51 protein-coding genes (1 of these 51 running past the window's edge) are annotated in these 57671 nt (G+C 70.9%); 19 read left to right on the top strand and 32 right to left on the bottom strand.

The genetic code is table 11. The features are described 5' to 3' along the window. Positions 1-122, top strand: the 3' portion of a protein-coding gene (locus ABZ865_RS05055) for an endonuclease/exonuclease/phosphatase family protein (protein WP_361223891.1). 1678 nt of this gene lie to the left of the window's left edge; only the last 122 of its 1800 coding nucleotides appear in the window; its start codon lies beyond the left edge, outside the window; its stop codon occupies positions 120-122. A gap of 68 nt (positions 123-190) precedes the next feature. Here the strand turns inward: ABZ865_RS05055 and ABZ865_RS05050 are convergent, their stop codons facing one another. From ABZ865_RS05050 to ABZ865_RS05015, 8 genes are read right to left on the bottom strand one after another with little or no spacing between them, the layout of a single operon-like run. Beyond that, complete coding sequence (locus tag ABZ865_RS05050; RefSeq protein WP_361223888.1) at positions 191-523, bottom strand: metal-sulfur cluster assembly factor; 333 nt, start codon at positions 521-523, stop codon at positions 191-193. Beyond that, positions 520-987: a Fe-S cluster assembly sulfur transfer protein SufU gene (gene sufU, locus ABZ865_RS05045; protein WP_361223886.1), complete on the bottom strand. Its 468-nt coding sequence runs from the start codon at positions 985-987 to the stop codon at positions 520-522. The genes ABZ865_RS05050 and sufU overlap by 4 nt, the downstream gene beginning before the upstream one ends. A gap of 16 nt (positions 988-1003) precedes the next feature. After that, entirely contained in the window at positions 1004-2260 is a 1257-nt protein-coding gene (locus tag ABZ865_RS05040) for a cysteine desulfurase (RefSeq protein ID WP_361223883.1), read from the bottom strand. Continuing rightward, a complete protein-coding gene (sufC, locus tag ABZ865_RS05035; RefSeq protein ID WP_361223880.1) occupies positions 2257-3021 on the bottom strand; it encodes a Fe-S cluster assembly ATPase SufC in 765 nt (254 codons plus the stop codon). Before sufC ends, ABZ865_RS05040 begins: the two co-directional genes overlap by 4 nt. A gap of 7 nt (positions 3022-3028) precedes the next feature. Then, positions 3029-3346 carry a non-heme iron oxygenase ferredoxin subunit gene (locus ABZ865_RS05030; RefSeq protein ID WP_100825570.1) on the bottom strand — a complete coding sequence of 106 codons (318 nt, stop codon included), beginning with the start codon at positions 3344-3346 and terminating at the stop codon, positions 3029-3031. Continuing rightward, positions 3343-4524, bottom strand: coding sequence for a Fe-S cluster assembly protein SufD (gene sufD, locus ABZ865_RS05025; protein WP_361223877.1), 1182 nt, complete (start codon positions 4522-4524; stop codon positions 3343-3345). Before sufD ends, ABZ865_RS05030 begins: the two co-directional genes overlap by 4 nt. A gap of 59 nt (positions 4525-4583) precedes the next feature. Further along, positions 4584-6005: a Fe-S cluster assembly protein SufB gene (gene sufB, locus ABZ865_RS05020; protein ID WP_361223874.1), complete on the bottom strand. Its 1422-nt coding sequence runs from the start codon at positions 6003-6005 to the stop codon at positions 4584-4586. Then, positions 6002-6745 carry an ArsR family transcriptional regulator gene (locus ABZ865_RS05015; RefSeq protein WP_361223872.1) on the bottom strand — a complete coding sequence of 248 codons (744 nt, stop codon included), beginning with the start codon at positions 6743-6745 and terminating at the stop codon, positions 6002-6004. The genes sufB and ABZ865_RS05015 overlap by 4 nt, the downstream gene beginning before the upstream one ends. Positions 6746-6928: 183 nt before the next feature. Between ABZ865_RS05015 and ABZ865_RS05010 the strand changes: the two genes are divergently transcribed. The 4 genes from ABZ865_RS05010 (at position 6929) to ABZ865_RS04995 (ending at position 10600) form a co-directional block, all read left to right on the top strand. Then, positions 6929-7744: an AAC(3) family N-acetyltransferase gene (locus tag ABZ865_RS05010; protein ID WP_361223869.1), complete on the top strand. Its 816-nt coding sequence runs from the start codon at positions 6929-6931 to the stop codon at positions 7742-7744. A gap of 31 nt (positions 7745-7775) precedes the next feature. Then, positions 7776-8699 carry an ABC transporter ATP-binding protein gene (locus ABZ865_RS05005; RefSeq protein WP_361223866.1) on the top strand — a complete coding sequence of 308 codons (924 nt, stop codon included), beginning with the start codon at positions 7776-7778 and terminating at the stop codon, positions 8697-8699. 53 nt (positions 8700-8752) lie between these two features. Then, positions 8753-9469 carry an ABC transporter permease gene (locus ABZ865_RS05000; protein ID WP_361224406.1) on the top strand — a complete coding sequence of 239 codons (717 nt, stop codon included), beginning with the start codon at positions 8753-8755 and terminating at the stop codon, positions 9467-9469. Positions 9470-9580: 111 nt separating this feature from the next. After that, positions 9581-10600 (top strand): COX15/CtaA family protein, encoded by a 1020-nt coding sequence (locus ABZ865_RS04995; protein ID WP_361223863.1) that lies wholly within the window; start codon positions 9581-9583, stop codon positions 10598-10600. Here ABZ865_RS04995 and ABZ865_RS04990 read toward each other — a convergent pair. The 4 genes from ABZ865_RS04990 to ABZ865_RS04975 form a co-directional block, all read right to left on the bottom strand. After that, complete coding sequence (locus ABZ865_RS04990; RefSeq protein ID WP_361223861.1) at positions 10555-11292, bottom strand: nucleotidyltransferase; 738 nt, start codon at positions 11290-11292, stop codon at positions 10555-10557. The two genes, ABZ865_RS04995 and ABZ865_RS04990, sit on opposite strands and share 46 nt — an antisense overlap. Positions 11293-11344: 52 nt before the next feature. Beyond that, positions 11345-12451, bottom strand: coding sequence for an amidohydrolase family protein (locus ABZ865_RS04985; protein ID WP_361223859.1), 1107 nt, complete (start codon positions 12449-12451; stop codon positions 11345-11347). A gap of 77 nt (positions 12452-12528) precedes the next feature. Next, positions 12529-12849 (bottom strand): hypothetical protein, encoded by a 321-nt coding sequence (locus ABZ865_RS04980; RefSeq protein ID WP_361223856.1) that lies wholly within the window; start codon positions 12847-12849, stop codon positions 12529-12531. A gap of 114 nt (positions 12850-12963) precedes the next feature. Next, entirely contained in the window at positions 12964-13920 is a 957-nt protein-coding gene (locus ABZ865_RS04975) for a heme o synthase (protein ID WP_361224403.1), read from the bottom strand. A 376-nt stretch (positions 13921-14296) separates the two neighbouring features. Here ABZ865_RS04975 and tkt point away from each other — a divergent pair, with 376 nt between their 5' ends. The 6 genes from tkt to ABZ865_RS04945 all read left to right on the top strand — a co-directional run bounded on the left by tkt (position 14297) and on the right by ABZ865_RS04945 (position 21537). Further along, the gene (tkt, locus tag ABZ865_RS04970) at positions 14297-16384 is read left to right on the top strand and encodes a transketolase (protein WP_361223853.1); all 2088 of its coding nucleotides are present in this window, start codon (positions 14297-14299) and stop codon (positions 16382-16384) included. Between the two features lie 33 nt (positions 16385-16417). Next, entirely contained in the window at positions 16418-17536 is a 1119-nt protein-coding gene (tal, locus tag ABZ865_RS04965; RefSeq protein WP_361223850.1) for a transaldolase, read from the top strand. A 1-nt stretch (position 17537) separates the two neighbouring features. Next, positions 17538-19076 carry a glucose-6-phosphate dehydrogenase gene (zwf, locus tag ABZ865_RS04960; RefSeq protein WP_361223847.1) on the top strand — a complete coding sequence of 513 codons (1539 nt, stop codon included), beginning with the start codon at positions 17538-17540 and terminating at the stop codon, positions 19074-19076. Then, positions 19073-20128, top strand: a complete 1056-nt coding sequence (gene opcA, locus ABZ865_RS04955; protein ID WP_361223844.1) for a glucose-6-phosphate dehydrogenase assembly protein OpcA — start codon at positions 19073-19075, stop codon at positions 20126-20128. The genes zwf and opcA overlap by 4 nt, the downstream gene beginning before the upstream one ends. Then, entirely contained in the window at positions 20125-20907 is a 783-nt protein-coding gene (gene pgl, locus ABZ865_RS04950; protein WP_361223841.1) for a 6-phosphogluconolactonase, read from the top strand. Before opcA ends, pgl begins: the two co-directional genes overlap by 4 nt. 135 nt (positions 20908-21042) lie before the next feature. Next, positions 21043-21537 (top strand): lamin tail domain-containing protein, encoded by a 495-nt coding sequence (locus ABZ865_RS04945; RefSeq protein WP_361223839.1) that lies wholly within the window; start codon positions 21043-21045, stop codon positions 21535-21537. A gap of 75 nt (positions 21538-21612) precedes the next feature. On the opposite strand, the gene ABZ865_RS04940 is transcribed toward ABZ865_RS04945, so the two are convergent. The 5 genes from ABZ865_RS04940 to ABZ865_RS04920 all read right to left on the bottom strand — a co-directional run bounded on the left by ABZ865_RS04940 (position 21613) and on the right by ABZ865_RS04920 (position 28305). Further along, a complete protein-coding gene (locus ABZ865_RS04940) occupies positions 21613-22452 on the bottom strand; it encodes a carbohydrate ABC transporter permease (protein WP_361223836.1) in 840 nt (279 codons plus the stop codon). Next, complete coding sequence (locus tag ABZ865_RS04935; RefSeq protein WP_361223833.1) at positions 22449-23798, bottom strand: ABC transporter permease subunit; 1350 nt, start codon at positions 23796-23798, stop codon at positions 22449-22451. Before ABZ865_RS04935 ends, ABZ865_RS04940 begins: the two co-directional genes overlap by 4 nt. 8 nt (positions 23799-23806) lie before the next feature. Then, a complete protein-coding gene (locus ABZ865_RS04930; RefSeq protein WP_361223831.1) occupies positions 23807-25138 on the bottom strand; it encodes an ABC transporter substrate-binding protein in 1332 nt (443 codons plus the stop codon). Positions 25139-25231: 93 nt separating this feature from the next. Next, positions 25232-26863 carry an alpha-amylase family glycosyl hydrolase gene (locus ABZ865_RS04925; protein ID WP_361223828.1) on the bottom strand — a complete coding sequence of 544 codons (1632 nt, stop codon included), beginning with the start codon at positions 26861-26863 and terminating at the stop codon, positions 25232-25234. 170 nt (positions 26864-27033) lie between these two features. Beyond that, complete coding sequence (locus tag ABZ865_RS04920) at positions 27034-28305, bottom strand: ABC transporter substrate-binding protein (RefSeq protein WP_361223826.1); 1272 nt, start codon at positions 28303-28305, stop codon at positions 27034-27036. 128 nt (positions 28306-28433) lie between these two features. Here ABZ865_RS04920 and ABZ865_RS04915 point away from each other — a divergent pair, with 128 nt between their 5' ends. From ABZ865_RS04915 to ABZ865_RS04905, 3 genes are read left to right on the top strand one after another with little or no spacing between them, the layout of a single operon-like run. After that, entirely contained in the window at positions 28434-28949 is a 516-nt protein-coding gene (locus ABZ865_RS04915; protein ID WP_361223823.1) for a PadR family transcriptional regulator, read from the top strand. Continuing rightward, complete coding sequence (locus ABZ865_RS04910) at positions 28946-29713, top strand: ABC transporter ATP-binding protein (RefSeq protein ID WP_361223820.1); 768 nt, start codon at positions 28946-28948, stop codon at positions 29711-29713. The genes ABZ865_RS04915 and ABZ865_RS04910 overlap by 4 nt, the downstream gene beginning before the upstream one ends. A 35-nt stretch (positions 29714-29748) precedes the next feature. Next, the gene (locus tag ABZ865_RS04905) at positions 29749-32031 is read left to right on the top strand and encodes an FtsX-like permease family protein (RefSeq protein ID WP_361223817.1); all 2283 of its coding nucleotides are present in this window, start codon (positions 29749-29751) and stop codon (positions 32029-32031) included. A 63-nt stretch (positions 32032-32094) separates the two neighbouring features. Here ABZ865_RS04905 and pgi read toward each other — a convergent pair whose 3' ends face one another. The 12 genes from pgi to uvrC all read right to left on the bottom strand — a co-directional run bounded on the left by pgi (position 32095) and on the right by uvrC (position 47870). After that, positions 32095-33747, bottom strand: coding sequence for a glucose-6-phosphate isomerase (gene pgi / locus ABZ865_RS04900; RefSeq protein ID WP_361223815.1), 1653 nt, complete (start codon positions 33745-33747; stop codon positions 32095-32097). A 73-nt stretch (positions 33748-33820) separates the two neighbouring features. Continuing rightward, a complete protein-coding gene (locus tag ABZ865_RS04895) occupies positions 33821-35014 on the bottom strand; it encodes an MFS transporter (protein ID WP_361224400.1) in 1194 nt (397 codons plus the stop codon). A 196-nt stretch (positions 35015-35210) separates the two neighbouring features. Next, on the bottom strand, positions 35211-35546 hold the full coding sequence (locus ABZ865_RS04890) for an RNA polymerase-binding protein RbpA (RefSeq protein ID WP_361223812.1): 336 nt from the start codon (positions 35544-35546) through the stop codon (positions 35211-35213). 236 nt (positions 35547-35782) lie between these two features. Next, entirely contained in the window at positions 35783-36019 is a 237-nt protein-coding gene (gene secG / locus ABZ865_RS04885) for a preprotein translocase subunit SecG (protein ID WP_361223809.1), read from the bottom strand. Between the two features lie 108 nt (positions 36020-36127). Then, positions 36128-36904, bottom strand: a complete 777-nt coding sequence (gene tpiA / locus ABZ865_RS04880) for a triose-phosphate isomerase (protein ID WP_361223807.1) — start codon at positions 36902-36904, stop codon at positions 36128-36130. 5 nt (positions 36905-36909) lie between these two features. Continuing rightward, positions 36910-38121 carry a phosphoglycerate kinase gene (locus ABZ865_RS04875; protein ID WP_361223804.1) on the bottom strand — a complete coding sequence of 404 codons (1212 nt, stop codon included), beginning with the start codon at positions 38119-38121 and terminating at the stop codon, positions 36910-36912. A 147-nt stretch (positions 38122-38268) separates the two neighbouring features. Next, positions 38269-39279: a type I glyceraldehyde-3-phosphate dehydrogenase gene (gene gap, locus ABZ865_RS04870; protein WP_361223800.1), complete on the bottom strand. Its 1011-nt coding sequence runs from the start codon at positions 39277-39279 to the stop codon at positions 38269-38271. A gap of 297 nt (positions 39280-39576) precedes the next feature. After that, the gene (locus ABZ865_RS04865) at positions 39577-42531 is read right to left on the bottom strand and encodes a M14 family zinc carboxypeptidase (RefSeq protein WP_361223797.1); all 2955 of its coding nucleotides are present in this window, start codon (positions 42529-42531) and stop codon (positions 39577-39579) included. Between the two features lie 152 nt (positions 42532-42683). Beyond that, positions 42684-43673, bottom strand: coding sequence for a DNA-binding protein WhiA (gene whiA / locus ABZ865_RS04860; RefSeq protein WP_030605113.1), 990 nt, complete (start codon positions 43671-43673; stop codon positions 42684-42686). Next, positions 43664-44782 (bottom strand): uridine diphosphate-N-acetylglucosamine-binding protein YvcK, encoded by a 1119-nt coding sequence (yvcK, locus tag ABZ865_RS04855; protein WP_361223793.1) that lies wholly within the window; start codon positions 44780-44782, stop codon positions 43664-43666. Before yvcK ends, whiA begins: the two co-directional genes overlap by 10 nt. Beyond that, entirely contained in the window at positions 44779-45765 is a 987-nt protein-coding gene (gene rapZ / locus ABZ865_RS04850) for an RNase adapter RapZ (protein ID WP_361223790.1), read from the bottom strand. Before rapZ ends, yvcK begins: the two co-directional genes overlap by 4 nt. Continuing rightward, entirely contained in the window at positions 45762-47870 is a 2109-nt protein-coding gene (gene uvrC / locus ABZ865_RS04845) for an excinuclease ABC subunit UvrC (protein WP_361223788.1), read from the bottom strand. Before uvrC ends, rapZ begins: the two co-directional genes overlap by 4 nt. Before the next feature lie 399 nt (positions 47871-48269). Between uvrC and ABZ865_RS04840 the strand changes: the two genes are divergently transcribed. Beyond that, complete coding sequence (locus ABZ865_RS04840) at positions 48270-49217, top strand: hypothetical protein (protein WP_361223785.1); 948 nt, start codon at positions 48270-48272, stop codon at positions 49215-49217. 43 nt (positions 49218-49260) lie between these two features. On the opposite strand, the gene ABZ865_RS04835 is transcribed toward ABZ865_RS04840, so the two are convergent. Further along, a complete protein-coding gene (locus ABZ865_RS04835) occupies positions 49261-49686 on the bottom strand; it encodes a Rieske (2Fe-2S) protein (RefSeq protein ID WP_361223782.1) in 426 nt (141 codons plus the stop codon). 274 nt (positions 49687-49960) lie between these two features. Between ABZ865_RS04835 and ABZ865_RS04830 the strand changes: the two genes are divergently transcribed. Next, positions 49961-51067: a LacI family DNA-binding transcriptional regulator gene (locus tag ABZ865_RS04830; protein WP_361223779.1), complete on the top strand. Its 1107-nt coding sequence runs from the start codon at positions 49961-49963 to the stop codon at positions 51065-51067. Beyond that, positions 51064-51984, top strand: coding sequence for a carbohydrate kinase (locus ABZ865_RS04825; protein WP_361223777.1), 921 nt, complete (start codon positions 51064-51066; stop codon positions 51982-51984). Before ABZ865_RS04830 ends, ABZ865_RS04825 begins: the two co-directional genes overlap by 4 nt. Before the next feature lie 210 nt (positions 51985-52194). On the opposite strand, the gene uvrA is transcribed toward ABZ865_RS04825, so the two are convergent. Beyond that, positions 52195-55221, bottom strand: a complete 3027-nt coding sequence (gene uvrA, locus ABZ865_RS04820; protein ID WP_361223774.1) for an excinuclease ABC subunit UvrA — start codon at positions 55219-55221, stop codon at positions 52195-52197. Positions 55222-55445: 224 nt separating this feature from the next. Between uvrA and ABZ865_RS04815 the strand changes: the two genes are divergently transcribed. After that, positions 55446-56132, top strand: coding sequence for a maleylpyruvate isomerase family mycothiol-dependent enzyme (locus tag ABZ865_RS04815; RefSeq protein ID WP_361223772.1), 687 nt, complete (start codon positions 55446-55448; stop codon positions 56130-56132). Between the two features lie 46 nt (positions 56133-56178). Further along, positions 56179-56835, top strand: a complete 657-nt coding sequence (locus ABZ865_RS04810; protein ID WP_361223769.1) for an MBL fold metallo-hydrolase — start codon at positions 56179-56181, stop codon at positions 56833-56835. A 257-nt stretch (positions 56836-57092) separates the two neighbouring features. Here the strand turns inward: ABZ865_RS04810 and aroQ are convergent, their stop codons facing one another. Next, positions 57093-57566: a type II 3-dehydroquinate dehydratase gene (aroQ, locus tag ABZ865_RS04805; RefSeq protein ID WP_361223766.1), complete on the bottom strand. Its 474-nt coding sequence runs from the start codon at positions 57564-57566 to the stop codon at positions 57093-57095. Between the last annotated feature and the right edge of the window lie 105 nt (positions 57567-57671).

Raw genomic sequence — 57671 nt, 5'->3', positions numbered from 1 at the left:
TCGACCACACCCTGGTCAGCGCGTCGATCACCAACGTCGACTACGACATCGTGCACATCAACAGCGAGTTCTCCGACCAGACCAGCGACCACGACCCGCAGGTCGCGCGCATCACGCCCTGAAGGCGCTGACATGACATGAGGCGGCGGCACCCCGCGGGTGCCGCCGCCTCACTCACGCACAAAGAGCCTCAGACGTTGAAGCCGAGCGCCCGGAGCTGCTCCCGGCCGTCGTCGGTGATCTTGTCGGGGCCCCACGGCGGCATCCAGACCCAGTTGATGCGCAGCTCGTTGACGATGCCGTCGGTGGCGGACTTGGCCTGGTCCTCGATGACGTCCGTCAGCGGGCAGGCCGCGGAGGTCAGGGTCATGTCCACGGTGGCGATGTTGGAGTCGTCGATGTGGATGCCGTAGATCAGGCCGAGGTTGACGACGTCGATGCCCAGCTCGGGGTCGACGACGTCCATCAGGGCCTCGCGGAGTTCCTCCTCCGATGCCGGCTTCATCTCAGCGGTGTCGGTCATGCCGTCTTCCTTTCGGCGTCGGCGCCACCCAGCGCCTGGGCCGTCGCGTCCTTCCACGCCATCCAGCTCAGGAGGGCGCACTTGACCCGCGCGGGGTACTTGGAGACACCGGCGAACGCGACCGCGTCCTCCAGGACGTCCTCCATGGCGTCGTCGGGCTCGATCCGGCCCTTGGACTGCATCAGTTCCAGGAAGGTCTCCTGGATCTTCTGCGCGTCGGCCAGCTCCTTGCCGACCAGCAGCTCGTTCAGCACGGAGGCGGACGCCTGGCTGATGGAGCAGCCCTGGCCCTCGTAGGAGACGTCCTCGATCTGCGTGCCGGCGTACTTCACGCGAAGAGTGATCTCGTCGCCGCACGTCGGGTTCACATGGTGCACCTCGGCGTCGCCATCCCTAAGACCACGCCCGTGCGGGTTCTTGTAGTGGTCCAGGATGACTTCCTGGTACATGGAGTCCAGCTTCACGGTGTCGACACGCCTCTCAGCCGAAGAAGTTCCGTACGTGCTCCAGGCCGTCGACCAGAGCATCGATCTCGGCCGGCGTGGAGTACAGATAGAACGACGCTCGCGTGGTCGCGGGAATTCCGTACCGCAGGCAGACGGGGCGCGCGCAGTGGTGGCCGACGCGGACGGCGATGCCCTGCTCGTCGAGCACCTGGCCCACGTCGTGCGGGTGGATGTCGCCCAGCGTGAAGGAGATCGCGGCCCCGCGGTCCTCGGCCGTGGTCGGGCCGATGATCCTCAGGTCCGGCACCTCGGCGAGCCTCTTCACCGCGTACTCGGTCAGCGCGTGCTCGTGGGCGAGGATCTTGTCCATGCCGATCGAGTTCAGGTAGTCGATCGCGGCGCCGAGCCCGACCGCCTGGGCGATCGGCGGCGTGCCCGCCTCGAACTTGTGCGGCGCGGGGGCGTACGTCGAGGAGTGCATCGAGACCGTCTCGATCATCTCGCCGCCGCCGAGGAACGGAGGCAGGTCCTCCAGCAGCTCCTGGCGGCCCCAGAGGACGCCGATGCCGGTCGGGCCGCACATCTTGTGGCCGGTGAAGGCCACGAAGTCGGCCTGCAGGGCCTGCACGTCCAGCGGCATGTGGGGAGCGGCCTGGGAGGCGTCGACGCAGACGAGCGCGCCGACCTCCTGGGCGCGGCGCACGATCGCCTCGACCGGGTTGACCGTGCCCAGGATGTTGGACACCAGCACGAAGGAGACGATCTTCGTCTTCTCCGTGATGATCTCGTCGATGTTGGACAGGTCGAGGCGGCCGTCGTCGGTGAGGCCGAACCACTTCAGCTTCGCGCCCGTGCGCTGCGCGAGCAGCTGCCACGGCACGATGTTGGAGTGGTGCTCCATCTCCGTGATGACGATCTCGGTCTCGTGGTCCACCCGGTAGGGCTCGTCGGCCCAGCCCAGCATGTTCGCCACGAGGTTCAGCGACTCGGAGGCGTTCTTGGTGAAGATCACCTCGTCGCGGCTGGGCGCGTTGATGAACTCGGCGACCTTGTCGCGCGCGCCCTCGTACAGCGCCGTGGCCTCCTCGGCGAGCACATGCACACCGCGGTGGACGTTGGCGTTGTAGCGCTCGTAGTACTCGCTCAGGACGTCCAGCACCTGGCGCGGCTTCTGCGAGGTCGCGGCGTTGTCCAGGTACACGAGCTTCTTGCCGTCGTGGACCAGCCGGTCCAGGACGGGGAAGTCCTTGCGGATCGCCTCTGTGTCGAGGAGGCCCGGCAGCTGTGTCACGCGGATACGCCACCCTTCGTGTATGCCTCGTAGCCCTCGTCCTCCAGCTTGTCGGCGAGCTCCGCGCCGCCGGACTCGACGATCCGGCCGGCGGAGAAGACGTGGACGAAGTCGGGCTTGATGTAGCGCAGGATGCGCGTGTAGTGCGTGATCAGCAGGGTGCCGACCTCGCCGGTCTCGCGGACGCGGTTGACGCCCTCGGAGACGATGCGGAGCGCGTCGACGTCCAGACCGGAGTCGGTCTCGTCGAGGATCGCGATCTGCGGCTTGAGCAGCTCGAGCTGGAGGATCTCGTGCCGCTTCTTCTCACCGCCGGAGAAGCCCTCGTTGACGTTGCGCTCGGCGAAGGACGGGTCCATGTTGAGGCGCTCCATGGCCTCCTTGACCTCCTTCACCCAGGTGCGCAGCTTGGGGGCCTCGCCGCGGATCGCGGTGGCGGAGGTGCGCAGGAAGTTGGAGACCGAGACGCCGGGGACCTCGACCGGGTACTGCATGGCCAGGAACAGGCCGGCGCGGGCGCGCTCGTCGACGGACATCGCGAGGACGTCCTCGCCGTCGAGGGTGACGGTGCCGTCGGTGATGGTGTACTTCGGGTGACCCGCGAGGGAGTAGGCGAGGGTCGACTTGCCGGAGCCGTTGGGGCCCATGATGGCGTGCGTCTCGCCCTGCTTCACGGTGAGGTCGACGCCCTTGAGGATCTCCTTCGTGGCGTTGTCGGCCTCGACGGTGACGTGCAGGTCTCGGATTTCAAGCGTTGCCATGGGTGCCTCAGGACTCCTGGGTGAGGGAGACGAGCACGTCGTCCCCTTCGATCTTTACGGGGTATACGGGGACGGGGCGCGTCGCGGGGAGGCCGGACGGCTTGCCGGTGCGGAGGTCGAAGGAGGAGCCGTGCAGCCAGCACTCGATCTGGCAGTCCTCCACCTCTCCCTCGGAGAGGGAGACGTTCGCGTGGGAGCAGATGTCGTAGATCGCGAACACCTCGCCCTCGGTCTTCACGACCGAGACCGGCGTGCCGTCGATCTCCACCCGCTTCGGGGTGTCCTCCTCCAGCTCGCTCAGCCCACAGGCGCGTACGAAGGTCATGCGACCGAAGCCTCCAGCTCCTCCTCGATCTTGGCGAGCAGGCGCTCCTCGATGTCGGCGACACCGATCTGCTGGACCAGTTCGGCGAAGAAGCCGCGGACCACGAGGCGGCGGGCCTCGTGCTCCGGGATGCCGCGGGCCATCAGGTAGAAGAGCTGCTCGTCGTCGAAGCGGCCGGTGGCGGAGGCGTGGCCGGCGCCGACGATCTCGCCGGTCTCGATCTCCAGGTTCGGCACCGAGTCGACGCGCGCGCCGTCCGTGAGGACGAGGTTGCGGTTCATCTCGTAGGTGTCCGTGCCCTCGGCCGAGGCCTCGATGAGCACGTCGCCGATCCAGACCGCGTGCGCGTCGTCGCCCTGGAGCGCGCCCTTGTAGGCGACGTTCGACTTGCAGTGCGGGGTGTTGTGGGTGACCAGCAGGCGGTGCTCGTGGTGCTGGCCGGCGTCGGTGAAGTACAGGCCGTACAGCTCGGCCTCGCCGCCGGTGCCGGCGTACGTGACGCGCGGGTGGATGCGCACCAGGTCGCCGCCGAAGGTGACGACGACGTGCTTGAAGCTCGCGTCCCGGCCGATCAGTGCGCCCTGCTGGGCCACGTGCACGGCGGTGTCGTCCCAGTCCACGATGGTGACCACGGTGAGCTTCGCGCCGTCGCCGAGGTGGTACTCCACGTTGGCGGCGCGGATGGTGTCGCCGGTGTGGTCGATGACGACGGTGGCCTCGGCGAAGGCGCCGAGCTCGAAGACGGTGTGCCCGTAGGTCACGCCGCCCTCGCCGTGCAGGGCGACGCGCACCGGCTCGGCCAGCACGGTCTCCTTGGGCACGGTGACGACCGTGGCCTTCTCGAAGGAGGAGTACGCCTGGGCCGCGACCCGGTCCACCGGCTTGCCGGCCTTGCCGAGCCGGGCGTCGTCGCGGCCGACGGTCTCGACGGTGACGCCGTCCGGCACGGAGAACTCGGCCTTGATCGAGCCGCCGGCGGCCGCGGTGCCGTCGTGCAGACCGCGCAGGCGCTCCAGCGGGGTGAACCGCCACTCCTCCTCGCGGCCGTGCGGGACCGGGAAGTCCGCGACGTCGAAGGACGGGGGCGCGCTCATGCGCGACACGACGGTCGACTCCGCGGCGACCGCGATCGAGCCGGCGGTGGTGGAACCCACCGGGATGTTCTGGGCCTCAGCCATGGCTGTCGTATTGCTCGCTTTCTCAGGTCAGTGGCTTGATGGGGAAGGCGGTGCGGCGGTCAGCCGACCGCGCCCTCCATCTGCAGCTCGATCAGCCGGTTGAGCTCCAGCGCGTACTCCATGGGGAGTTCCTTCGCGATCGGCTCGACGAAGCCGCGCACGATCATCGCCATCGCCTCGTCCTCGGACAGACCGCGGCTCATCAGGTAGAAGAGCTGGTCCTCGGAGACCTTGGAGACGGTGGCCTCGTGACCCATGGACACGTCGTCCTCGCGGACGTCGACGTACGGGTACGTGTCGGACCGGGAGACGGTGTCGACGAGCAGCGCGTCGCACAGCACGTTCGACTTCGATCCGGCGGCGCCCTCGCCGATCTCGATCAGACCGCGGTAGGACGTACGGCCGCCACCGCGCGCGACCGACTTGGAGACGATGTTGGACGACGTGTTCGGCGCCATGTGGACCATCTTGGCGCCGGCGTCCTGGTGCTGGCCCTCGCCCGCGAAGGCGATGGAGAGGGTCTCGCCCTTGGCGTGCTCGCCCATCAGGTAGACGGCCGGGTACTTCATCGTCACCTTGGAGCCGATGTTGCCGTCGATCCACTCCATGGTCGCGCCCTCGTAGGCCACGGCGCGCTTTGTGACCAGGTTGTAGACGTTGTTCGACCAGTTCTGGATGGTCGTGTAGCGGCAGCGGGCGTTCTTCTTGACGATGATCTCGACGACCGCGCTGTGCAGGGAGTCCGACTTGTAGATCGGGGCGGTGCAGCCCTCGACGTAGTGCACGTAGGCACCCTCGTCGACGATGATCAGGGTCCGCTCGAACTGGCCCATGTTCTCCGTGTTGATGCGGAAGTAGGCCTGGAGCGGGATCTCCACGTGGACGCCCGGCGGGACGTAGATGAAGGAGCCACCGGACCACACGGCGGTGTTCAGCGAGGCGAACTTGTTGTCACCGGCCGGGATGACGGTGCCGAAGTACTCCTTGAAGAGCTCCGGGTGCTCCTTCAGCGCGGTGTCGGTGTCGAGGAAGATGACGCCCTGCTCCTCCAGGTCCTCGCGGATCTGGTGGTAGACGACCTCCGACTCGTACTGGGCGGCGACACCGGCGACGAGGCGCTGCTTCTCGGCCTCCGGGATGCCCAGCTTGTCGTAGGTGTTCTTGATGTCCTCGGGCAGGTCCTCCCAGGACTCCGCCTGCTTCTCCGTGGAGCGCACGAAGTACTTGATGTTGTCGAAGTCGATGCCCGAGAGGTCCGAGCCCCAGTTGGGCATGGGCTTCTTCTCGAACAGCTTCAGGCCCTTGAGGCGCAGCTTCGTCATCCACTCCGGCTCGGACTTCTTCGCCGAGATGTCACGGACGACGTCCTCGTTCAGGCCACGCTTCGCTGCGGCACCGGCCACGTCGGAGTCGGCCCAGCCGTATTCGTACTTGCCCAGGCCCTCGAGTTCGGGGTGAGCAGTCTCCGTGGGGAGAGTCATGCGGGGTTCCTCCCGGCCGTGCTTGCAGATGCGTTGTCGCTGGTCTTGGAAATCTTGGGGATGAACGTCGTGCAGACGCCGTCGCCGTGCGCGATCGTCGCCAGTCGCTGGACGTGGGTCCCGAGCAGTTCGGCGAAGATCTCCGTCTCCGCCTCGCACAGCTGCGGGAACTGTTCCGCCACGTGGGCGACCGGGCAGTGGTGCTGGCACAGCTGCTCGCCGACCGGTGCGCTGCGCGCCGTAGCAGCGTACCCGTCGGCGCTCAGGGCCTTGGCGAGGGCTTCGGTGCGCTGCTCGGGCCCGGCGCTCGCGATCGCCTCGCGGTACACGCCCGCCTGGGCGGCGATCCGCGCGCGGGCGAAGGCGGCGACCGCCTCGGCTCCGCCCTCGTGCTCGGCGATCCAGCGCATGGCGTCCGCGGCGAGCTTGTCGTAGGACTGGTCGAAGGCGTCCCGGCCGCAGTCGGTCAGTGCGAAGACCTTGGCGGGACGGCCTCGCGTGCGCGTGCCGTACACCCGCTGCTCGCGTGCCTCCACGACGTCGTCGGCGACCAGGGCGTCCAGATGCCGTCGTACGGCGGCCTGGGTGAGTCCCAGCCGGCCGGCCAGCTCGGCGACGGTCGACGGGCCGTGGTCCAGGATGGACCGCGCGACCCGGTTGCGCGTCGAGCGCTCCCCGGTCGCGAGTTCCTCCTGGGGGGTCCCCACCGGGGTCTCCCGAGCCTCGCCGACGTTTTTCACAACGCCATTGTTGCGTAATTCCTCAGGGCCTGACAAGCGCCGTCCGGATCATCGAACGGTGCCCTGCATCACTTAGGCATACCTAATCCGACCTGCGGAAACGATCTTCTGATCGATCATTTCAGCACCCGTCACCAGGCAATTCGCTGGCGCCGGGCACCCCCGTCGACCAGACTCCACCCCATGCCGACGCCCCCTCCTTCCGGCCCCCTCGTCACCCGCGACTCGCTCGCCGTCCAGCTGCGGCAGCTGGGTGTGGAAACCGGCGAGATCCTCCTGGTGCACTCCTCCCTCAGCGCCCTCGGCTGGGTCAACGGAGGCGCCGTCGCCGTCGTCCAGGGACTCCTCGACGCCCTCGGCGCGGACGGCACGCTCGTCGTCCCCGCCCAGTCCGGCGACCTCTCCGACCCGGCGGTGTGGGGGAACCCTCCGGTGCCCGAGGAGTGGTGGGACCGGATCCGGGCCACGATGCCCGCCTACGACACCCGGATCACCCCCACCCGCGGGGTCGGCGTGATCCCGGAGACCGTGCGGACCTGGCCGGGCGCCCTGCGCAGCGCGCACCCGCAGACCTCCTTCGCGGCGCTCGGCCCGCGCGCCGCGGAGATCACCGAGGGCCACGCCCCCGACTGCCGGCTCGGCGAGCGCAGCCCGCTGGCCCGGCTGGAGAAGCTCGGCGCCCGGGTCCTGCTGCTCGGCGCGGGCTACGACGCCTGCACCAGCTTCCACCTCGCCGAGTACCGCATACCGTCGCCTCGGGTGCGCGTCGGCCGACCCGCGCCGGGCGGGGGATGGGAGACGGTGACCGAGGTGTCGATCACGTCGGACCGGTTCGACGAGCTGGGGCACGACTTCGAGCGGGACCGGCCCGTCGTGCGCGGCAAGGTCGGCGCCGCGGACGCACGGCTGTTCCCGGTGGCGGACGCCGTGGCCTACGCCGAGCGGTGGCTGGCCGTGCACCGACCCCGTGAGGAGGAGATCCCGCACCCCGGCGCCTGAGCACCGCGCGGCCTACCTAGACTCTTGAGCCATGCGAAGTGAGCCCGTGGTCCAGGTCCAGGCCCTGGTGAAGCGGTACGGCACGAAGACCGCGGTGAACGGCCTCGACCTGGTGGCCCAGGCGGGAGTGACCGCCGTACTCGGCCCCAACGGTGCCGGGAAGACGACCACGGTCGAGACCTGCGAGGGGTACCGGAGGCCGGACGCCGGCACGGTGCGCGTCCTGGGCCTCGACCCGGTACGGCAGTCCGGCGAGCTGCGCCCCCGCATCGGCGTGATGCTCCAGTCCGGCGGCGTCTACTCCGGCGCCCGCGCGGACGAGATGCTCCGCCATGTCGCGAGGCTGCACGCGCACCCGCTGGACGTGGACGCGCTCATCGAGCGCCTCGGGCTCGGCTCCTGCGGCCGGACCGGCTACCGGCGGCTGTCCGGCGGCCAGCAGCAGCGGCTCGCGCTCGCCATGGCCGTCGTCGGCCGCCCGGAGCTGGTGTTCCTGGACGAGCCGACCGCCGGCCTCGACCCGCAGGCCCGCCGGGCCACCTGGGACCTGATCAGGGACCTGCGCGCGGACGGCGTCTCGGTGATCCTCACCACGCACTACATGGAGGAGGCCGAGCAGCTCGCCGACGACGTCGCGATCATCGACGGCGGCCGGGTCATCGCCCAGGGCTCCCCCGAGGAGCTGTGCAAGGGCGGCGCCGAGAACACCCTGCGCTTCACCGGCCGCCCCGGCCTCGACGTCGGCTCCCTGCTCAAGGCGCTCCCGGCCGACTGCACGGCCGCCGAGCTGACCCCGGGCAGCTACCGGGTCGTCGGCAAGGTCGACCCCCAGCTGCTGGCCACGGTGACCTCGTGGTGCGCCCAGCACGGGGTGATGCCGGACCGGATCTCAGTGGAACGGCACACTCTCGAAGACGTCTTCCTCGAGCTGACCGGCAAGGAGCTGCGCTCGTGACCACCGCGACGGGTACCTACGCCCCCAAGCCGGGCGCCGCCCCGCTCTTCCGCATGATCGCGGCGCAGGCGGCGCTGGAGACCAGGATGCTGCTGCGCAACGGCGAGCAGCTGCTGCTGACCGTCGTGATCCCGACGCTGCTGCTGGTGCTCTTCAGCTCCGTGGACATCGTCGACACCGGCGCCGGCAAGGCGGTCGACTTCCTCGCCCCGGGCATCCTGGCCCTCGCCGTGATGTCGACGGCGTTCACCGGGCAGGCCATCGCGACCGGCTTCGAGCGCCGCTACGGCGTGCTGAAGCGGCTCGCCTCCTCCCCGCTGCCCCGCTGGGGCCTGATGACCGCGAAGACGGCGTCCGTCCTGGTCACGGAGATCCTCCAGGTGATCCTGCTGACCGTGATCGCCCTCGCGCTGGGCTGGTCCCCGCAGGGCGGTCCCGTCTCCGTCGTGCTCCTGCTGGTCCTCGGCACGGCCGCCTTCTCCGGGCTCGGACTGCTGATGGCGGGCACCCTGAAGGCCGAGGCCACGCTGGCCGCCGCAAACCTGGTCTTCCTGCTGCTGCTCGTCGGCGGCGGGGTGATCGTGCCGCTGGACAAGTTCCCGCCGGCCGCGCAGGACGCGCTCGGTCTGCTGCCGATCTCCGCGCTGTCGGACGGTCTGCGGGACGTGCTCCAGCACGGGGCCGGGACGCCGTGGGGCGACCTGGGGATCCTGGCCGCCTGGGCGGTCGTGGGGCTGGCCGCGGCGGGGAAGTTCTTCCGCTGGGAGTAGCCGGGAGCACGCGCGGAGCGGACCGGAGCACGCCTGGAGCCCGCCCGGAGCAGGCCTGGAGCGCGCCCGGAACGGGCCCCTCGTGAAAGCGTGCACAAGCGGCGGCCTACGATGGTGCACGTGCCAAAGCTGACCCGCGCCGACGCCGTAGCGGCCCTGCGCAACCCGCTCGCCTTCATCGCCGAACGCTGGACCCCGGAACCCCGGACCGTCCGCCGGGCGGCCCTCGCCGCGCTCGTCATGTCGGTGATCATCGTGATCACCGGTGGCGCCGTCCGCCTGACCGGCTCGGGCCTCGGCTGCCCGACCTGGCCGACCTGCACCGACGACTCACTGACCACCACCGAGGCCATGGGCTTCCACGGGGTCATCGAGTTCGGCAACCGCATGCTGACCTACGTGCTGTGCGCGGCCGTCGGCTGGGCCATCATCGCCGCGCGCTCCGAGAAGCCCTGGCGGCGGAGCCTGACCCGGCTGGGCTGGGCGCAGTTCTGGGTGGTCATGGGCAACGCGGTGCTCGGCGGCATCGTCGTCCTGGTCGGCCTGAACCCGTACACGGTCGCCGCGCACTTCCTGCTCTCCTCGGCGCTGATCGCCGTCGCCACGCTGACGTGGCAGCGCGCCCGGGAGGGCGACGGGGCGCCGCGGCCGCTGGTCGGCAAGGCCGTGCAGCAGCTGGTGTGGTTCCTGGTGGCCGCGTCCGTGCTGCTCATCGCGGTCGGCACGGTGGTGACCGGGGCCGGCCCGCACGCGGGCGACTCCAGCGAGGTGGACCGGATCCACATCGACTGGGAGACCGTCTCCAAGCTGCACGCGGTGCTCGCCTGGATCGTGGTCACGCTGACGTTCGCGCTCTGGTTCGTGCTGAAGGCGGTCGACGCCCCCAAGGGCCCCCTCGACCGCACCCGCGAACTCTTCCTGATCCTGCTCGGCCAGGGCGTCATCGGCTACGTCCAGTACTTCACGCACCTGCCCGAGCTCCTCGTCGGCCTCCACATGTTCGGCTCCTGCCTGGTGTGGATCGGCGTCCTGCGCGTCCTGCTGTCGCTCCGGGAACGGCCGGCGCTGGAGGTCCCGCTGCCGGATCAGGCGTACGCCGCCACGAGTTCGTCGATCGCCGGGCCCAGGTAGCCCCGGGTCAGCCCGGCACGGCGGACGAGCCAGCAGTCGGCCGACGGCGCGGGACGCCCGTACCGCCTGTGCCGTATGTCCTCGACGACGTCTGCGGGGGCATCCAGCCGGGTCAGCTCGTCCAGGGCCTCCCGTTTGGAGATCAGCCGCCCCTCGCGCAGGGTGACGGTGGCCCGGGCGAAGGTCAGCAGCCCCAGGTCGACCCAGACGTCCTGCCGCCAAAGCCGCGCCTTGTCGACCGCGGGCCGCCAGAAGTCGCGCTGGTCCTGTACGACGAAGCCGTGGAGCTGCGCGTCCGGCACCTCCGGAAGCAGGGCGCCCGGCGCCTCGCCGTGCAGCACCCGGCCGAAGTCGTGCAGCTCGCGCCGGGTGACGGGGGTGACCGGGCGGCGCATCACGTGTCCGTGCGCCCAGGTCAGGTGCGCGCGGCCCGGGTCGGCGAGCGTGGCCGGGGTGAGATAGCTGCAGTGCAGCTTCGCGGCGAGCGGTTCGGTGCGCAGCCGGCGGTGCAGCGTCACCGTCCGCCGCACGGTTCCGACGCCGATGGCGTCGGGCAGCACCGCGATGAGGTCCAGGTCGCTGCGGCCCTCCTGGTAGTCCCCGCCGGCCAGGGAGCCGTGGGCCCAGACGGCGAGCGGTCGTAACGGCGCGAGGCCGTGCAGGAAGCGGTCGAGGAGCGCGTCGGTCGGCATCGCCCCAGTCTTGGACACCGGCCGCCCTGCCGTACATCCCCTCGTCCGTGCGTCACCGCAGGCCGTACACCCGCCGTGCGTTGTCCGACGCGACCATGCGGGCCACCCGCTGGGCGTCCGTCAGGGACCACGCGCCCTCGGCGACCCAGGTGCCCAGCACCCGGCCCAGCGCCTCGCGGAACAGGCGGGCGCCGACGACGTGCAGCTCGGGCAGGCCGTGGGCGCCGCTGGAGAAGAGGATCTTGCCGAAGGGGGCCAGCTCCAAGATCTCGGCGAGGACGGTGGCCGCGCCGGCGCCGGTGCGGACGAGGGCCGCCCCCGAGTCGGCGTACACGTGCGGGAAGACACCGGCCAGGTGGGCGGCGTGGCGGTGGTACGGGTAGCCGTGCAGCAGGATCAGGTCCGTGCCGAGGCCCGCGGTGGCCCGCACGAAGTCGCTGAGCAGCACCGGGTCCGTGCGGTCGATGCGGGAGCCCGGCTCGCCCAGCCCGGCGTGCAGTTGGAGGGGCAGCCCGGAGGCGACCGCGATCCACAGCAGGTGCCGCAGCAGCACGGGGTCGGACAGTGCGCCGCCGACCCGCCGCCCGGCCAGCCAGCGGCCGGCCGCGCCCCGCACCTCGCCCGGTCCCGGCGGCTCGGGCGCGAGAGCCAGGCCGTTGCGGAGCCCGGCCACGGAGGTGAAGGCGACCGCCTGCCCGGCAGCCCCGTGCACGGATTCGGCGAGGTTGGCGAGGAAGGACTCGACGGTGCCGGAGGTGTCGGCGACCTGCTCGGCGAGGAGTTCCAGCCGGACGATCTCGCGGGCCTCGGCGTCCCCGGCGGAGGCCATCTCGGCGGGGCCGGTGAGGTCACCGGGCAGGCCCGTGTCGACCAGGTAGGTGGTGATGCCGCTGCCCCGCAGCAGCCGGCGGCCCGCTTCCAGGACGCCCAGTTCGCGGCGCCGGGCCAGATAGCGGGCGGGCGCGCAGTGCGGTTCCAGGCCGAGGAGGGGCGGGCACCAGCGCCGCACGGCGAAGCCGGTCTGCGTGTCGAAGAGGGTGGTGCCCGGTGCGGGCGGTCCCTCGGTCCGTGCCAGCTGGGCCTCGAAGGTGCCGAGGCCCAGCTCCGTCCGCAGTACGCCATGGCAGTACTGGTCCACGAGGGACGGCGTTTCGATCATCCGGGCTCCCCGTGAGGACGCTGCTGCCTGACACGTCTCCTAACGGGTGAACCGGGTGTGAGGTCGCGGTCGGCCGTTCAGCCGCCGATCTGGATACCGGCCATCCGCTTCCACTCGTAGCGCCCCGTCTTCACCTTCGCCGCGAACTCGCCGTCGAAGGACTCGTGGACGGTGATGCCGGACTTCTTGACCGCCTGCTCGGCGATCTCCATGGTGGGGGCCACCAGGTTGCCCCACTCACCGTCCTCGCCGACCAGGGCGATCCGGGCGCCGCGCTCGCCGATGTAGGCCACCTGGCCCTCGGCGCCGCCGTGCGCCTTCGCGAAGGTGCTGATCTGGTGGGCGAGCTTGGCCGCCTTGCGCTCGGCCTTCGGGTCAACCTGCTGCGTGTCTGCCATGGCCAGGATGCTACTCAGCGGTAGATCAAACGGCGACGGGAGGGGTGCGTGGCCTTGACCACGCACCCCTCCCGCCGATGTCCGTCGACGTCCGCCGACGTCCTCGATGTCCGCTCAGCGCAGGAACGGGTCCACCGCGACCGCGAGGAAGAGGATCGACACATAGGTGATCGACCAGTGGAAGAGGCGCATCTCCTTGAGCTTGGCCCCGGTCACCTCGGCCTTCGCCCGGTTCTGCAGCCCGTGCGCCTCCCAGAGCCAGAAGCCGCCGGCCGCGAGCGCGACCACCGTGTAGAACCAGCCGGTGTATCCCAGCGGCGTGAGCAGCAGGGAGACGGCGACCATCACCCAGCTGTAGATGACGATCTGCCGGGCGACCACCTTGTTGGAGGCGATGACCGGGAGCATCGGCACGCCCACGCGCGCGTAGTCCTCCTTGACCTTCATGGACAGCGGCCAGTAGTGCGGCGGCGTCCAGAAGAACATGACGAGGAAGAGGACGATCGGCGCCCACGACATCGAGTTCGTGACGGAGGACCAGCCGATCAGCACCGGGAGGCAGCCGGCGATGCCGCCCCACACGATGTTCTGCGACGTACGCCGCTTGAGAATCATCGTGTAGACGACGACGTAGAAAAGGAGCGCTCCGAGTGACAGCCAGGCGCTCAGCCAGTTGACGGTGAATCCGAACAGCAGCGTCGAGACGACCGCCAGCGTGATACCGAAGGCCAGGCACTCGCGCGGGCTGACCATGCCGGTCACCAGCGGCCGCTGCGAGGTGCGGTCCATCAGGGCGTCGATGTCCCGGTCGATGTACATGTTCAGCGCGTTGGCGCCGCCCGCGGAGAGGTAGCCGCCGACGCAGGTCAGCAGGACCAGCCCCAGGTCGGGCACACCCTGCTGCGCCAGGAACATCACCGGAACGGTGGTGATGAGCAGCAGCTCGATGATCCGCGGCTTGGTCAGCGCCACGAAGGCCTTGACACGGGCCCCGAACGGCCGGTGAACCGGGCCCTGGCTCGCACCATCGAGCGAGCCCACTGGACGGGATTCGACGGCCGTCACGTACACCCCTGACAGAGACATCCCAGCAAGCCTCCCCGTATGAAGACCCGGTAAAGGCTCGCGCGTACCACGCCACTTTAGACGTTGCCCATACCCCGGCCTTCGCGGGGGTGGGGTCGTGTTGGCGGACGTCGCATAAGAGGGGTCCTGGAGCTCGATTGAGCGGTCAGATGAGCGGCTCCGTATTCATGTGCCGAATGCGTTGTCGGCCAGTCGGGAGGCGGATCGCACGGATGCCCGGCAGTCTGGAATGACTCGAAAAAACGCACGTCCTGACGGGGGTAGGCTCAACCCGGCCGGTGGGCAGAAGTGCACCGGCGGCCGGGTGGGCGTATGCCCCGACGACCGGCGACCGACATGTGGAGAGGAGCCCTGAACCAGGGTGAGCACCAAGCCGACCACCACAGACCTTGACTGGACCGAGCTCGACCAGCGGGCCGTGGACACCGCCCGTGTCCTGGCCGCCGACGCCGTACAGAAGGTCGGCAACGGCCATCCCGGTACGGCGATGAGCCTGGCCCCGGCCGCCTACACCCTCTTCCAGAAGGTGATGCGCCACGACCCGGCCGACCCGGAGTGGGTGGGCCGTGACCGCTTCGTCCTGTCCGCCGGACACTCGTCGCTGACGCTCTACACGCAGCTCTACCTGGCCGGCTTCGGCCTGGAGCTGGAGGACCTGGAGTCCTTCCGCACGTGGGGCTCGAAGACGCCGGGCCACCCGGAGTACGGGCACACCAAGGGCGTCGAGACCACCACCGGCCCGCTGGGCCAGGGTGTGGCCAACGCGGTGGGCATGGCGATGGCCTCACGTTTCGAGCGTGGTCTGTTCGACCCGGACGCCCCCGAGGGCACGTCCCCGTTCGACCACTACATCTACTGCATCGCCGGTGACGGCTGCCTGCAGGAGGGCATCTCCGCCGAGGCGTCCTCGCTGGCCGGTCACCAGAAGCTCGGCAACCTGATCATGCTGTGGGACGACAACCACATCTCGATCGAGGGCGACACCGAGACGGCCGTCTCCGAGGACACGTGCAAGCGGTACGAGGCCTACGGCTGGCACGTGCAGCGCGTCGAGGCCAAGCCGACCGGCGACCTGGACCCCGAGGCGATCTACGCGGCCATCCAGAAGGCCAAGGCGGTCACCGACCGGCCGTCCTTCATCGCGATGCGCTCGATCATCGCCTGGCCCGCCCCGAACGCCCAGAACACCGAGGCCGCGCACGGCTCGGCGCTCGGCGACGACGAGGTCGCCGCGACCAAGCGCGTCCTCGGCTTCGACGACACGAAGTCCTTCGCGGTCGAGGACGAGGTGCTCGCCCACACCCGCGGGGCCCTGGAGCGCGGCCGCGAGGCCAAGGCGGAGTGGGAGAAGTCCTTCCAGGAGTGGCGGGACAACAACCCGGAGCGCGCCGCCGAGTTCGACCGCATCAGCAAGGAGGAGCTGCCCACCGGCTGGGAGGAGAAGATCCCGGTCTTCGAGACGGGCAAGGGCATCGCGACCCGTGCCGCCTCCGGCAAGGTGCTGCAGGCGCTCGGCGCGGTCATCCCCGAGCTGTGGGGCGGCTCCGCCGACCTCGCGGGGTCGAACAACACGACCATCGACAAGGACAGCTCCTTCCTGCCGGAGGGCAACCCGCTGCCCGAGGCCAACCCGTACGGCCGCACCATCCACTTCGGCATCCGCGAGTTCGCGATGGCCGCGGAGATGAACGGCATCACCCTGCACGGCAACACCCGGGTGTACGGCGGCACCTTCCTCGTCTTCTCCGACTACATGCGCAACGCGGTGCGCCTGTCGGCCCTGATGCACGTGCCGACGACGTACGTGTGGACGCACGACTCGATCGGCCTCGGCGAGGACGGCCCGACGCACCAGCCGGTCGAGCACCTGGCCTCGCTGCGCGCGATCCCCGGTCTGAACATCGTGCGCCCGGCCGACGCCAACGAGACCGCCATCGCCTGGCGCGAGATCCTCAAGCGCTGGACGAAGGAGTTCGGCAAGGGCCAGCCGCACGGCCTGGTGCTGACCCGCCAGGGCGTGCCCACGTACGAGCCCAACGACGACGCCGCGCGCGGTGGTTACGTGCTGGCCGAGGCGGAGGGCGGCGACGCGCAGGTCATCCTGATCGCCACCGGTTCCGAGGTGCACGTGGCCGTCGAGGCGCGCGAGCAGCTGCAGGCCGAGGGCGTGCCCACGCGGGTGGTGTCCATGCCGTCCGTGGAGTGGTTCGAGCAGCAGGACCAGGGGTACCGGGACTCCGTGCTGCCGCCGTCGGTCAGGGCCCGGGTCGCCGTGGAGGCGGGCATCGGCCTGACCTGGCACAAGTACGTCGGGGACGCCGGCCGCATCGTCTCCCTGGAGCACTTCGGTGCCTCCGCCGACGGCAAGGTCCTCTTCCGCGAGTACGGCTTCACCGCCGAGAACGTGGCGGCCCAGGCCCGGGAATCCCTCGCCGCCGCCCAGCGCTGACGCTCATATACGACACGTAGGAGATGTAATTCCATGACAGACGCACTCAAGCGCCTCTCCGAAGAAGGCGTCGCGATCTGGCTGGACGACCTGTCGCGCAAGCGGATCACGTCCGGCAACCTCGCCGAACTGATCGACCAGCAGCACGTCGTGGGCGTCACCACCAACCCGACGATCTTCCAGAAGGCGATCAGCAGCGGTGACGGCTACGAGCAGCAGCTCGCCGACCTCGCCGCCCGCAAGGTCACCGTGGACGAGGCCATCCGCATGATCACCACGGCGGACGTCCGCGACGCCGCCGACATCCTGCGTCCCGTCTTCGACGCGACCGGCGGCCAGGACGGCCGGGTCTCCATCGAGGTCGACCCGCGCCTGGCCCACAACACCCGGGCCACCGTCGCCGAGGCCAAGCAGCTGGCCTGGCTGGTGGACCGCCCGAACACCCTGATCAAGATCCCGGCCACCAAGGCGGGTCTGCCGGCCATCACCGAGGTGATCGGCCTCGGCATCAGCGTCAACGTCACGCTGATCTTCTCGCTGGAGCGCTACCGCGCGGTCATGGACGCCTACCTCTCCGGCCTGGAGAAGGCCAAGGAGCGCGGCCTGGACCTCTCGCTGATCCGCTCCGTCGCGTCCTTCTTCGTGTCCCGCGTGGACACCGAGATCGACAAGCGTCTGGACGCCCTCGGCACCGACGAGGCCAAGGCGCTGCGCGGCAAGGCCGCCGTCGCCAACGCGCGCCTCGCCTACCAGGCGTACGAGGAGGTCTTCTCCTCCGACCGCTGGCAGGCGCTGGACAAGGCGGGCGCCAACAAGCAGCGTCCGCTGTGGGCGTCGACCGGTGTCAAGGACCCGGCCTACCCCGACACCATGTACGTCACCGAGCTGGTCGCGCCGAACACGGTCAACACCATGCCGGAGGCCACCCTCGAGGCCACCGACGACCACGGCCAGATCACCGGTGACACCGTCGCCGGCACCTACGAGCAGGCCCGTGCCGACCTCGACGCGCTCGAGAAGCTCGGGATCTCCTACGACGACGTCGTCCAGGTGCTGGAGGACGAGGGCGTCGAGAAGTTCGAGGCGTCCTGGATCGACCTGCTGAAGTCCACCGAGGCGGAGCTCAAGCGCCTCGTGCCCGCGGAGGACTGACTTGTCACCGCTTTCCGGTTCCGGAGCGAACCCGCTTCGTGACCCCGCCGACCGACGGCTCCCGCGCATCGCGGGGCCGTCGGGCCTGGTGATCTTCGGCGTCACGGGCGACCTGTCCCGCAAGAAGCTGATGCCCGCGGTGTACGACCTCGCCAACCGGGGTCTGCTCCCGCCGGGCTTCTCGCTGGTGGGCTTCGCCCGCCGTGAGTGGGAGAACGAGGACTTCGCCGCCGAGGTCCACGACGCCGTCAAGGCGCACGCCCGTACGCCGTTCCGTGAGGAGGTCTGGCAGCAGCTCATCCAGGGGATGCGCTTCGTCCAGGGCACCTTCGACGACGACGACGCGTTCGAGCGGCTGCGCGCCACCATCGAGGAGCTGGACAAGGCCCAGGGCACGGGCGGCAACTTCGCCTTCTACCTGTCGGTGCCGCCGCGCTCGTTCCCCGTCGTCATCCAGCAGCTGAAGAAGCACGGCCTGGCCGAGCAGACCGGGGGTTCCTGGCGGCGCGCGGTCATCGAGAAGCCGTTCGGCCACGACCTGGAGTCGGCCGAGGAGCTGAACAAGGTCGTGCACGAGGTGTTCACCCCGGACCAGGTGTTCCGGATCGACCACTACCTCGGCAAGGAGACGGTCCAGAACATCCTGGCGCTGCGCTTCGCCAACACGATGTTCGAGCCGGTCTGGAACCGGTCCTTCGTGGACCACGTCCAGATCACCATGGCCGAGGACATCGGCATCGGCGGCCGCGCCGGCTACTACGACGGCATCGGCGCCGCCCGTGACGTCATCCAGAACCACCTGCTCCAGCTCCTCGCGCTGACCGCGATGGAGGAACCGGCCTCCTTCGACGCGGATGCGCTGGCCGCGGAGAAGACCAAGGTGCTCGGTGCCGTCCGGCTGCCGAAGGACCTGGGCCGCAGCACTGTACGCGGCCAGTACGCGGCGGGCTGGCAGGGCGGCGAGAAGGTCACCGGCTACCTCGAAGAGGAGGGCATCGACCCGAAGTCGAAGACCGACACGTACGCCGCGATCAAGCTGGAGATCGACAACCGCCGCTGGGCGGGCGTCCCCTTCTATCTGCGCACCGGCAAGCGGCTGGGCCGCCGCGTGACCGAGATCGCGGTCGTCTTCCAGCGCGCGCCGCACTCCCCCTTCGACCACACGGCGACGGAGGAGCTGGGCCAGAACGCGATCGTCATCCGCGTCCAGCCCGACGAGGGCATCACGGTCCGCTTCGGCTCCAAGGTGCCGGGCACCTCGATGGAGATCCGGGACGTGTCCATGGACTTCGCCTACGGCGAGTCGTTCACGGAGTCGAGCCCGGAGGCGTACGAGCGGCTGATCCTGGACGTGCTGCTGGGCGACGCCAACCTGTTCCCGCGCACCGAGGAGGTCGAGCTGTCCTGGGAGATCCTCGACCCGATCGAGGAGTACTGGGACCGGCACGGCAGACCCGCGCAGTACAAGTCGGGCACCTGGGGCCCTGCCGAGGCGGACGAGATGCTCGCACGAGACGGACGGAGCTGGCGCCGGCCATGAAGATAGACCTGACCGACACCACCGCCGGCGAGATCAACAAGGCGCTCGTGCAGGGCCGGCGTGCCATCGGCACCCCGGCCGTCGGCATGGTCCTCACCCTCGTCATCGTCACCGACGAGGAGAACGCCTACGACGCCCTGAAGGCCGCCAACGACGCGTCGCGCGAGCACCCCTCGCGCACGCTCGTGGTCATCAAGCGCGTCTCCCGCTCCCCGCGCGACCGCACCTCCTCGCGGCTGGACGCCGAGGTGCGGGTGGGCGCGGACGCGGGCACCGGCGAGACGGCCATCCTGCGGCTGTACGGCGAGGTCGCCGACCACGCCGACTCGGTCGCGCTGCCGCTGCTGCTGCCGGACGCCCCGGTCGTGGTGTGGTGGCCGGTGAACGCCCCGCTGGACCCGGCCCAGGACCCGCTGGGCGCGCTGGCCCAGCGCCGGGTCACCGACACCTATGCCGCCGAGCAGCCGGTGCGGGAGCTGTCGGCCCGCGCGGCGGCCTACACGCCCGGTGACACCGACCTGTCCTGGACCCGGATCACGCCGTGGCGCTCGATGCTGGCGGCGGCCCTGGACCAGGTGGTCTGCGAGGTGCGGACCGTCGAGGTGGAGGGCGAGGAGTTCAACCCGAGCTGCGAGCTGCTGGCGATGTGGCTCGCGGACCGGCTGGACGTGCCCGTGCGGCGCACCCTGTCCTCGGGCCCGGGTCTGACGGCCGTCCGCATGGACACCAGCTGTGGCCCGATCGCCCTGGACCGGGCGGACGGCTCGCTGGCCACCCTGTCCATCGAGGGCCAGCCGGCCCGCGCGGTGGCGCTCAAGCGGCGGGACACCGCCGAGCTGATCGCGGAGGAGCTGCGCCGGCTCGACCCGGACGACACCTACGCCTCGGCACTGCGCTACGGCGTGGAACGGCTGGCCACGGTCCCGGAGGCGGCTGCCGCGGAACCGGCCGCCGGGTCCGCAGGGGCTGAACCGGCGGCGAAGGCCGCGAAGGCGCCCGCGAAGAAGACGGCGGCCAGGAAGGCCCCGGCGAAGAAGGCGACGACGAAGTGAGCACTCCCCAGCTGGTCGTGCACCGCGACAAGGAGCTGATGGCGCAGGCCGCCGCGGCCCGGCTGATCACGAAGATCGTGGACGCGCAGGCCTCCCGGGGCCATGCGTCCGTGGTCCTCACCGGCGGCCGCAACGGCAACGGCCTGCTGGCCGCGCTGGCGGCGTCCCCCGCCCGGGACGCCGTCGACTGGAGCCGCCTGGAGCTGTGGTGGGGCGACGAGCGCTACCTCCCCGAGGGCGACCCGGAGCGCAACGACACGCAGGCCCGCGCGGCCCTGCTGGACGCCGTACCGCTGGACCCGGCACGCGTGCATCCGATGCCCGCGTCGGACGGGCCGTACGGTGCGGACGTGGACGCGGCGGCGGAGGCGTACGCGGCGGAGCTGGCCAAGGCGGCCGGGCCGGAGAACCACAGCAGCGTGCCGTCCTTCGACGTGCTGCTGCTGGGCGTCGGCCCGGACACCCACGTGGCCTCGCTCTTCCCGGAGCTGCCGGCGGTCCGTGAGACGGAGCGCACGGTGGTCGGCGTCCACGGCGCCCCCAAGCCCCCGCCGACCCGGGTCTCCCTCACCCTGCCTGCGATCCGCTCGGCCCGTGAGGTCTGGCTCCTCGCGGCCGGCGAGGACAAGGCCCGGGCCGCGGCCATCGCCCTCTCGGGCGCGGGCGAGGTCCAGGCTCCGGCAGCGGGCGCGTACGGCCGCCGGCGCACCCTGTGGCTGCTGGACTCGGCCGCGGCCGCGGACCTGCCGCGCTCGCTGTACCCGCCGGCTTCGCCGTGAACCGCTGAGGTACCACTGAGAAACCACTGAGGTCCCCCCGACGGAGCTTCACAGTTTCTGCACGAAAAATCCGTGCAACGCTCAACTTCTGTGTAAGCTCCTGGCGCTGCATCCGCACCACCGAGGGGGGACCTCATGCGTATACGTTTCGCGCTCGCCACCGCTGTCACGGCCGGAACGCTCGCCGTCGTCGTCGCGGCCCCGGCCCAGGCCACCGAGTACTCCTCCGCCCTGAAGATCAAGGGCGCCCAGTACGACGCGCCGGGGCGGGACTCCAACAACTGCCGTACGGGCAACACCCGCGACGAGTACCTGACGATCAAGAACTACTCGCACAGCACGACCGTGAACCTGAAGGGCTACGTCGTCAAGGACGCCGCCGGCAACCGGTTCGCCTTCCCGTCGAACCACTACCTCCAGCCCGGCGACTACGTGAAGCTGCGCGGCGGCCACGGCACCGACTCGGACGCCGACAACGTCGTCTACCGCCAGAACTGCAACTTCATGTGGAACAACGACAAGGACACCATCTACCTGTACAAGCCGTCCGGGGCCCACGCGGACACCCACGCCTACACCAAGTCCCACGACGACCGTGACGGCAACGGTTACATCACCTTCCACGGCTGACGCCGAGCCGTCCCGGCGGGAAGGGCGGGGGCGGCGGGGGGCGTAAGACCTCACGGTGCTCGCCCCCACGGCTCCCTACTTGACCGAGCCAGCCATCACCCCCTGCACGAAGTGCCGCTGGAAGGCGAAGAACACCACGACCGGCACGATCAGCGACAGGAACGCACCCGGCGCAAGGACGTCGATGTTGCTGCCGAACTGGCGGATCTGGGACTGGAGTTCGACGGTCAGCGGCTGGGATGAGCTGTCCGCGAAGAGCAGGGCGACCAGCATGTCGTTCCAGACCCACAGGAACTGGAAGATGGCGAGGCTGGCGATGGCGGGCCGGCCCACCGGCAGGACGAGGCGGGTGAAGATGCGCCACTCGCTGCCGCCGTCCATCCGCGCGGCCTCCAGCATCTCCTTCGGCATCTCGGCGAAGTAGTTCCGCAGCAGGAACACCGCGAACGGCAGGCCGTAGGCGACGTGGAAGAGGACGACACCGGGGATCGTGCCGAACAGGCCGAGCTGCCCGAAGAGTTTGGCCACCGGGAGCAGGCCGATCTGGACCGGCACCACCAGCAGGGCCACCACCAGCAGGAAGAGCGGCTCGCGGCCGGGGAAGTCCAGCCACGCGAAGGCGTACCCGGCGAGGGCCGCGATGACGACGACCAGGGTGGTGGCCGGGACGGAGATCAGCACGGTGTTCCAGAAGGCCTGGGTGATCCCGGCGTTCTTCAGCAGCGCCGTGTAGTTGTCGAAGGACAGCTGGCCGGGGCTGGCGAACACCGTCCACCAGCCGCCCTTCGCGGTGTCCTGCGCCGACCGCATCGAGGAGAGGAACAGCCCCGCCAGCGGAGTCAGCCAGACCAGGCCGACCACCACCAGGAAGGCCTGCACCAGGCCGTTGCCCAACCCGCGCCTGAGCACGTTCATCGCTGGCTCCTTCGGAAACGGCGGACGTTGAAGACCATCGCGGGGATCACCAGGAGCAGGAGCAGCACGCCCAGCGCACTGCCGAGCCCCTGGTTGTTGCCGCCGCCGAAGGACACCAGCCACATCTGGGTGGCCAGGACGGTGGCGTCCTCCTGCACGGGCCCCGGCGCGATGATGTAGACGAGGTCGAAGACCTTCATCACGTTGATCACGAGGGTCACGAAGACGACCGTGAGGACGGGGGCCAGCAGCGGGACCGTGATGCGGCGGAAGATCTGCCACTCGTTCGCCCCGTCCATCCGGGCCGCCTCCAGCGCGTCCCGGGGCAGGGTCGCGAGGCCCGCGCCGATCAGCACCATCGCGAAGCCCGTCCAGATCCACAGGTACGCGCCGATGATCGCCGGGGTGACGAGCGTCGGGCCGAGCCAGGAGACGCCCTGGTAGGGCGGGGCGAAGTTCGACGCGGGCAGCTTCACGGTGTACGAGCCGGCGGACAGCCCGGGGAAGCGGAAGGAGCCGTCGGACGCGGTGGTCGTGCTCGCAACGGTCCGGCCGTCGCGCAGGGCCTGGACCTTCATGCCGGGCAGGCCGCTCTCCTTCGGGTCGACCACCCCCTGCTTCCCTCCCCCGCCCGGGGTGAAGTCCAGGTAGACGACACCGCGCACCTCGCCCGCGGGCGCCGTGCGGGAGGCCGCGCCGTAGGCGGGCCGGGCTCCCGCCGGAAGGTCCTTGGGCAGGACGCCGACGATCGGAAGCGCCACCGAGTGGCCGACGGAGGCAGTCGTACGGTACGAGCCGTCCCGGTCCTGAGCCAGCAGGCCCGCGCGGCCGCGTGCGGTCGGGTACGACGACGTGCCGCTGAACGCGTCGTGGACGGAGACCACGGCCGCGTTGAGGACGCCCTTGTCCGGGTCCTCGTCGTAGGCGAGCCGGAAGATGATGCCGGCGGCGAGGAAGGACACCGCCATCGGCATGAACAGCAGCAGCTTGAAGGCGGTGGCCCAGCGGACCTTCTCCACCAGGACGGCCAGGATCAGGCCGAGCCCGGTCAGCAGGGCCGGGGCCACGACCACCCAGATGGTGGTGTTCCGGATGGCCTTCAGCGTCGCGGGGTCGCGGAACATCTCGGTGTAGTTGTCGCCGCCGACGAACCGGGTGCCGGAGGCGTCGAAGAAGCTGCGGCCGACGGAGAACAGCACCGGGTAGACGACGAGGGCGCCGAGCAGGAGCAGGGCGGGGAAGACGAAGAGCAGCGCGACGGTCCGGGCGCGCCGCCGGCCGCGGCGCCCGCGGGCCGCGCCTGCGGCCCGCGGGTTCGCCTCTTTGTGTGCGAGCGTGGCGGTCATGGTTCCGCTCAGCCCTGGTAGGCCTTGGCCGCCGCGGACTCCAGCTTCGCCGCTGTGCCCTTCGGGTCGGACGGGTCGCGCAGGAAGTCCTGCAGGAGCTTCCACTCGCCGGCGCCCTTGGTGCCGCCGAAGGCCGCCGGTGCCTGGTCGGACATGTCGAAGCGGACCGAGTTCGCGTCCCCGGCGGAGACGAGGGACTTCGCGGTGGCGCGGGTGACGTCGTCGCCGTAGGAGGCGAGGTCGAGCTTCTTGTTCGGGGACAGGAAGCCGCCCGCCTTCGCCCACACGGCGGCCGCCTCCGGGGTGGCCAGGTACTCCAGGAGCTTCATGCCGGCCTTGGCGTTCTTGCCGTCCTTGAGGACGACGGCCGCGTCGCCGCCGCTGACCACCGGTGCCGTGCCGCCGCCGACCGCCGGGAACGGGAAGAAGTTCGCGTCCTTGCCGATGGTCTTCTGGAACTGGTCGTGGGCGACACCGGCGACGAAGTCGCCCTCGTACACCATGCCGGCCTTGGGCTTGGGCCCGAAGACCTTCTCCACCGAGCCCGGGAAGTCGGTGTTGAGGGCCTCCTTCTGGCCGCCCGCGATCAGCTGCTTGTCCTTGAACAGCTTGCCGAGGGTGGTGAGCGCCGTGACGACCGAGGGGTCCGTCCACTTCAGCTTGTGGGCGGCGAGGGCGTCGTACTTCTCGGGGCCGGCCTGGGAGAGGTAGATGTTCTCGAACCAGTCGGTGAGGGTCCAGCCGTCCTGCCCGGCGACGGCGAAGGCGGCGAGGCCGGAGTCGGAGACGGTGTGCCCCGCCTTGAGCATCTCGTCGTACGTCGTGGGCGGCTTGACGCCGGCCTGGGCGAGGGCGTCGGGGCTGTACCAGACGGTCGACTTGTGGGCGGCCTTGAAGTAGAGGCCGTAGAGGGTGCCGTCGACACTGCCGTACGTCTTCCAGACGGGGGCGTAGTCGGCGGTGATGGTCTGCTGGGCGGTGGCGGACAGGGGCTTGAGCCAGCCCTGCTTCGCGAACTGCTGGAGCACGCCGACCTGCGGGACCATCACGACGTCGGGCGCGTTGCCGCCCTCGATCTTGCTGCCGACGACCGTGGAGACGTTGTCGCCGGTGGACACGAACTGGGTCTTGGCGCCGGTCTTCGCGGTGAACGCGTCCAGCACCTTCTGGAAGTTCTTCTGCTCGCTGCCGGACCAGACACCGGCCACGGTGACCGTCTGGCCGCTGAGTTCCTTGTCACCACCGCCCGCGCTCACCGGGCCGCCGCCGCAGGCGGTCGCGCCGAGGGTGAGGGCGAGGGCGGTGCAACTCGTGAGCAGGGTCGTACGGCGTCGCATCATCGTTGATGTCCCTTCAGGAGATGCTGGAGATGCCGGGGATGGCGGGGATACCGGGGATGCCGGGGTGGTTCCGGGGTGGGAGTTGACGGGGATTCAGAGGTGGGTGTCGCTCAGCCACCAGGCCGCCGTCGAGCCGGGCAGCACCCCGGCCGGGCAGGGCCCGCTGGACAGCAGAGGGGTGCCGGAGACCGGCGCGGGTGTGGGGGCGGTGGTGAAGTTGACGGCGCAGACCAGGCCGTCGCCGCGGACGAAGGCGAGGACGCCCGGCGGGGTGTCCAGCCAGCGCAGCGTGCCCTCGCCCAACTGGGGCAGGGATGACCGCAGTTGGAGGCCGTCGCGGTACAGGTGCCAGAAGGAGCGGGTGTCGGCGAGGGCGCGGTCGGTGGCGTACTCGGCGAAGTACGACGGCTGCGGCAGCCAGGGCTTGGCGCCCTCCGCGCCGGAGGTGAAGCCGAACGGGGAGGCCTGCCCGGACCAGGGCAGCGGCACGCGGCAGCCGTCGCGAATACGGGCGCGGCTTCCGGTGCGGTGGAAGATCGGGTCGGTGAGCACGTCGTCGGGCAGGTCGACGACCTCGGGCAGGCCCAGCTCCTCGCCCTGGTAGATGTACGCGGCCCCGGGCAGCGCCAGCATCAGCAGCGCGGCGGCGCGGGCGCGGACGGCGCCGAGGCCGCTGCCGCCGGGGGCGGGTTCGCCGTAGCGGGTGACGGTGCGGACCTGGTCGTGGTTGTTGAGGACCCAGGTGACCGTGGAGCCGGTGCCGGCGATGTCCTGCATGGCCTCGGAGATGACCTTGCGGAAGGCGTCGGCGTCCCAGGGGGCGCCGAGCAGGTCGAAGAAGAAGGCCTGGTGGAGTTCGTCGGCGCGGACGTAGCGGGCGTGTTCGCGGGCGGTGGGCACGGAGACCTCGCCGACCAGCAGGCGTTCGCGGCCGTCACGAGCCGTGTACTCCTCGCACACCGCGCGCCAGCGCCGCCAGACGTCGTGCACCTCGGGCTGGTTCCAGGCGAGCGGGTTGACGGAGTCGCGGGTGCGGGCGTCGGCCTCGGGGTCGTCGGAGTCGGGGAGTCCGGGGTGCTTGTAGAGGCCGGCGGCGACGTCGATGCGGAAGCCGTCGACGCCCCGGTCGAGCCAGAAGCGCAGGACGCGCTCGAACTCGGCGGGTATCTCGGGGTCGCGCCAGTTCCAGTCGGGCTGTTCGGGCGTGAACATGTGCAGGTACCACTGGCCGGGGCGGCCGTCCGCCTCCGTGACACGGGTCCAGGCGGGGCCGCCGAACATGGCGTGCCAGTTGTTGGGCGGCTCGCTGCCGTCCGGGCCGCGTCCGTCGGCGAAGTGGAAGCGGGCGCGGGCCGGGCTGCCGGGTGCGCCGTTCAGTGCCTCGCGGAACCACGGGTGCTCGCTGGAGCAGTGGTTGGGGACGATGTCGAGCAGCACCTTGATGCCGAGCCGCCGGGCGGCCGCCATCAGCAGGTCGAACTCGGCGAGGTCGCCGAAGAGGGGGTCGACGTCGCAGTAGTCGGCGACGTCGTAGCCGTGGTCGTGCTGGGGCGAGGGGTAGAAGGGGCTCAGCCAGATCCCGTCGACGCCCAGTTTCTTCAGGTACGGCAGTCCGGCCCGGACGCCGGCCAGATCCCCGATGCCGTCACCGGTGCTGTCCAGGAAGCTGCGGACGTACACCTGGTAGATGACGGCGTCGCGCCACCAGTGGTGCTTACTCAACATGCATGCATGTTATGTAGGTGTATCGCGAGGGTGTCAATGAAAAGAACGCAGGCTACTGGGGAGTTGGGGCAACAAATACGGACTTATCGGGGCGGTCTCGCAGCAGATGAGATGTCCGCGTTACCTAACATGTAACTAGAGGGGGGAAGACAGACCGTAGGCGGCGACGCCTAGCGGCCGGAGACGGCCGCCAGCTCCCGGGCCAGTCGCCGTACCGCCGCCTCGGGCGTCTCCTGCCCGGTCAGCGCGTCGTGCACGACCGCCTGCACCACCAGGCTGACCTGGTCGTAGTGCGGGCTCTTGGGGCGCGGGGCGGCCGTGAGGACGGCGGTGCGCAGGGTCGGCAGATAGGGGAACCGCCGTACGAGCGCGGGGTCTTCGTAGAGCGCGGCGCGCACGGGAGGCAGCGCGCCCCGCGTGAGCACCTCGCGCTGGACGCGCTCGCTGGTGAGGTAGGCGATCAGCCGCGCCGCCGAATCGGGGTGCCGGGCATGCGTGTTGACGGCCAGGTTGGAGCCGCCGAGGACGCTCGTCCCCGGCCCGTACGGTCCGGGCAGCGGTACCGCGCCGATCCGGCCGGCGACCTTGGAGCCCTTGGCGGAGGCGCCGACGTAGGCGTAGGGCCAGTTGCGCAGGAAGAGCAGACGGCCGTCCTGGAAGGCCTGTTTGGACTCCTCCTCCTTGTACGTCAGGGCCTCCCTGGGGATCCAGCCCTCGCGGACGCCGCGGGCCAGGAAGCCGATGCCCTCGCGGGCGGCGTCCGAGTCGACCGTGACGCGGGCGCCCTCGTCGCCGAGGATCGTGCCGCCCGCCGAGTACACGGCCTCGGCCGCGTTGACGGTCAGGCCCTCGTAGGGCAGCAGCTGGCCCGCGTAGCCGCCCAGGCCGTACTTGGGCGCGACGGTCTTCGCGTCGTGCTCCAGCTCGGCCCAGGTGCGCGGCGGCGCCACGCCCTCCTTGGCGAGGACGTCCTTGCGGTAGAGGAGCAGTCCGGCGTTGGTGACGTACGGGACGGCGTACAGCCGCCCGTCGTAGGTGGCCGTGTCCACGACCGGGGGCAGGAAGGTCTTCAGCGGGAAGCGGTCCGGCGGCAGCGGACGGATCCAGCCGGCCGCCGCGAACTCGGAGGTCCAGTTGACGTCGATGTTGAGGACGTCGAACCGGCCCCGGTCGCCGCCGCGCAGGTCGGTGGTCATCTGCGCATGGGTCTCGTCGGCGGAGTCCGGCAGCTCGACGAGGGTGACCTTCTCGGCGGGGTGGGTGCGGTTCCAGCCCTCCAGGAGCCGGCCGAGATAGCCGGTGAGGTCCCCGGCGGTGGCCAGGGTGAGCGGTCCGCGACCGCCCGCGCCGCCCTCTTCGGCGCGGGCGCCGGAGGCCACGTAACCGGTCAGGACGACAGCGAGGACGAGGAGGCCCCTACCGGCGGCGCGCATCCACCGCATAGGTTCCTCCTTGCACACCGGCGCCGGGCACCCTCGCCCGGAGTCAGAGGCCATGTATACCTGTTAGGTATGAGCGATACTAGGGCCTGGAGCACATTGGCCGGACGCCGGACGGGAGGACAGGACGAGTGCGCCAAGCCCTCCTGGCACTCCTGGCACGCGGCCCGGCCCACGGCTACGAGCTGAAGCAGGACCTTGAGCAACTGCTGGGCTCCGCGTACCCTCAGCCGAACGTCGGCCAGATCTACGTCACCCTCGGCCGCCTGGAGAAGCAGGGGCTGATCGAGGGCGAGGAGGTCGAGCAGAGCAGCCGGCCGAACAAGAAGATCTACCACCTCACCGACACCGGGCGGGACGCGCTGCGCGCCTGGTTCGACGAGCCCGAGGACGAGCCGCGGGTCCGGGACGAGTTCTTCATGAAACTGGCGCTCGCCCCGCAGACCGGTCTCGCCGACCAGATCGCCCTCATCAACAAACAGCGGCGCCAGTACCTCAACACCATGCGCAACCTGTCGAAGCTGGCCGCGGCCGAGGACCGGGACAACCGAATAGCCCATCTGCTCATCGAGGGCGCGATGCTGCACCTGCAGGCCGACCTCGACTGGCTGGAGCGGTGCCAGGAGGAACTGGAGGAGCTGGAGTGAGCGGGAGCCGGCCTCCTGAGCGGGAACGTCCCCCGGTGCTGCGCGCCGAGGGCCTGGTGAAGACCCACCACGGCGAGGGCGCGCCCGCGCGTGCCGTGCGCGGGGTCGATCTGAGCGTGGCGCGGGGCGAGTTCGTGGCGATCACCGGCCCGTCCGGAGCCGGCAAGTCGACGCTGCTGCACCTGCTCGGCGGGCTGCAGCGGCCCGACGAGGGCAGCGTCTGGCTCGACGGCCGGTGCACGGACTCCTTCAGCGAGGCGCGCTGGGCGGTGGAGCGCAGGAAGGCCATCGGCATCGTCTTCCAATTCTTCAACCTGGTGTCGAACCTGTCCGTCGCCGACAACGTCGAGCTGCCCGCGCTGCTCGCCGGCGTCCCGCCGAAGCAGGCCCGCTCCGAGCGCGAGGCGCTCCTTTCCGAGCTGGGCCTGGAGGGCAAGGAGCGCAGCATGCCGGGCGAGCTGTCCGGCGGCGAGCAGCAGCGGGTCGCCCTGGCCCGGGCCCTGGTCAACCATCCGCCGCTGCTGCTCGCGGACGAGCCCGCCGGCAGCCTCGACAGCAAGGGCACCCGCGAGGTGATGCGGCTGCTGACCCGTTTCCACGGGCGCGGGCAGAGCATCGTGCTGGTCACGCACGACGCCCGGCTGGCGAGCGCCGCCGACCGGGTGATCAGCTTCTTCGACGGCCGGATAGCCGACGACGCCGCGCTGGACGGCACGCCGTCCCGCAGGGCCGGGACCTCGGGTGTGCTGGAGCTGAGGGACTGATGGCGCGGCGACCTTCCGGGACCGGGGACTGAACCGTGCGAGCCACCCTCCGCTGGGCCCACTCCGATCTGCGCACGCACCGCGGCGAGGCGCTGTTCCTCACCCTCGCCACCGCCGGCATCGTCGCCTCGCTGCTGCTGGCCGCCGCCCTCTTCGGCTACGCCACCAACCCCTGGCAGCGGACCTTCACCCAGGCGCGCGGTGCCCATGTGTGGATCCACACGCTGCCCTCCGCCGACGCCCGCCGGCTCGCCCGGCTGGACGGCGTGCAGGCCGTCGCCGGCCCCTACCCGACCGAGTCCGCCACCGTCTCCTCCCGCGGCACCCGCGCCTCGGTGGAGCTGCGCGGCACCCCGGGCCTGCCCTCCGTCGGGCGGCCGCTGCTCACCGCAGGGCACTGGCTGGACCCGGCGGACCCCGACGGCGTGGTCCTGGAGAGCGGGCTCGCCCGGGCCCTGCTGGCCGAGCCCGGGGACACCCTCACCCTGCCGGGCACGGCCCGGACGCTGACCGTCGAGGGCATCGCCGACAGCGCCGAACCCCGCTACCGACCGGGCGAGCAGCCGGGGCTGATCTGGGCGCTGCCCTCGGCCGTGCGCGCCCCCGGCGGCCAGGTGACCGGGCTGCGCCTCGCCGATCCGGCCGACACGGACTACGCGGTGCAGCGTGCCGTGACCGTGCTGGGCGCGGGCACGGTCGGCGAGGTCTCCACATGGCTGCAGGCGCGGGCCGAGGCACAGGGCGACAACCGGCTGCTGGGCCAGGTGCTCGGCCTGTTCGGGCTCGGCGCCCTGGTCGCCGCGGGATTCGCGGTGCACGGGGCGATCGGCACCCGCATCCGGGGACACCTGCGGGACATCTCGGTGCTGAAGGCGATCGGCTTCACGCCCGCCCAGGTCGTGCGGATCTTCCTGCTCCAGCACCTCGCGTACGCCGTGCTCGGGGCGGTGGCCGCGGGCGCGCTCATCGAGGGGCTCGGCGGCCGGATCCCGGGCCGGCTCGGCGACGCGGTGGGCCTGTGGCAGGGGCTGCCCGGACACACCGTGGCGCTGGGCGCGGTGTCCGCCGGCACGGTGCTGTTCATCGCCCTGACGACGGGGCTGGCGGCCTGGCGGGCCGGCCGGGTGCCCCCGGTTCCGGTGGCGCGCCCCGCGGCTCCGGCGGGCGGGGGCCTGACCGGTCTGGCCCGGCGGGCGCTGGGACTGCGGCTGCCGGCCGCGCTGGTGCTGGGCTGCCACAAGGCGTTCGCGGGGCGCGGCCGGTCGCTGGCCACGCTGGCCCGGCTGACGCTTCCGCTGCTGCTGATCGTGGTGGCGCTCAGCGCGTGGACCACCATCGACCGGTTCCACAGCAGCCCGGAGCGGGTGGGGCTGCCGGCCGCGCTCACGGTCCGCTCGGACGGCGGCCTGGACGACGGGGAGGTACGGGCCCTGCTGGCGGGCGAACCCCGGATCGCCGAGGCCTATCCGGGCGTCGAAGTGGCCGCCCTGGTACCCGGCCAGACCGGCACCATCGCCCTGCGCGGCCTGGGCACCCGCACCCGCCCCTACCCGTACGCGCTCGCCGAGGGCAGGGCCGCGCGCGGTCCGGACGAGGCGGTGGCCGGTCAGGGCCTGCTGGACCTGCTGCACGTGCGGGTCGGCGACTGGGTGCGGATGACGGTGGGCGAGCAGCCGCAGATCCTGCACATCGTCGGCCGCAGCATCGAGCCGCAGAACGCCGGACGGGTCGTGACGACCTCGCTGGACACCCTCCGCGCGAACGACCCCCGGCTGTCCCCCGCGTTCTACCAGCTCCGTCTGGCCCCGGGCGCCGACCCCCGGCGGGTCGCCTCCGGCCTCGCCGCGGCCGGCCACGGACACCTGGACGTGCACCCGGTGACCAACCCGGCCGACGGCCTGTCACCGCTGCGCGGCGTCGTCGCCGGGCTGATCGCGGTGCTCGCCCTCATCGGCCTCGTCGAACTGCTCACCGCCATCGGCGGAGCCGTCCGCGAGGGCGAGCGGGACATGCTCGCCCTGCGGGCGATCGGCATGTCCCCGCGCCAGATCACCGCGATCACCGTCACGGCGACGACCTGTACGGCCCTGCTGGCGGCGGTCGCCGCCACGGCGCTGGGGCTGCCGCTGGCCCACCGGCTGATCGACGCGCAGGGCAGCTCCAGCGGCATCGGCGCCGGCATCGCCCGGTCCCCCTCGCCCGGGCTGCTGCTCCTCATGGGCGCGGGCGCCGTCCTGGGAGCCGCCGCCCTGGCCGCGCTGCCCGCGGCACGCGCGGCACGACGGCGGCTCGCGGACACGCTCAGCGCGGTGGCGTGACGCCGCCCGGAACGAGACGTCCTTCCGGGCGCCCGGAACGAGACGTCGTTCCAGGCACCCGGGTCAGCCGCGGCCGCGCAGCTGCCGGTACTGGGCGACGAGCGCCTTCGTGGAGGCGTCCAGGCCGGGGACCTCGGCGCCCTCGGTGAGGGCGGGCTCGACGCGCTTGGCGAGGACCTTGCCCAGCTCCACGCCCCACTGGTCGAAGGAGTCGATGTTCCACACGGCGCCCTGGACGAACACCTTGTGTTCGTAGAGGGCGATCAGCTGGCCGAGGACGGACGGGGTCAGCTCGCGGGCGAGGATCGTGGTCGTCGGCCGGTTGCCGTGGAAGGTCTTGTGCGGGACCAGCTCCTCCGGCACCCCCTCGGCACGGACCTCCTCGGCCGTCTTGCCGAAGGCCAGCGCCTGGGTCTGGGCGAAGAAGTTGGCCATCAACAGGTCGTGCTGGGCCTTGAGTTCCCCGCTCAGCTCGGCGACCGGCTCGGCGAAGCCGATGAAGTCGGCCGGGATGAGCTTGGTGCCCTGGTGGATCAACTGGTAGTAGGCGTGCTGCCCGTTGGTGCCCGGCGTGCCCCAGACGACCGGGCCGGTCTGCCACTCCACCTGCCTGCCGTCCCGCGCCACGTGCTTGCCGTTGGACTCCATGTCCAGCTGCTGCAGGTACGCGGTGAACCGGGAGAGGTAGTGGCTGTACGGCAGCACCGCGTGCGACTGGGCGTCGTGGAAGTTGCCGTACCAGATGCCCAACAGGCCCAGCAGCAGCGGGACGTTGGCCTCGGCGGGGGCGGTGCGGAAGTGGTCGTCGACCAGGCGGAAGCCGTCCAGCATCTCCCGGAAGCGGTCCGGGCCGATGGCGATCATCAGGGAGAGGCCGATCGCGGAGTCGTAGGAGTACCGTCCGCCGACCCAGTCCCAGAACTCGAACATGTTGGCCGTGTCGATGCCGAACTCGGCGACCTTCTCGGCGTTGGTCGACAGGGCCACGAAGTGCTTCGCGACCGCCGACGTGTCGCCGAGCGCGTCCAGCAGCCACTTCCGCGCGGAGGTGGCGTTGGTGATCGTCTCGATGGTGGTGAAGGTCTTGGAGGCGATGATGAACAGCGTCTCCTCCGGGTCCAGGTCCCGGGTCGCCTCGTGCAGGTCGGCGCCGTCCACGTTGGAGACGAAGCGGACGGTGAGGTCGCGGTCGGTGAAGCTGCGCAGCACCTCGTGGGCCATGGCGGGGCCGAGGTCGGAGCCGCCGATGCCGACGTTGATCACGTTCCGGATGCGCTTGCCGGTGTGGCCGGTCCAGGCGCCGGAGCGGACCCGCTCGGCGAAGTCGCTCATCTTGTCGAGGACGGCGTGCACGGCCGGGACGACGTTCTCCCCGTCGACCTCGACGACGGCGTCACGCGGGGCGCGCAGCGCGGTGTGCAGCACGGCCCGGTTCTCGGTCGTGTTGATCTTCTCGCCGCGGAACATGGCGTCCCGGAGGCCGAAGACGTCGGTGGCGGCCGCCAGCTCCCGCAGCAGCCGCAGGGTCTCGTCGGTGACCAGGTGCTTGGAGTAGTCGATGTACAGGTCACCGACCCTCAGCGTGTACCCGTCGCCGCGCCCCGGATCGGCGGCGAACAGGTCCCGCAGATGGGTGTCGGCCAGTTCCTCGCGGTGCTTGGCGAGAGCGGTCCACTCGGGCGTCTGGTTGAGCCTCGTACGGCCGTCTGCGTTCATATCCGACTTCAGCCTTCTTTCCTGCCTGTCCGCTTGCGTCCCTTGCCCCGCTGCCGGTTCTTAACCTAGTTGATCAGCCCGTGGGACGAGCGGTGGTGACGCCGTCCCGCGGGGCAACAACAGGTACGTCCGGCTTGCGCGCCGGTATCAGCGAGGTGACCGCCAGGGCGAAGAGGACGGCCGCGAGCAGGGCGGGCGCGTTGAGGCCGGCGAGCCGGGCCACGGCTCCGCCCAGGAGGGCGCCGAGCGGGGCGCCGGACGTCGAGGCGGTACGGAAGGCGGACGCGATGCGGCCGAGCATGGACTCGGGGCCGCGCTGCTGCATCAGCGTGACCTGGTTGACGTTCCACACCATGCCCATCGCGCCGAGCAGCAGCATCCCGGCGACGAGCGCGGCCAGGTGCCGTACGCAGCCCATGAGCAGCAGCGATCCGGTCTGGACGGTGCCGCCGAGCAGCAGGGCCCCGACCCGCCCGGTGCGACGCGCGATGCGCTGGGCGAGGAAGCCCCCGGCGAGGCTGCCGGCCGAGTAGGCGGTCATCGCGGCCACGTATCCGGCGTTGCCCGCGTGCAGCCAGCGGGTCACGTGCAGGACCAGGGTGGCGATCAGGGCGCCCATGCCGATGTTGCACAGCAGGGTGGCCACGCAGACCGCGCGCAGCGCCCGGTCGTGCCACAGGGCGCGCAGGCCCTCGCCGATCTCGGTGCGCAGGGTGCTGCCCGCCGCGCGGGGCTCCCGCTCGGGCGGACGTATCCGCAAGGACGCCACGAGTGCGGCCGCCACCAGATAGGTGCCGGCGTCCGCCGCGAACGGCATGAACGCCCCGGCGGTCAGCAGCAGCGGCACGAACGGGCCCGCGAGCAGCCCGCCCGCCAGCTGCTGACCGGTCATCAGACGGGCATTGGCACCGCCCAGGGCCTCGGGCTCCACGAGGGCGGGCAGCAGGGCGGTGGAGGCGTTGTCGAAGAGCGTCTGGAGGGTGGTGAGCGCGAAGGCGAGGGCGAGCAGCAGGGGGATCGAGGCGTGCCCCAGGCCCACGGCGAGGGCGAAGGCGGCGACGAGCAGACCTCGTACCGTGTCCACGGCCCACATCGCCCGCCGCTGGTCCACCCGGTCGGCCAGGGCCCCGCCGAACAGCCCGAACAGCAGCCACGGCACGTACCCGCAGGCGGTGACGGAGGCGACGACGAGCGGCTCGTCGGTCAGCCGCACGGCGAGCAGCGGGAGGGCGGCCGTACGCAACGCGTCTCCGAAGCGGGAGACCACGGCGGCCGTCCACAGCCGCCCGAATCCCCCGCGCCACGCGGGTGCGCTCCCGCCCGCCGTCTCCGCCCCTGTCACGCTTCCCCCTCACGATGCGTCGATGCACACACCGTAAAGGGCACCACTGACAACGGGCCGTGCGCGGCGGGGCGAAACGGCTCCGGCCAGGCGCCCGTGGGCACCCGGCCGGTGAGAACTCCTAGATTTCGCCGCGCAGTTTGGCGAGCGCCTCGGCGAGGATCGCCTCGCCGTCCGCGTCGCTGCGCCGCTCCCGTACGTACGCGAGGTGCGTCTTGTACGGCTCGGTGCGCGGCGGGTCCGGCGGGTTGTCCCGGTCCTGACCGGCCGGGAAGCCGCAGCGCGGGCAGTCCCAGGTGTCGGGGACCTGCGCGTCGCTGGCGAAGCTCGGCTGCGTCTCATGCCCGTTGGAGCACCAGAAGGAGATGCGCAGACGCGGCGCGGCCTCGCCGCGCTCGGCCTCGCCCATCGGCCCCGCCCCGACCCGGCTTCCTCGGATCGCGTTGCCACTTGCCACGGTCGTAACTCCCTGCGTGATGGTGCCGCGAAGCGAGTCGGCGTTTCGCTTCGCCGCGAGCGCCTCAGTCTACGTAAGGCCCAACGCGCGTCCAGTGATTGGAGTTACAGCCCCCACATCTGGACGCAAGCCCCATGATAGGCCGCGCCCAGGAGCGCGTACCGAACATGGGGCCTTACGTACGGAACGTATGTGTTTGTGAGACGCTGATCGGCTCTTCGTCCCGGGCGGCTGTCTCAGCCGTTGGACTTCATCAGCATGCCGAGGACGATGACGCACGCGAACCACAGGACACCGATCACGATCGTGATGCGGTCGAGGTTGCGCTCGGCGACCGAGGAGCCGCCGACGGAGGACTGCATGCCACCGCCGAACATGTCGGAGAGGCCGCCGCCCTTCCCCTTGTGCATCAGCACCAGCAGCATCAGCAGCAGGCTGAAGACGATCAGGGCGATCGAGAACCCCAAAACCACGGCTGGACCAACTTCCTCGGATTCGGATGGACGACGGGGGCACAGCACCACGGCTGTGCCCCCGCAAGGGTACGACGTATCGCCGCTACCGCCTACTCACCGGTCGGACTACTGATCGCGGAAGCGGACGATCTTGACGAACTCGTCCGCGTCCAGCGAGGCCCCGCCGACCAGGGCGCCGTCGATGTCGGGCCGCGCCATGATCTCGGCGACGTTGCTCGCCTTGACGGAGCCGCCGTACTGGATGCGGATCTTGTCGGCCACCTCCGGGGAGTACAGCTCGACGAGCCTGGTGCGGATGGCGCCGCAGACCTCCTGGGCGTCGTCGGAGCCGCAGACCTTGCCGGTTCCGATGGCCCAGACGGGCTCGTAGGCGATCACGATGGACTCGGCCTGCTCGGCCGGGACGCCCTTCAGACCGCCCTCGAGCTGCGCGAGGGTGTGGGTGACGTGGTCGCCCGCCTCGCGGACCTCCAGCTCCTCACCGATGCACAGGATCGGGGTCAGGCCGTGCTTGAAGGCGGCCTTGACCTTGGCGTTGACCAGCTCGTCGGTCTCGTTGTGGTACTGCCGGCGCTCGGAGTGGCCGATCACCACGTAGGTGCACTTCAGCTTGGCCAGCATCGGGCCGGAGATCTCGCCGGTGTAGGCGCCGGTGTCGTGCTGCGAGATGTCCTGGGCACCGTACTTGATCTTGAGCTTGTCGCCGTCGACCAGGGTCTGCACGGAGCGCAGGTCGGTGAAGGGCGGCAGGACGGCGACCTCGACGGCCTCGTAGTCCTTGTCGGCCAGCGCGAAGGCGAGCTTCTGGACGTGCGCGATGGCCTCGAGGTGGTTGAGGTTCATCTTCCAGTTGCCCGCCATCAGCGGCGTGCGGGTGGTCATTGAGGTCAGTCCTCCAGTGCGGCGAGGCCGGGGAGCGTCTTGCCCTCGAGGTATTCGAGGGAGGCGCCGCCACCGGTCGAGATGTGGCCGAATGCGTTCTCGTCGAAGCCGAGCGTACGCACGGCCGCGGCGGAGTCACCGCCGCCGACGACGGTGAAGCCGTCCGAGTCGACGAGGGCCTGGGCGACCGCCTTGGTGCCCTCGGCGTAGTCGGGGTGCTCGAAGACGCCCATGGGACCGTTCCAGAAGACGGTCGCGGCGTCGGCGAGCTGCGAGGCGTACAGCTCTCGCGTCTTCGGGCCGATGTCCAGGCCCTCCTGGTCGGCGGGGATCTTGTCCGCGTCGACCACGGTGTTCTCGGTGGGAGCCTTGGTCTTCAGGTCCGGGAAGGTCCGGGAGACCACGACGTCCACGGGGAGCACCAGTTCCACGCCGAGCTTCTCGGCGCGCTCCATGTACTCCGTGACGGCCGGGATCTGGTCCTCCTGGAGGAGGGAGATGCCGACCTCGTAGCCCTTGGCCTTCAGGAAGGTGTAGGCCATGCCGCCGCCGACGAGCAGGCGGTCGGCCTTCTTGAGCAGCTCGTCGATGACGGCGAGCTTGTCGGAGACCTTGGCGCCGCCGAGCACGACGACGTAGGGGCGCTTGACGTCCTCGGTGAGCTTCTTGAGGACGGCGACCTCGCCGGCGATGAGGTAGCCGGCGTAGTGCGGCAGCTTCTTCGGCAGGTCGTACACGGAGGCGTGCCCCCGATGCACCGCGCCGAAGCCGTCACCGACGTAGACGTCGGCGAGGGCGGCCAGCTGGTCGGCGAACGCGCCGCGCTCGCCGTCGTCCTTGGCGGTCTCGCCGGGGTTGAAGCGCAGGTTCTCGATGACCGCGATCTGACCGGGCTCCAGGCCGTCGACGGCGGCGTGGGCGGCGGGACCGACGGTGTCCTGGGCGAAGGCGACCGGGGCCCCGAGGAGTTCGCCGAGGCGCTCGGCGGCGGGCAGCAGCGAGAAGGCGGGGTCCGGGGCGCCCTTGGGGCGGCCCAGGTGCGAGGCGACGACCACCTTGGCGCCCGCGTCCGCGAGGGCCTTCACGGTGGGCAGGACGGCGCGGATGCGGCCGTCGTCGGTGATGGTCCCGTCGGCGAGCGGCACGTTGAGGTCGGCGCGGACGAAAACCCGCTTTCCGCTCACGCCGTCGGCGAGAAGTTCGTCGATCGTCTTCATTGAGTGGACTCCTGATGAGGGCACGTGATGCCCCTGATCGTAAAAGGACGTGGTCCGGGTGCAGGACAGGGCCCGGACAGCGCGGCGGTGCGCTGCCCGAGCCCTGCTCTCACTTCAAGGTCCTGCTACGGCTGTCGGAGCCGGCGATCAGAGCTGGCCGCCGACGAAGACCGTGAGGTCCACGAGGCGGTTGGAGTAGCCCCACTCGTTGTCGTACCAGCCCAGGACCTTCACCGTGTTGCCGTCCTGGACCATGGTCAGGGACGAGTCGAAGGTGCAGGAGGCCGGGTCGCCGACGATGTCGGAGGAGACGATCTCGTCCTCGGTGTAGGCCAGGAAGCCCTTGAGCGCGCCGTCCTCGGAGGCCTTCTTGAACGCGGCGTTGACCTCGTCCTTGGTGACCTCGCGCTGCAGCTCCACGACCAGGTCGGTGGCCGAGCCGGTCGGGACCGGGACGCGCATGGCGATGCCGTCCAGCTTGCCCTTGAGCTGCGGCAGCACCAGGGCGGTGGCCTTGGCGGCACCGGTGGTGGTCGGGATGATGTTCTCCGCGGCGGCACGGGCGCGGCGCAGGTCCTTGTGCGGGAAGTCCAGGATGCGCTGGTCGTTGGTGTAGGCGTGCACCGTGGTCATCAGGCCGCTGACGATGCCGAAGTTCTCGTCCAGGACCTTCGCCATCGGCGCCACGCAGTTGGTGGTGCAGGAGGCGTTGGAGATGACGTGGTCCTTCGCCGGGTCGTACTTGTCCTGGTTGACGCCCATCACGATGGTGATGTCCTCGTCCTTGGCCGGAGCCGAGATGAGGACCTTCTTGGCGCCGCCCTCGAGGTGCTTGGCGGCGTCCTCGCGCTTGGTGAAGATGCCGGTCGACTCGATGACGATGTCGACGCCCAGCTCGCCCCACGGGATGTCCGAGGGGTTGCGCTCGGAGAGCACCTTGATGGTGTGGCCGTCGACGGTGATCGTGTCGGCGGTGTGCGTGACCTCCTGCTTGAGGCGGCCCAGAATCGTGTCGTACTTGAGCAGGTGAGCAGTGGTAGCGGTGTCACCCAGGTCGTTGACAGCCACAACCTCGATGTCCGCGCCCTGCTGCAGGAGCGCGCGGAAGTAGTTACGACCGATGCGGCCGAAGCCGTTGATGCCTACGCGGATCGTCACGAACCGATCTCCTCGTTGGTACGCCGGCCATGCGGTGCCGGCGAGCTGTTTTTGGGATGTCCCCGACCACCCCCGACCCTACCGCTCTGGGGCCCCCGAGGTGACATCGAGATGCCGCATACACGGGCAGGCGGTCCGTACCCACCAGTAGGGGTACGGACCCCCCGGATCGATGGTCGTTTCACTCCCATTTGTTAGGGAGTGACGGTGCGTCCTGACGGTCTTTTCACTCGTTCGTGAGCGGGTCGGCTCACCTGATGAGGGGCGTCCGCGCGCACTGTTGAGAGGGGGCTCCGCTCACCTGTCGAGTGATGCCAGAGCCTTCTTCAGAAGTGCCGTCCGGTCGGCCGCCGACGGGACCTGTTCCAGGCCGAAACCGAGCAGCACGGTGTCGTCCGTGGTGACCGCTCCGTAGGTCTGGAAGAGGGTGCCGGTGCGGGTCCAGTCCTTCAGCACCGCCGGGCTGCCCGCGGGCGGTCCGGCGGCCTTCCAGGCGCCCAGGGACGCCTCGAAGCCCTCCGTCTCCTTGGCCGTTCCGCCGACGACGAGCGAGGCGTCGTCGGCGAGGACGCCGTGCCCGCCGCTGCCCGGGTCGGTGATGTAGGCGATCGACACCTCGACGGCCTTGCCCGCGTACGCGCTCAGGTCGAACGCCACCTGCTGCCAGCCGGCGGAGCTGCCGGTGAGGCTGTTCCACGAGCCGGTGGTGCCGGTCGCGGTGCAGGCCCGGTCCGCGAGCGTCAGGTAGTGCCTGAGCCACGGGTGCTCGCCGATCAGGAACCCGGCCCCGCACTCGGCCGGTACGGCCGTCCTCGTGGCCCCGCCCGCCTCCGGCAGGGTCGTCCAGTCGTCGGCGCCCACGGTGTGGATCTCGACGACCGCGTGGTCGTAGCCGGGCTCGGTGTCCCACAGCAGCCGGGTGCTCAGGGCCGGCTTGTCGGCGGCAGTGACACCGGTGAGGTCGATGGTGCGGGTGAGGCGCTTGTAGCCGTCGTCGGTGTGCATGGCGGCGGCCATCCCGGAGCCGGTGTAGGGCCCGTACGGGTTGACGGCCCCGGCGAACCTGCCCGCGCCCGCGCTCCTGAACTGCGGGTACGTGTCCGGAGTCAGCGAGTCGGAGGTGATGGCGTAGGTGCCGGCCTTGTCGAGCGCGTTGCCGGGCGCGTCACCGAGGGCGCTGGTGTAGCCGTCGAGGCCGCCGGAGCCGGTGAAGGCGGTGGCTCCCTTGGTCGAGGTGCGGCTGTAGGCGCCCAGGTAGTACTGGCTGAAGTCGTCGGACAGGGTGCCGTCGCCGAGGTCGACGGTGCCGCCGGCCAGTTCACCGGCCTCGATCAGCGAGCCGCCCTCGTTGAGGTAGGCGCGCAGCTGGAGCTGGGTGGCGTTGCCCGGTCCGTTCGTGCCCGAGTAGTGCACGACGGTCCTGAAGTGCCCCAGCACACCGAGCGCGTCCGGGGCGCCCTGGGTGGCGACGTCCCACACGATCGCCCGCCGTCCGGCCGCCTTCAGCGCGTCGACGTACGTCCGCGCCTGCGTGGCGGCCGCGCCCTCCTCGGCGACGACGAGGGTGTCGGCCCGCGGCCGTTCGGCGACGGTGTAGGTGAAGTGCGAGCTGGAGACCTTCTTCCCGCTCCTCGTCCTGCCGGTGAACCAGACCTCGACCCGGTCGCCCGGTTCGCCGTCCCGCACCGTGGCCCGGTACTCGTCGAAGTAGAGGTTGTCGGCGCCGCCGTACGTCTCGCCGCCCGTCCAGGGCCGCAGCGCCCGGTCGAGGGTACGGCCGCCGTTGACGCGGTACTTGAGCTCCTTGCCCCGGATCGCCTTGCGGACGACGACGGAGACGTCCTGGTCGGCGCCCCGGGAGTACGAGGTGGAGAACGCGGCCGGGGTGAAGTCGGCGGCGCTCAGGCCGACCGAGGAGACCGGCCGGTCGGGGTGGGCGGCGGTCTCGGCGACGGACAGCGCGAACGGGACGTTCTTCTCGAACTCCTGCTGGATCAGCTTCTCGTCGTCGGGGAAGTTGAAGACGGACTGGCAGTCGTCCGGCTTCCAGGCGTCGTTCGGGTCGATGTTCGACGCGGTCGCGCAGGTCGACATCTCGGGGGTGAACATCGCCATGCCGTTGACGTTCCCGGCGTGGCCGTCCGCCTCGCCGTTGGTGGTGTACAGCTCCGAGGAGACCTGGGAACGGTAGCCGGGGATGGCCGGGTTGTCGGGGGTGCCGGCGAGCGCCTTGTAGAGGACGTCGTCGGGGGTGGGGGTGGCGACCTGCCAGCCGACGCCGTAGAGCAGGAGTTCGGCGGCGGAGTGATAGTTGATGCCGTAGGTGAAGCCGACGCGCTTCTCGAAGGCGTCGAGGGCCTTGGTCTCCGGCTCGGACTCGGGGCTCGCGCCGCGGTAGGTCTGGCTGGTGGGGTTCGGGGACGAACCCTCGTCGTCGTAGCCCCACTTGTAGGGGAAGTTGCGGTTGAGGTCGACGCCGTCACCCGTGCTGATGACGCCGTCGCCGTTGACGTCCCGCAGGTTCTTGCGCCACAGGCGGGTGCCGTCGTTCTTGAAGGTGTAGTCGTAGCCGTCGGGGTTGGCCGAGAGGACGAACCAGAGTTCGGTCGAGTCGACGAGCCTCTTGACGCGCTTGTCGGTTCGGTAGTGGTCCAGGTAGTAGTGCATCAGGCGGCGGGTCATCTCCGGCGTGATCCACTCGCGCGCGTGCTGGTTGGACATGTACAGCACGGCGGGTTTCGAGCCGTCGTGCGATTTTCTCGCGTTCTTGGTCAGTTTGAGCGCGAGGATGTCCTGGCCGTTGATGGTCTTGCCGATGGACTCGACCTTGGTGAGGCCGGGGTGGGCCCCCGCGGTCCGGAGGATCTCCTCCTTGAGTCCGCCGCTGCCGCCGTAGGGCCGGAACACGCCCTGGGAGGCGTCCTGGAGGCGTGCCTCGGCCCGGGCGGAGAGGGTGTGCTCGGTGAGGTGGACGCCCTGCTTCTCGAGCTTCTGGGCCTGCCGTTCGGTGAGGTAGACCTCGACGGTGGTCCTGCCGTTCCCGGTGACCCGCTCGCCGAGTTCGTGGCCGTCCTGCCCGGCCTTGAGCAGCAGGGGTATCTGCGTGCGGGTCACGTCGGCGCGGAAGACCTTGACCTCGTCGGGGCCGGGTCGGGGTGGACCGGCGGTCTGCGCCTGGGCGACGGGTGCGAAGCCGGCTCCGCCGACGAGAAGTGCGCCGACAGCGAGGATCGATCTCGCTCTGTGTCTCATGAACCCCCCTAGCGGTGGTCCGCCACAGCGGCGAACAGGTTGCCAGGCTCATGTCAGTTCATGATCGAGTCAAGAGCGCCTCACGGACACGCAAACGCCGGTGCCGACCGCCCGAACAGGGCGTCGGCACCGGCGAGTTGACGCGGCGTCGGTCAGCCGGCCAGGTTCTCCGCCAGCTCCTCGGTGAGGTTGGCCTCCGTGCCCGGGATGCCGAGGTCGGCCGCGCGCTTGTCGGCCATCGCCAGCAGCCGGCGGATCCGGCCGGCGACCGCGTCCTTGGTCAGCGGCGGGTCGGCGAGCGCGCCCAGCTCCTCCAGGGAGGCCTGCTTGTGCTCCATGCGCAGCCGGCCGGCGGCGGCGAGGTGCTCGGGGACCTCGTCGCCGAGGATCTCCAGGGCCCGCTGGACCCGGGCACCGGCGGCCACGGCGGCACGGGCCGAGCGGCGCAGGTTGGCGTCGTCGAAGTTGGCGAGCCGGTTGGCGGTGGCCCGCACCTCGCGCCGCATCCGGCGCTCCTCCCAGGCCAGCACGGACTCGTGCGCGCCGAGCCGGGTGAGCAGGGCGCCGATGGCGTCACCGTCGCGTACGACGACCCGGTCGACCCCCCGGACCTCACGGGCCTTGGCGGCGATGGACAGCCTGCGGGCGGCGCCGACCAGCGCGAGCGCGGCCTCGGGGCCCGGGCAGGTCACCTCCAGGGAGGAGGAGCGGCCGGGCTCGGTCAGCGAACCGTGCGCCAGGAAGGCCCCTCGCCAGGCCGCCTCCGCGTCACAGGTGGCCCCGGAGACCACCTGCGGGGGGAGCCCGCGGATCGGGCGTCCCCGGCCGTCGACCAGACCGGTCTGGCGGGCGAGCTGGTCACCGCCGGCGACCACGCGCACGACGTACCGCGAGCCGCGGCGCAGCCCGCCGGGCGCCATCACGATCAGTTCGGAGCTGTGGCCGAAGATCTCCAGGATGTCCCGCTTGAGGCGCCGGGCCGCCATCGCGGTGTCCAGCTCGGCCTCGATCACGATGCGCCCGCTCACCAGGTGGAGGCCGCCGGCGAACCGCAGAATGGCGGAGACCTCCGCCTTCCTGCAGCAGGTCCGGGTGACGGGAAGCCGGGAGATCTCGTCCTTCACCGCTGCCGTCATCGCCATGGGCCGATCCTTCCATGCATCCGAAAAATACGGTCGTACGCGGCGGCCAACAGCTCCGGGTCGTGCCGGGGGCTTCCGTCGGTCCGGGCCACCGGGGCCAGCTCGACCGCGGCTCCGAGCCGCTTGGCGGCCTCGGTGAGCGAGTCGCGGTCGGGCACGGCGGCCTCGTCGGCCAGCACCACGTCCAGGGCGAGTTTAGGGGCGTGTCGCCCCAAAACCTCCAAATGACGCTGCGGGGAGAAGCCCTCGGTTTCTCCCGGCTGCGGGGCGAGGTTCAGCGAGAGAACCTTGCGCGCCTTGGTCTGGGTGAGCGCGTCCAGCAGCTCGGGGACGAGCAGGTGCGGGATGACCGAGGAGAACCAGGAACCGGGGCCGAGCACCACCCAGTCCGCGTCCAGCACGGCGGCCACGGCCTCGGGGACGGCCGGCGGGTCGTTCGGCACGAGGTGCACCGACTGCACCTCGCCCGGGGTGAGGGCCACGGTGGCCTGCCCGCGGACGGTGTCCACGTCCTCCGGCCGCTCCGGGTCGTGCCCCTTGACCAGGGCCTGCAGCTCCAGCGGCACGGCCGACATGGGCAGCACGCGCCCGTGCGCGCCGAGCAGCCTGCCGACCAGGTCCAGGGCCTGGACGTGGTCGCCGAGCTGCTCCCAGAGGGCGACGATCAGCAGGTTGCCCACCGCGTGGTCGTGCAGGTCGCCCTGGGAGGTGAAGCGGTGCTGGATGACCCGGGCCCAGGTCTGGCCCCAGTCGTCGTCGCCGCACAGCGCGGCCAGCGCCTTGCGCAGGTCGCCGGGCGGCAGCACGCCCAGCTCGTCGCGCAGGCGCCCGCTGGAGCCGCCGTCGTCGGCCACGGTGACCACGGCGGTGAGGTCGCCGGTGATCCGGCGCAGCGCGGCCAGCGAGGCGGACAGGCCCCTGCCGCCGCCGAGGGCGACCACCTTGGGCTGGGCGCCGCGCCGGCGGGCCCGCCCGCCGCGGGCCTCGGCGGGCCGGGCGGCCCTCGCCTCGGCTCTGGCCTCAGCCCTGGCCTCGGCCGTGGTGCGGCTCGAGCGGCTCTCCGGCACCATCCGGCGCAGCCTGCTCAGCCGCGGTGTGCGTCGCGTCATTCCCGTCCCATGTCCCGGTGTACGACCACCGTCTCCACGCCCTCGGCCGCGAGACGCGCGGCGAGCTTCTCCGACATCGCCACCGAGCGGTGCTTGCCGCCGGTACAGCCGATGGCGATGGTCACGTACCGCTTGCCCTCGCGCCGGTAGCCGGCCGCGATGAGGCGCAGCAGCTCGGCGTACCGGTCGAGGAACTCCTTGGCGCCGGGCTGGTTGAAGACGTAGGCGGCGACCTCCTCGTTGAGGCCGGTGAACGGGCGCAGCTCCGGGACCCAGTGCGGGTTGGGCAGGAACCGCATGTCCGCGACCAGGTCCGCGTCGACCGGGAGGCCGTACTTGAAGCCGAAGGACATCACGGTGGCCCGCAGCTCGGGCTCCTCCTCGCCGGCGAACTGGGCGTCCATCTTGGCGCGCAGCTCGTGCACGTTGAGGCTGGAGGTGTCGATCACCAGGTCGGCGTCGCCGCGCAGCTCGCGCAGCAGCTCGCGCTCGGCGGCGATGCCGTCGACGATGCGGCCGTCGCCCTGGAGGGGGTGCGGGCGGCGCACCGACTCGAAGCGGCGGACCAGGGCCTCGTCGGACGACTCCAGGAAGACGATCCGCCGGGTCACGTTCCGGGTGTCGAGGTCGGCGAGGGACTCGCGCAGGTTGTCGAAAAAGCGCCGGCCGCGCACGTCGACGACGACCGCGATCCGTGCCACGTTGCCCTGGGAGCGGGCGCCCAGCTCCACCATGGTGGGGATCAGGGCGGGCGGCAGGTTGTCCACGACGAACCAGCCGAGGTCCTCCAGGCACTTCGCCGCGGTCGAGCGGCCCGCTCCGGACATGCCGGAGATGATCACCAGCTCGGGGATGGCCGCTTCGGGGGCCCCGGCCGGTGTGACGTCCGTACTCACCTGTGCTCCGTTTCCCTGAACCGCCTGCTGCGGTTCACCGGCCGCCTGTTCTCGCTCCGGTGTGGGCTGTGCGTCGTGCTCGGTCATGTGTCCTGCCCCCGTCGTCCGTCCGGGGCGCCCGCGGTCGCGGGCTCCCCCGAGGAACCCCCCGTCGTGTCGGGTTCCTCGTCCTCAATGATCTCTCCTGTCGCCGTGTTCACGGCGGGGGCGGCCGGAACCGCCCGGGCGAGGGCCGCGGCGATGGTCTCGGCCGTCTTGCGGCCTATCCCGGGCACCTCCTGGATCTGCTCGATTGTGGCGGACCGAAGCTTCTTCACCGAGCCGAAATGCTTGATGAGCGCCTGTTTGCGGGTGTCGCCGAGGCCCGGCACCTCGTCCAGGGGGCTGGCGCGGAAGCGCTTGGCCCGCCTGGTGCGCTGGTAGGTGATCGCGAAGCGGTGGGCCTCGTCGCGTACGCGCTGGAGGAGGTAGAGGCCCTCGCTGGTGCGGGGCAGGACCACCGGGTCGTCGTCGCCGGGCACCCAGACCTCCTCCAGGCGCTTGGCGAGGCCGCACACGGCGATGTCGTCGATGCCCAGTTCGTCCAGGGCGCGCCGGGCCGCCGCGACCTGCGGCTGCCCGCCGTCGACCACGACGAGCTGGGGCGGGTAGGCGAACTTCTTGGGGCGGCCGTCGTCGTCCTTGAGGGAGGTGCCGAGGGCGTCACCGTCGATGAGGGCGGTCCCGCCGTCGGTGGGCGTGCCCTCGCCGTCGGTAGGCGTGTCCTCCCCGTCGGCCCACTCCCCCGTCTTCTCCTTCTCGGCGAGGTAGCGCCGGAAGCGGCGGGTGATCACCTCGTGCATGGAGCGGACGTCGTCCTGGCCGGCGAAGCCCTTGATCTGGAAGCGGCGGTACTCGCTCTTGCGCTGAAGCCCGTCCTCGAAGACGACCATGGAGGCGACGACGTCGTCGCCCTGGAGGTGCGAGATGTCGTAGCACTCGATGCGCAGCGGGGCGCTGTCCAGGTCGAGGGCGTCGGCGATCTCCTCCAGCGCCCGGGAACGCGTGGTCAGGTCGGAGGCGCGCTTGGTCTTGTGCAGGGCGAGGGCCTGCTGGGCGTTGCGCTGCACGGTCTCCATGAGCGCCTTCTTGTCGCCGCGCTGCGGGATGCGCAGCGAGACGTTCGACCCGCGGCGGCCGGTCAGCCACTCCTGGACCGGTTCGACCGGCTCCGGCAGGGCCGGGACCAGGACCTCCTTGGGAACGGCGTCCCCGGTCTCCTCGCCGTAGAGCTGCTGCAGGGCGTGCTCGACGAGGGCGCCGGTGGTGACCTCCTCGACCTTGTCGGTGACCCAGCCGCGCTGTCCCCGCACCCGTCCGCCGCGCACGTGGAAGATCTGGACGGCCGCCTCCAGCTCGTCCTCGGCCACGGCGATGAGGTCGGCGTCGGTCGCGTCGGCGAGCACGACCGCGTTCTTCTCCATGGCCTTCTTCAGGGCCTCGATGTCGTCGCGCAGCCGGGCGGCCCGCTCGTACTCCATCTCCTCGGCCGCCTCCATCATCTGCTGCTCCAGACGGCGGAGGTAGGTGCCGGTGCGGCCGGCCATGAAGTCGCAGAACTCCTCGGCCAGCTCCCGGTGGTCCTCGGCGGTGATGCGGCCGACGCAGGGGGCGGAGCATTTGTCGATGTAGCCGAGCAGGCAGGGGCGGCCGGTGCGGGCGGCGTTCTTGAAGACGCCGGCGGAGCAGGTGCGCACCGGAAAGACGCGCAGCAGCAGGTCGACGGTGTCCCGGATGGCCCAGGCGTGGCCGTACGGGCCGAAGTACCTGACGCCCTTCTTCTTGTGACCGCGCATCACCTGCACGCGCGGGAACTCCTCGTTCATCGTCACCGCGAGGTACGGGTAGCTCTTGTCGTCGCGGTACTTGACGTTGAACCGGGGGTCGTACTCCTTGATCCAGGAGTACTCCAGCTGCAGGGCCTCGACCTCCGTGGACACGACCGTCCACTCCACGGACGCGGCAGTGGTCACCATCGTCCGGGTGCGCGGGTGCAGGTTCGCCAGGTCCTGGAAGTAGTTCGCCAGGCGCTGGCGCAGGCTCTTCGCCTTTCCGACGTAGATCACCCGGCGGTGCTCGTCACGGAACCTGTACACCCCGGGAGAGTCCGGGATCTCACCCGGCCTGGGGCGGTAGCTGGAGGGGTCGGCCATGTCTCACACCCTACTGGCGAGCACCGACACCGCGTCGGGCCTGTGGACACCCCCGCACCCATGATCCCCGGCCTCGCGACGATCTTCCGACTCTCGGCGTGGTGATCTTCCGATCCCCGGCCGTGCGGTGATCTTCCGTGCGCGCGCCGTGACGGGTGTGGGTGGCCCGAACGGACGGCGAAGGGGCACTGCTCGGCCAGTGTGGGCCGGGACGGCGCCCAAGGTGTTGTCGGGGTCTGGTCAACACGCTTCAATGCGGGGGAACTCGGGGCCGTGCACACCGGAGTGCGCGTGCGGCGTACCCGCGTACGGGCGCTCCCGCGCCCACGGGGTGGCCCCGGAATCCTGCACCAACGGTCTGACCAGCCGTAGTGACACCTCACAGAAAGGCTTCTGTGCATGCGGCATGCCACAGAGCACGCGGACCTCGCCCCCACGGAACTGGACACGGCCCTGCGGGGCGGCCCCTTCCACGTGGCGCTGCGCGCCGCGATCGCCGCCCGCGGACTGCCGCTCCAGCGCGTGCAGCACCATCTGTCGCGCCACGGGGTCAAGGTCGGGGTGACCAGCCTGAGTTACTGGCAGCAGGGCGCCCGCCGCCCGCAGCGCCCCGAGTCGCTGCGCGCCGTACGCGCGTTGGAGGAGATCCTCCGGCTGCCGGAGGAATCCCTGATCCGGCTGCTCGCCGAGGCCGACGAGCGCACGGCGGCCGGCCGTCCGGCGCTCCGCTCCTACCGTTCCCTTATCGAGGCCTCCGACGTCCTGAACCGGCTCCAGGCCGAACTGGGCTGGTCCCTCGACGGTGGACTGCACACCCTCGGCCATCACGAACACGTCCGCATCGGCGCCCGCCGCGAACTCGCCGGGCGCGAGTCCCAGCACATCGTGCGGGCCCACCGCGACGGCGTGGACCGCTTCCTCGCCGTCCACCACGGTGACCCCGGCTGCAGCCCGCGTGACATGACCGTCCATGCCCTGGAGAACTGCCGCACGGGACGCGTCCGCGTGGACCAGGACACCGGTGTGCTGGTGGCCGAGCTCCTCTTCGGCTCCCGGCTGCGCGCCGGCGACACCTTCCTCTTCCGGTACGGCGTCGTCGACGGCACCGCCGGGGTCTCTCGCGAGTACGTCCACCGGTTCGGCACTCCCGGCGGCCAGTACGCGCTCCAGGTCCGTTTCGACGCGGCCGCCCTGCCGGCCCGCTGCCACCGCTTCACCCAGCACGCGCCCGCGGCCCCGCGCGGCGGCCGCCAGGAACTCCCCTTCAGCCGCCCGCACCACAGCGTCCACCTGGTCGAACCCCGGATCCGGCCCGGCATGGTCGGCATCGGCTGGGAGTGGGAGTGACCGCCTGAACCCCGCTTGATCGCCGACCGGCCGCACGGGCAGGTCAGGCTCCCGGACCGGCGATGATCCTGCCCTTCTCCGTCTTCACGGGCAGCTCGGTCAAGGGCACGGTGGCCGGCGTCTGGACCACCTTGCCCGTCACGGCGTCGAACTCGCTGCCGTGGCAGGGGCAGATCAGGGTCGTCCCCCGGAGCTTGTTGATGGGGCACCCCGCGTGCGTGCAGATCGTGCTGTACGCCTTGAGGGCGCCCTTCTCGTCCCTGCTGACCACCACGTTGTGGTCCCGGTAGAGCTTCGCGCCGCCCTTCGCGACCTCGTTCTCGGCACCGAGGTCGACGGGCGCGGTCGGGGTCGCCTCGGCGGTGCCCTTGCCGGGGGCGGAGCAGGCGGCCAGTCCCAGTCCGGCGACCGGAGCCACGGCGGCTCCTCGAAGGACGGTACGGCGGCTCGCGGACGGTCGGGCGGGCATCTGTGTCTCCACTGGTCAGGGGGCGTGCAGGCCGACGATACCCGGGCAGAACGACCGAGCCGGGGGCGGGGGCGGTGCCTGCGCGGAGGGCCGAGCCGGGCGCGTAAACGCTTGCGTAAGCGTTTACGTCGAGCCGGTGGATGGGATACCTTCCCGCCCGAAGGGTCCCGGCGGCCGGCCGGGAAGGGCGAAAACGCCGGGCGCGGCATACCGGCTCAGCCGAGCGGCCTCGCAGCGGGCCACCGACCCGACAACCCAGGAAGGGGGGAACGCGATGCCCACCATGGCCGACGTCGCCCGGAGCGCCGGAGTCTCCGTGGCGACCGTCTCCCACGTACTCAACGGCACGCGTCCGGTGCTCCCCCACACCCGCCAGGCCGTGCTGGACGCCGTCGACGCGCTCGGCTACACGCCGAACACCCTCGCCCGCTCCCTGGTGACCGCACGCACCCGCTCCATCGGCCTCGCAGTGTCGGCGATCAGCAACCCGTACTTCACGGAGATCCTCCAGGGCGTCGAGGCCGCCGCCCTGGACGCGGGCTACAGCCTGCTCATCGCCGACCCGCACGACGATCCCGAGCACGAATTGAAGGCTGTCCAGCTCCTGCACGAGCGCCGGGTCGACGGCGTGATCGTCGCCCCCTCCGCCCAGCCCCACGACCTCGTGGCCTACCTGGGCCGCCATGGCGTGCCGACCGTGCTCCTGGACCGGGTGGTCACGACCGGTGGCGACGCCGCGCAGGGCGGTTTCGATCAGGTCTGCGCCGAGAACGCGGACCCCGTGGCCCGTCTGGTCACCCATCTCGCCGGGCTGGGACACCGCCGCATCGGCCTGGTCGCCGGCCTGCCCGGGCTCAGCACCACCAGTGAGCGGATCAGCGGCTACCACCAGGGCCTCACCGCCGCCGGTCTCGGCCACACCCACGACCTCGTGGTCTCCGGCAGCTCCGAGTCGGCAGGCGCCGAGCGGGCCACGGCCGACCTGCTCTCCCGCGCCGATCCGCCCACGGCTCTCGTCACCGCCAACAACGCGATGACCATCGGCGCCCTGCGGGCCCTGCGCCGGCTGGGCCTGACCGTGCCGGACGACATCGCCCTGTGCTGCTTCGACGACTTCGCCTGGGCCGACCTGTTCTCCCCCCGGCTCACCGCCATCGCCCAGCCCAGCAGGGAGATCGGCGCCGAGGCCGTCCGGGTGCTCCTGGACCGTCTGGCCGCGCCGGACCGGCCCGCCCGGACCCTACGGCTGCCCTGCGCCTTCGTCCACCGCTCCTCCTGCGGGTGCCCGGAGGAGGCGGGCGGAGCCGAAGGCCCTTCGCCGGCCGAGGCCGGGGGACGAACCGAACCATCAGCGCTGTCCGAGAAGGGAACCGCCTCGTGATCGTCGTCGCCGGTGAGGCACTGATCGACCTGGTACCGCAGGGCCCGGGCGCCCTGGCGGACCTGAAGCCGGCGCTCGGCGGCGGCCCGTACAACACCGCCGTGGCCCTCGGCCGCCTCGGCTCGGCCACCGCCTTCTGCTCCCGTACGTCGTACGACGCCTTCGGCGAAGCCCTGCTCGACGGGCTGCGGAGGGCGGGCGTGGACGTGTCCGGCGTGCAGCGCGGCGCGGAGCCGACCACGCTCGCGGTCGCCACCCTCGACGCCGGCGGCTCGGCCGCCTACTCCTTCTACGTCGACGGCACGGCCGACCGCCTGTTCACCGCCCCGCCCGGTCTGCCCGCCGGGACGCGGGCGGTGTCCTTCGGCACCTGCTCGCTCGTCCTGGAGCCGGGGGCGAGCGCCTACGAGGAACTGATGCGGATCGCCGCCGGCCAGGGCCTGTTCACCGCGCTCGACCCCAACATCCGGGCGGGACTGATCCCGGACGCGGACGCCTACCGGGCGCGTTTCCGGAGCTGGCTGCCCTCGGTGACGCTGCTGAAGCTGTCCGCGGAGGACGCCGCGTGGCTGGGCGGCACCCCACGCGAGTGGCTGGCCGCGGGACCGTCGGCCGTGGTGGTCACGCGGGGCGGCGACGGCCTGACCGTCTTCACCCGGGACGGCGGGAAGTATTCCGTGCCGGGAGAGAAGGTCGAGGTCGTGGACACCATCGGCGCCGGTGACACGGTGAACGCGGCCCTGCTGCACGGGCTGTCCACGCAGGACGCGCTGTCCCCGGCAGCGCTCGCCGCCCTGGGCGGGGACGGCTGGACGAGGCTGCTGCGGTACGCGGCGCGCGCGGCGGCGATCACCTGCTCGCGGGCGGGGGCGGAGCCGCCGTACGCGGCTGAACTGGGCGAGCTGGGCGAGTTGTGAGCGGTCTGTTTCCGCTGTGGTGTTGTCAAGGTGCGGCCGGGCCTGCGGCGCGGGGACCTGTTGAACCGCAGGACCGGAGTGGCTGATGGTGGAACGAGCGGCGCCCCGCGGGGAGTTCCCGCGGGGCGCCGGTTTTTTGATGTTGTGTCAGGGCAAAGTCTGACTCGCCACCCTCAGGTCTAAGTCACGACCCTCGGGCTGGACTGGCCGTCAGGCCTTGCGGGCTCGCGTCGTCTTCTTCGCGGGTGCCGTCTTCTTCGTGGCCGCGGCGGCCTTCTTGATCGCCGTGTTGTTGGCCTTGGCCGTCACCGTCTTCTTCGCCGTCGACTTGGCCGCGACCGTCTTCCTGGCCGTCGCTGGGCGCGGCACCTTCACCGTTTCCGCGTCGCTGATCCGGTCGGCGCCGAGGATCTCGCGCAGGAACTTGCCGGTGTGGCTGGCCGGAACGCCGGCGACCTCCTCGGGCGTGCCCTCGGCGACCACGAGACCGCCGCCTGCGCCGCCCTCGGGGCCCATGTCGACGACCCAGTCGGCGGTCTTGATCACATCGAGGTTGTGCTCGATGACGATGACCGTGTTGCCCTTGTCGACCAGCCCGGAGAGGACCTTCAGCAGCTTGCTGATGTCCTCGAAGTGCAGGCCGGTGGTGGGCTCGTCCAGGACGTAGACCGTGCGTCCGGTGGAGCGCTTCTGCAACTCGCTGGCGAGCTTCACACGCTGCGCCTCACCACCGGACAGGGTGGTCGCGGACTGGCCGAGCCGGACGTAGCCGAGGCCGACGTCCTTCAGGGTCCGCAGGTGCCGGGAGATCGCGGGAACGGCCTCGAAGAAGTCCGTGGCCTCCTCGATCGGCATGTTCAGCACGTCGGCGATGGACTTGCCCTTGTAGTGGACCTCCAGGGTCTCCCGGTTGTACCGGGCGCCGTGGCAGACCTCGCACGGGACGTAGACGTCCGGGAGGAAGTTCATCTCGATCTTGATCGTGCCGTCGCCCGCGCAGTTCTCGCAGCGGCCGCCCTTGACGTTGAAGGAGAAGCGTCCGGGCAGGTAGCCGCGGACCTTCGCCTCGGTGGTCTCGGCGAACAGCTTGCGGATGTGGTCGAAGACGCCGGTGTAGGTCGCCGGGTTGGACCGCGGGGTGCGGCCGATGGGCGACTGGTCGACGTGCACGACCTTGTCGACGAGGTCGTCGCCGTCCACGCGGGTGTGCCGGCCCGGAACGTTCCTCGCGCCGTTCAGCTCGCGGGCCAGGTGCGTGTAGAGGATGTCGTTGACCAGCGTCGACTTGCCGGAGCCGGACACGCCCGTGACGGCCGTGAAGAGGCCCAGCGGGAAGGACACGTCGATGTCCCGCAGGTTGTTCTCGCGGGCGCCGTGCACGGTCAGCCGCCGGGAGGGATCGCGGGGGCGTCGCAGGTCCGGGACCGGGATCGACTTGCGGCCGGAGAGGTACTGGCCGGTCTGCGACTCGGTGTTGGCGAGCAGTTCCTTGAGGTCGCCGCTGTGCACGACCTTGCCGCCGTGCTCACCGGCGCCGGGGCCGATGTCCACGATCCAGTCGGCGACCTTGATGGTGTCCTCGTCGTGCTCGACCACGATGAGCGTGTTGCCCATGTCGCGGAGCCGGACGAGGGTCTCGATCAGCCGGTGGTTGTCGCGCTGGTGCAGGCCGATGGACGGCTCGTCCAGCACGTACAGGACGCCGACGAGACCGGAGCCGATCTGGGTGGCCAGGCGGATGCGCTGGGCCTCGCCGCCGGAGAGGGTGCCGGCCGCGCGGTTGAGGGAGAGGTAGTCCAGGCCGACGTCGACCAGGAACCGCAGCCGCTCGTTGACCTCCTTCAGCACCCGCTCGGCGATCTTCTTGTCGCGGGCGTTCAGCGTCAGCCGGCCCAGGAAGTCCGCGCAGTCGCTGATCGACATGGCGGAGACCTCGGCGATCGACTTCTCCATGATCGTGACCGCGAGGACGATCGGCTTCAGGCGCGTGCCCTCACAGGTGGGGCAGGGCACCTCGCGCATGTAGCCCTCGAAGCGCTCGCGGCTGGCGTCGCTCTCGGCCTCGCTGTGCCGGCGCTTCACGAAGGGCACCGCACCCTCGAAGGGCGTGGTGTACACGCGCTCGCGGCCGTACCGGTTGCGGTAGCGGACCTCGATCTGGGTCTTGTGGCCGTGGAGCAGGGCCTTCTTGGCGCGCTGCGGCAGGCCCGCGAAGGGGATGTCGGTACGGAAGCCGAGCGCGTCCGCGAGGGCGCCGATCAGCCGGCCGAAGTAGTCCTTGGTGTGCCCGTGCGACCAGGGGTGGATGGCGCCCTCGTCGAGGGACTTCTCCTCGTCCGGGACGATCAGCTCGGGGTCGACCTCCATGCGCGTACCGATGCCGGTGCACTCGGGGCAGGCGCCGAAGGGCGAGTTGAAGGAGAAGGAGCGCGGCTCCAGCTCCTCGAAGGACAGGTCGTCGTACGGGCAGTACAGGTGCTCCGAGTACATGCGCTCGCGCTCGGGGTCGTCCTCGGGGAGGTCGACGAAGTCGAGCACGACCATGCCGCCGGACAGGCCGAGGGCGGTCTCCACGGAGTCGGTGAGACGGCGCTTGGCGGAGTCCTTCACCGTGAGGCGGTCCACGACCACCTCGATGGTGTGCTTCTCCTGCTTCTTCAGGGTCGGCGGCTCGGACAGCTGGATGGTCTGGCCGTCCACGCGCGCGCGTGAGTAACCCTTGGTCTGCAGGTCGGAGAAGAGGTCGACGAACTCGCCCTTGCGCTCGCGCACCAGCGGCGACAGCACCTGGAAGCGGCTCCCCTCCGGCAGCTCCAGGACCCTGTCGACGATGGCCTGCGGCGACTGGCGCGAGATCGGGCGGCCGCACTCGGGACAGTGCGGCTTGCCGATGCGCGCGAACAGGAGGCGCAGGTAGTCGTAGACCTCGGTGATGGTGCCGACCGTCGAGCGCGGGTTGCGCGAGGTCGACTTCTGGTCGATGGACACCGCGGGCGACAGGCCCTCGATGAAGTCGACGTCCGGCTTGTCCATCTGGCCGAGGAACTGGCGGGCGTACGAGGAGAGCGACTCCACGTAGCGCCGCTGCCCCTCGGCGAAGATGGTGTCGAAGGCCAGCGAGGACTTGCCCGACCCAGACAGGCCCGTGAAGACGATGAGCGAGTCGCGCGGCAGGTCGAGCGAGACATTCTTCAGATTGTGCTCGCGCGCGCCACGGACGATGAGACGGTCGGCCACGCCGGTCCGCACCTTTCTTGAGAGAAGTGACAGGGGCGGGGCCCCCGTGCTTCTTCGAGACTAGGGGGAGCCACTGACAACGCCGGTCGGATTCCCGGTTCCATAACAATCCCCGGCCATCCAGCATGCCCGACGCCGCCCCCGACGATATAGCACGTGCTTTCGAATTGGGGGCGAGGTCCACCACCTTCACCCGAAGGTGTGGCCGGGCTAGGGTCAGCCCCATGATTGATCACGCTCATGACCTGGCATGTGTACGTGACGCGACGGAACGGCTTCTCACCGCTGTCGCCAAACTGGACAACGCGTCGCCCGCCGAGCCGTCACGGCTCCCCGGCTGGACCCGCGGGCACGTCCTGGCCCACCTCGCCCGCAACGCCGACGCGCTCGTGAACGTGCTCGAGGGCCGCCCCATGTACGCGAGCGCCGAGGCGCGCGACGCCGACATCGAGCAGGGCGCCCCGCGCCCCCTGGAGGCCCAGATCGCCGACGTTCGCGAGAGCGCGGCCCGTTTCCAGGAGACGGGAGCCGCGCCGGCGGACTGGACGCGCACCGTGGAGCTGCGCAACGGCGTCACCGACTCGGCGTCCCGCGTGCCCTTCCGCCGTTGGGTCGAGGTCGAGCTGCACCATGTGGACCTCGGGATCGGCTACGAGCTGGAGGACCTTCCGGCGGAGTTCACGGAGCGGGAGATCGACTTCCTGACGCGGCGCTTCTCCGGGCACCCCGACGTCCCGGCGATCCGCGTCACGGACGGCACGCGCGCGTGGAGCACGGGACGCGAGGCGTCCGAGCCCGAGGTCACGGTCAGCGGGGCGCCCGCCGACCTGCTGGGCTGGCTCGCCGGGCGCCGCAAGGGGGCCGCACTGGAGACGAAGGGCGGAGCACTGCCGACGCTTCCCCCGCTGTAGCCCGAGGACGGCCCGCCGAGCACTCCCCCGCTATAGGCTGATCGACATGACGTACAGCGGAGAGGTCCGGGTCGGCGGACCGGCGGACGTGCACGAGCTGAAAGACCTGATGATCAGCAAGATCGCGGTCGGCCCGATGGACAACAACGCCTATCTGCTGCGCTGCCGGGCCACCGACGAGCAGCTGTTGATCGACGCGGCCAACGAGGCGCGGACGCTCCTGTCCATGATCGGTGACGACGGCATCGCGTCCGTCGTCACCACCCACCGGCACGGGGACCACTGGCAGGCGCTCGCCGAGGTCGTCGCGGCCACGGGCGCCCGGACCTACGCCGGCCGGGAGGACGCCCCCGGCATCCCGGTGCCCACCGACGTCCTCGTCGACGACGGCGACGTCATCCGGGTGGGGCACGTGGAACTCACCGCGCGCCACCTCGTCGGGCACACGCCGGGCTCCATCGCGCTGGTCTACGACGACCCGCACGGCCACCCGCACGTCTTCACCGGGGACTGTCTCTTCCCGGGCGGAGTCGGCAACACGCACAAGAACCCGAAGGCGTTCGCCAGCCTGATCCATGACGTCGAGACGAAGATCTTCGACGTGCTGCCGGACGAGACGTGGGTCTACCCCGGACACGGGAACGACACCACGCTGGGCGCCGAGCGGCCGCAGTTGCCGGCCTGGCACGCGCGCGGGTGGTGATCGGCCGGGCGGCTGCCAGGTGGGCGTCGCCGCACCGGGCGCGGATCACCACGCGCCCCGTGTGAACGGTTCGCACGCGCCTGGAGTGCGTGCGCGCTCCCGGAGAGCGGTTGTCACGCGGTCAACTGATGGCAGCCCGCCCAGGATGACGGCTCCTGCGCGGTATCGGGCCGCCGGTCTCCAACACCCCGCCCTCGGCCGGCGGCCCAGGCCGGGGCGGCCATCTGGCAGCCGGCGTTGAGGCTGAGGGTCGCCGTCTACGCGTCCGCCTGCGCCGCCCCCAACAGGGCGGCGATCCGCTCGACGCCGAACACGTACCCCTGCACTCCGCAGCCCGCGATCACGCCGTCGGCGCGGAGCGAGACGTACGAGTGATGCCGGAACGACTCGCGCTGGTGGATGTTGGAGATGTGCACCTCCAGCACGGGCATGCCGTCGCAGGTGTTGAGTGCGTCCAGAATCGCGACCGACGTGTGGGAGTAGGCGCCGGGGTTGATGACGATCCCGCAGTGGTTCAGCCGCGCCTCGTGGATCCAGTCGACCAGTTCGCCCTCGTGGTTGGACTGCCGGAGGTCCACCGTGCCGCCGTGCGCGGCCGCCGCCTTGGCGCACATCGCCTCGACGTCGGCAAGGGTGTCCTTGCCGTAGATCTCGGGCTGGCGCTGGCCGAGGAGGTTCAGGTTGGGCCCATTGAGGATCATGATCGGGGCGTTGGCCAGGGTGCGGGGCACGGTTCCTCCGGTCCGTTCGGGGCGGTGCGTTGCGACCGCTGTTCTGACCCGGTCTATCACGGTGCGCGGAGCGTGTGACGGGGCCGCGTGCGCCGGTCGCCTCGG

Origin of the sequence: Streptomyces sp. NPDC047085 (assembly GCF_040643735.1) — a bacterium.
Classification (GTDB): domain Bacteria; phylum Actinomycetota; class Actinomycetes; order Streptomycetales; family Streptomycetaceae; genus Streptomyces.
This window is presented reverse-complemented; position numbering and strand designations above follow the sequence as displayed.

Coding starts and splice junctions, on each gene's coding strand:
- ABZ865_RS04990 (WP_361223861.1), bottom strand. CDS start 11,292: ATGCCGACCGACGCGCTCCTCGACCGCTTCCTGCACGGCCTCGCGCCG.
- ABZ865_RS05050 (WP_361223888.1), bottom strand. CDS start 523: ATGACCGACACCGCTGAGATGAAGCCGGCATCGGAGGAGGAACTCCGC.
- pgi (WP_361223815.1), bottom strand. CDS start 33,747: ATGAACGCAGACGGCCGTACGAGGCTCAACCAGACGCCCGAGTGGACC.
- ABZ865_RS04935 (WP_361223833.1), bottom strand. CDS start 23,798: ATGACCGCCACGCTCGCACACAAAGAGGCGAACCCGCGGGCCGCAGGC.
- ABZ865_RS04815 (WP_361223772.1), top strand. CDS start 55,446: ATGATTGATCACGCTCATGACCTGGCATGTGTACGTGACGCGACGGAA.
- ABZ865_RS05010 (WP_361223869.1), top strand. CDS start 6,929: ATGCCGACGCCCCCTCCTTCCGGCCCCCTCGTCACCCGCGACTCGCTC.
- ABZ865_RS04830 (WP_361223779.1), top strand. CDS start 49,961: ATGCCCACCATGGCCGACGTCGCCCGGAGCGCCGGAGTCTCCGTGGCG.
- uvrC (WP_361223788.1), bottom strand. CDS start 47,870: ATGGCCGACCCCTCCAGCTACCGCCCCAGGCCGGGTGAGATCCCGGAC.
- ABZ865_RS04980 (WP_361223856.1), bottom strand. CDS start 12,849: ATGGCAGACACGCAGCAGGTTGACCCGAAGGCCGAGCGCAAGGCGGCC.
- ABZ865_RS05030 (WP_100825570.1), bottom strand. CDS start 3,346: ATGACCTTCGTACGCGCCTGTGGGCTGAGCGAGCTGGAGGAGGACACC.
- ABZ865_RS04920 (WP_361223826.1), bottom strand. CDS start 28,305: ATGCGGTGGATGCGCGCCGCCGGTAGGGGCCTCCTCGTCCTCGCTGTC.
- tal (WP_361223850.1), top strand. CDS start 16,418: ATGACAGACGCACTCAAGCGCCTCTCCGAAGAAGGCGTCGCGATCTGG.
- ABZ865_RS04940 (WP_361223836.1), bottom strand. CDS start 22,452: ATGAACGTGCTCAGGCGCGGGTTGGGCAACGGCCTGGTGCAGGCCTTC.
- yvcK (WP_361223793.1), bottom strand. CDS start 44,782: ATGACGCGACGCACACCGCGGCTGAGCAGGCTGCGCCGGATGGTGCCG.
- rapZ (WP_361223790.1), bottom strand. CDS start 45,765: ATGACCGAGCACGACGCACAGCCCACACCGGAGCGAGAACAGGCGGCC.
- sufB (WP_361223874.1), bottom strand. CDS start 6,005: ATGACTCTCCCCACGGAGACTGCTCACCCCGAACTCGAGGGCCTGGGC.
- ABZ865_RS04930 (WP_361223831.1), bottom strand. CDS start 25,138: ATGATGCGACGCCGTACGACCCTGCTCACGAGTTGCACCGCCCTCGCC.
- ABZ865_RS04995 (WP_361223863.1), top strand. CDS start 9,581: ATGGTGCACGTGCCAAAGCTGACCCGCGCCGACGCCGTAGCGGCCCTG.
- ABZ865_RS05005 (WP_361223866.1), top strand. CDS start 7,776: ATGCGAAGTGAGCCCGTGGTCCAGGTCCAGGCCCTGGTGAAGCGGTAC.
- ABZ865_RS04985 (WP_361223859.1), bottom strand. CDS start 12,451: ATGATCGAAACGCCGTCCCTCGTGGACCAGTACTGCCATGGCGTACTG.
- ABZ865_RS05000 (WP_361224406.1), top strand. CDS start 8,753: ATGATCGCGGCGCAGGCGGCGCTGGAGACCAGGATGCTGCTGCGCAAC.
- ABZ865_RS04875 (WP_361223804.1), bottom strand. CDS start 38,121: ATGAAGACGATCGACGAACTTCTCGCCGACGGCGTGAGCGGAAAGCGG.
- sufC (WP_361223880.1), bottom strand. CDS start 3,021: ATGGCAACGCTTGAAATCCGAGACCTGCACGTCACCGTCGAGGCCGAC.
- whiA (WP_030605113.1), bottom strand. CDS start 43,673: ATGGCGATGACGGCAGCGGTGAAGGACGAGATCTCCCGGCTTCCCGTC.
- ABZ865_RS04840 (WP_361223785.1), top strand. CDS start 48,270: ATGCGGCATGCCACAGAGCACGCGGACCTCGCCCCCACGGAACTGGAC.
- ABZ865_RS04925 (WP_361223828.1), bottom strand. CDS start 26,863: ATGTTGAGTAAGCACCACTGGTGGCGCGACGCCGTCATCTACCAGGTG.
- ABZ865_RS04865 (WP_361223797.1), bottom strand. CDS start 42,531: ATGAGACACAGAGCGAGATCGATCCTCGCTGTCGGCGCACTTCTCGTC.
- tpiA (WP_361223807.1), bottom strand. CDS start 36,904: ATGACCACCCGCACGCCGCTGATGGCGGGCAACTGGAAGATGAACCTC.
- ABZ865_RS04945 (WP_361223839.1), top strand. CDS start 21,043: ATGCGTATACGTTTCGCGCTCGCCACCGCTGTCACGGCCGGAACGCTC.
- opcA (WP_361223844.1), top strand. CDS start 19,073: ATGAAGATAGACCTGACCGACACCACCGCCGGCGAGATCAACAAGGCG.
- ABZ865_RS04810 (WP_361223769.1), top strand. CDS start 56,179: ATGACGTACAGCGGAGAGGTCCGGGTCGGCGGACCGGCGGACGTGCAC.
- sufD (WP_361223877.1), bottom strand. CDS start 4,524: ATGGCTGAGGCCCAGAACATCCCGGTGGGTTCCACCACCGCCGGCTCG.
- ABZ865_RS04835 (WP_361223782.1), bottom strand. CDS start 49,686: ATGCCCGCCCGACCGTCCGCGAGCCGCCGTACCGTCCTTCGAGGAGCC.